The organism is Chromobacterium amazonense (assembly GCF_001855565.1).
GTDB classification, from domain to species: domain Bacteria; phylum Pseudomonadota; class Gammaproteobacteria; order Burkholderiales; family Chromobacteriaceae; genus Chromobacterium; species Chromobacterium amazonense.
In genome coordinates this window covers 1-54,983 of the sequence record NZ_MKCR01000010.1, presented here as the reverse complement: position 1 = coordinate 54,983, position 54,983 = coordinate 1, and the positions used below count along the sequence as shown (strand labels likewise).

Sequence of the window (54,983 nt, the reverse complement as noted above, 5' to 3'; positions counted from 1 at the left end):
GCTTTCCGCCTACGCGGGCACCGTGGCCTTGTTGGTGAATACCGCCAGCGAATGCGGCTATACCCGGCAATATGCCGGACTGCAGGAGCTGCACGATTATTTTTCCGGGCAGGGCTTCAGCGTGCTCGGCTTCCCTTGCAATCAATTTGGCGGCCAGGAGCCGGGCGGCGAGGAGGAAATCGTCGCCTTTTGCCTGGGACGCTTCGGCGTGAGCTTTCCGCTGTTCGCCAAGTTGGAAGTCAATGGCGAAGCCGCCCACCCGCTGTGGCGCTGGCTGACCCAGGCCGATTCCGACCATCCTCATCCGGTCAAATGGAACTTCACCAAGTTTCTGATCGATGGCCGCGGCAGGGTGGTGAAGCGCTACGAACCGGCGGTGGAGCCGCATGAGCTGGTGGACGACATCAAGGCCTTGCTGGCGCGATAGGCCGCGCAAAAGGCAAACGACCCGCGTCGGCGGGTCGTTGCGGAGCGGTTCCGGACTGGCTTACTTGCGGCGGAAGATCACATCCCACACGCCGTGGCCCAGCTTGATGCCGCGCGCTTCGAACTTGGTCAGCGGGCGGTAGTCCGGGCGCGGCGCATAGCCGTCGGCCGTGTTTTCCAGATCGGCGTTGCCGTTCAGCACTTCCAGAATCTGGATGGCGTAGTCTTCCCAGTCTGTCGCCGCGTGGAAGTAGCCGCCGGGCTTCAGCTTGCTGGCCAGCTTGGCCACCAGCGGCACCTGGATCAGACGGCGTTTGTTGTGGCGTTTTTTATGCCACGGGTCCGGGAAGAAAATATGCACGCCGTCCAGGCAGCCGTCAGGCAGCATATTGTCCAGCACTTCCACCGCGTCGTGGCGCATCAGCCGCAGGTTGGTCAGTTCCTTTTCCGCGATCAGCTTGCACAGATTGCCGACGCCGGGGCCGTGCACTTCTATGCCCAGATAGTCCTTGTCCGGATTGGCCGCGGCGATTTCGGCTGTGGCGCCGCCCATGCCGAAGCCGATTTCCAGGATTTTCGGCGCGGCGCGGCCGAAGGCCTGTTCCAGGTCGATCGCCTCGGGGCGGTACTCAATGCCCCATTTGGGCATGCCTTCGTCCATGGCGCGTTGTTGCGCCGTGGACAAATGGCCCTGCCGCAGCACAAAGCTGCGTATCGAGCGTTTGAAATCCGGATTTTCCATTTTGCTGGCCTGCTGAAAACTCAAAAAAACCGCGATGTTACCGAATCTCGGCCTGGCTTGCGAGTATTGCCGCGCGCCGGGCCGAGTCTTGTCGCAATGCCGCCAGATAATCCAGCACGCTGGGCCAGCGCAGCGAGACGCCAAGCTCGCGCAGGACGCGGCGGTTGTCCAGCCGGCGCGACTCGCCCAGAAAAGACCATTGCTGCGGCGAAACGCTGGCCTTGACCGCTTCGCGCGGCAGCTGTGGCGGGCAGGGCAGGTCCAGCGTTTCGGCCAGCGCCCGATACCAGCGGCTGACCGGCAGCGGCTGCGCATCGCAGGCGTTGTAGACGCGTATGCCGTGGCGGCGCGACAAAGCCGCCACGCACAGCCGCGCCAGGTCGTCGGCGTGGATGTGGTTGCTCCAGCTGTCTTCGGCATCCGCGATCAACGGCGTTTGATTGAACAGGCGCGACAGCGGCAGCCTGTCGTCGGCGTAGATGCCGGGCGCGCGCAGTATGGTCAGCGCGCAGCCATGACGGATGGCGAAGCGGCGCAAGACCGCTTCGGCGTCGGCCCGTCGCCAGGCGCGCTCGTTGTGCGGCCGCAGCGGCGCGGTCTCATCCAGCCAGCGGCCTGCGGCGTCGCCATATACGCCGCTGGTGCTGATGTACACCCATTGCTGTGGTATGCTGTCCGCTTTTGCCAGCGTGTACAACAACTTGCGCATTCTCGGGTCGCTTTTGCCGCGAGGCGGAGGCGGGGCGGTCAGCAGCGCGGCGTCGGCCAAACCGGCCAGCCGCTTCAGGCTCGCGGCGTTGTCCAGATCGCCGAGCATAGGCTGGGCGCCCAGCGCGCGCCAGCGCGCGGCGGCTTCTTCTGTCCGGCAGAGGACCAATACCCGCCAGCAGCGCAGCAGCAGGGGGAGGGCGCGCCGGGCGACATCGCCGGCACCTATGATGAGCAAGGTAGGCATGGTGTGCATTTTAGCCAGAATTCAGGATTGAGATACGACATGACTTGCCAAGTGAAAGTGCTCCCGAGCGGGCATACATTCGGTGTGGAAGCGCACGAAACGATTCTTGAGGCCGCCCTGCGTCAGGGCGTGGGCCTGCCATACGGTTGTCGCGACGGCGCCTGCGGCGCTTGCAAAGGCAAGGTCGTGGAGGGCGAGGTCAGCCAGGACGGTTTCCAGGAAAAGGCCTTGACCTCGGCCGAGCAGGCTCAGGGCATGGCTTTGTTCTGCTGCGCGCGGCCGCAGGGCGATGTCAGCATCGAAGTGCGCGAAGTGACCGGCATGGGCGACATTCAGATCAAGACGCTGCCGTGTCGCGTGGAAAAGATCGAGAAAATCCACGACGTGGCGGTGCTGAAACTGAAGCTGCCGGTGTCGGAGCGTCTGCAGTTCCGCGCCGGCCAATACATTGATATTTTGATGAAGGATGGCAAGAAGCGCAGCTTCTCCATCGCCAATGCGCCGCACGACGATGCTTTCCTCGAACTGCATATCCGCCATCAGCCGGGCGGCTCGTTCTCCGAGTACGTGTTCCATCAGATGAAGGAGCGCGAGATCATGCGCTTCAAGGGGCCGATGGGATCGTTCTTCCTGCGCGAAGAGTCTGACAAGCCCATCGTCTTCATCGCCAGCGGCACCGGCTTCGCGCCGGTCAAGGGCATCATCGAGCATGCCATCCGGCATGGCATCACCCGGCCGATGGCTTTCTATTGGGGCGCCCGCACCAAGGCGGATTTGTACATGGCGGAATTGGCCGAAGGCTGGGCCGCCGCGCATCCTCACATCCAATATATCCCGGTGCTGTCGGAAGCCTTGCCGGAAGACAACTGGACGGGCCGCGCCGGCTTCGTCCACCAGGCGGTGTTGGAAGACTTCTCCGATCTGTCCGGGCACCAGGTGTACGCCTGCGGCGCGCCGGTGATGGTGGAGGCGGCGCACGGCACCTTCACGCGTGAGCGCGGCTTGCCGGAGGATGAGTTCTTTTCCGATGCCTTCTTCCTGGCCAAGGATATGGGCGGCGGAAAGTAGACAAGCTGCTGATCTGTATATGAAAAACCCCAGGCATAGCCCTGGGGTTTTTTGTTTGTCATGCCAGTGCGCATGGGATTGATATGGGTCAATTTCAATATCTGCAAAGTGGTTATTATGTCGTTGGCAAGGGCGCTAAGGCGCGGAACCTGCGAGGAGAACACGATGGAGTTGCTGACCCTGATGGTATCGGACGATGTGGGCCGCCTCAGTCTGTTGACGATAGTGGTGGCTACACTGGTAGTGATCGGCGCGGTTTGGGTGATCTTCAGGAACATCAACAAGCCGGGCAAGTAAGGATTCATTCCCGTAGTTTTGGCATTTCCTCTTGATGTGTGTGTTGGCGGATACGGTGGTGGGCCGTATCCGCCTTTTTTTTCTCCAGCCGCGTGGGGTAGCGCCTGCTATCCTTCAAGTCCATGATCGATTTGTAAATTTTCCTCAGTTTTTGCGCTGGATCATGTTATCCGCCATCCCGCCTTTTCTTTCCATTCAGACTTTCTATCTTGAATGTTGTCGCTGAGCCGGCCGCTGTTTTTATGACTTTCCGCCGTACCGCATGACGCCTTGTTGCAAGCTTTGGTCGCATCCGCCGTAGGTCGGCACTTTGTCCATCATGGGCGCTTGATGTAAGTCAATCGAGCCGCCGACTCGTCTGGAGACCCTGAATTAGCGGGGTATACCATAATTTCAGATGATAAGAATTTAATAATGAATAACGGTTTACATCCCTGATCGGAGAATGAAAATGTCTACTGAAACTGCAACCCAAGCCGGCGTGGCCGAGGGCGGATCGCCCAGGCTGAAGCTGGGCGCGCTGACGGCGCTGGTCGTCGGCTCCATGATAGGCGGCGGCATCTTCTCGCTGCCGCAGAACATGGCGGCCGGGGCGGGCGCCGGGGCCATCCTGATCGGCTGGGCCATCACCTTCGTCGGCATGCTGGCGTTGGCCTTCGTGTTCCAGATGCTGGCCTCGCGCAAACCGGAGGTGTCGGGCGGCGTCTACGGTTACGCCAAGGAGGGTTTCGGTGACTATATGGGCTTCAACTCGGCCTGGGGTTACTGGATTTCCGCCTGGATCGGCAATGTGTCTTACTTTGTGGTGATGTTCTCGGCCCTGGGCTTCTGGATTCCGGCCTTCGGCGACGGCAACACGCCCACCGCCATCATCTGCGCCTCCGTCGTGCTGTGGTGTCTGCACTTTCTGGTGCTGCGCGGCGTGCATGGCGCGGCCTTCATCAACACGGTCACCACGGTGGCCAAGCTGGTGCCGCTGGCATTGTTCATCGTGTTGATCATATTCGCCTTCAAGGTCGATACCTTCAATCTGGATTTCTGGGGCAACGCCAAGCTCGGCACGATTGTCGATCAAGTGAAGAGCACCATGCTGGTGACGGTGTGGGTGTTCATCGGCATCGAAGGCGCTTCGATGTTCTCCGGCCGCGCCGAAAGCATGAAGGATGTGGGCAAGGCGACCGTGATCGGCTTCCTGCTGACCATCGCGCTCCTGGTCGCCGTGTCGGTGCTGTCGCTGGGCGTGATGACCCAGCCGGAACTGGCCGCCTTGAAGAACCCGTCCACCGCCTATGTGCTGCAAAAGGCTTTCGGCACCTTCGGCGCCAACCTGATGAATGCCGGTCTGGTGATTTCGGTCGGCGGCGCCTTGTTGGCCTGGACCCTGCTGGCCGCCGAAGCGCCTTACCTCGCCGGCAAGGACGGCGTGATGCCCAAGGTGTTCGGCACCCTCAACGCCAATGAAACCCCGGCCGCCTCGCTGTGGCTGACCAATGGCTTGATCCAGCTGTTCCTGCTGATCACGCTGAAGAGCTCGGCCGGCTACCTCGCGCTGTTGTCGCTGGCTACTTCGATGATCCTGATTCCTTACCTGTTGTGCGCCGGCTACTCCTTGCTGGTGGCCAAGCGCGGCGAAGGCTACGCCCAGGGTGAAAGCACCGCCAAGGAATTCTGGACCGCCGCACTGGCCACAGTGTATGGCGCCTGGCTGATCTACGCCGCCGGTCCCAAATATCTGTTCCTGTCCATGGTGCTGTACGCGCCGGGCCTGCTGTTCTACCTGTGGGCCAAGAAAGAGCAGGGCCGGAAGCCGTTCAACCTGATAGAAGCCGTGCTGGCTGCCATCGTGGTGGTGCTGGCGGTGATCGCCGTCTACATGCTGGCGGTCGGTCAGATCGGTCTGTAAGCGAAAGATTTCGAAACCAGTCGTGGGGGCGGATCGCCCGCCCCTGAAGTCAAACAAGACTCAAGGAGTATCGTTATGACCAAGTTTGGTGTTCATTCCGAGTGTGGCAAGCTGCGAACCGTGATGGTGTGTCGTCCCGGACTCGCCCATAAGCGCCTGACTCCGGACAACTGCCACGATCTGCTGTTTGATGACGTGATCTGGGTGGAGCGCGCGCAGAAAGACCACGGCTACATGGTCGAGCAGATGCGCGCCCGCGGCATCGAAGTGATCGAAGTGCACGACGCGCTGGCCAAGGTGCTGGACGACAAGGCCGCCCGCAACTGGATCCTGGACCGCAAGATCAAGACCGACAACGTGGGTATCGGCATGCTGCAGGATCTGCGCAGCTGGCTGAACGAAATGCCGTCTTCGCAATTGGCCGATCACCTGGTGGGCGGCATCGCCAAGTTCGAACTGCCGTTCGACCCGAAAGGCCTGTTCGGCGGCTATCTGGATCGCTCCGACTTCGTGCTGCCTCCCATCCCCAACAGCCTGTTCCAGCGCGACCCGTCCTGCTGGATCTATGAAGGCGTGACACTGAACCCGATGTACTGGCCGGCCCGCCGCCAGGAAACGCTGATCCTGCAATCGATCTACCAGTTCCACCCGTATTTCGCCGGCAAGGTGAACATCTGGTGGGGCGGCTGCGACAGCGATCACGGCCCGGCTACGCTGGAAGGCGGCGACGTGATGCCTATCGGCAACGGCGTGGTGTTGATCGGCATGGGCGAGCGCACCAGCCCGCAAGCCGTGGTGCAAGTGGCCAAGCGCGTGCTGCACAAGGAAGGCGGCGCCAAGCGTGTCATCGCTTGCCAGATGCCGAAATCGCGCGCCGCCATGCACCTGGACACGGTGTTCAGCTTCCTCGACATCGACCTGCTGTCGGTATTCCCGGATGTGGTGGACGAAATCACCTGCACCAGCATGTATGCAGGCGACCGCGAAGGCGAAATCCGCTTCGAGCGCCATGAGGGCGTGAAACTGGTGGAAGTGGTGCGCCAGGCGCTGGGCCTCAAGGAAATCCGCGTCATCCAGACTGGCGGCGACGCCTACCAGCGCGAACGCGAGCAGTGGGACGACGGCAACAACGTGGTGGCGCTGGATCGCCGCGTGGTGGTGGCCTACGACCGCAACACCTATACCAACCGCCTGATGCGCGAGCACGGCGTGGAAGTGATCGAGATCCCGGCGTCCGAACTGGGCCGCGGCCGCGGCGGCGGCCACTGCATGACCTGCCCAATCATCCGCGACGAAGTGAAGGTGTAAAGCTGTTTTTCCCGGCCGGCGAGTCCGGCCGGGGCGAAAAAATTCATACCGTTTGTGTGCAATAAGACAGGTTGACCGCCGGCTCCATAGGGAGCGACGGCCGGCTTGCCCAGACTCTAATCAGGAGCAATATCATGGCTTTCAATCTGCGCAACCGTAACTTCCTGAGAATGCTGGACTTCACCCCGCGTGAAATCCGTTACATGCTGGACCTGGCCCGCGACCTGAAACGCGCCAAATATACCGGCACCGAGCAGCAACACCTCAAGGGCAAGAACGTCGCCCTGATCTTTGAAAAAACCTCCACCCGCACCCGCTGCGCCTTTGAAGTGGCTTGCTACGACCAAGGCGCCAACGTCACCTACCTCGGGCCGTCCGGTTCGCAAATCGGCATCAAGGAGTCGATGAAAGACACCGCCCGCGTGCTGGGCCGCATGTACGACGCCATCGAATACCGCGGCTTCGACCAGGACATGGTGGAGAACGAGCTGGCCAAGTTTGCCGGCGTGCCGGTTTACAACGGCCTGACCGACGAATGGCACCCGACCCAGATGCTGGCCGACGTGCTGACCATGTGGGAAAACACCGACAAGCCCATCTCTCAGATCAGCTACACCTATCTGGGCGACGCCCGCAACAATATGGGCAATTCGCTGCTGGTGATCGGCTCCAAGCTGGGGATGGACGTGCGCATCGGCGCGCCGAAGCACCTGTGGCCGGCCGACCAACTGGTGGCCGAGTGCCGTGAGATCGCCAAGCGCACCGGCGCCCGCATCACGCTGACCGAAGACGCCAAGGAAGCCGTCAAGGGCACCGACTTCATCCACACCGACGTCTGGGTGTCCATGGGCGAGCCGGCAGAAGTGTGGGCCGAGCGCATCCGTCTGTTGAAGCCGTATCAGGTGAACAGCGCGCTGATGGCCGCCGCGGAAAACCCGCAAGTGAAGTTCATGCACTGCCTGCCGGCTTACCACAACAGCGAAACCAAGGTGGGCAAGGAAATCGCCGCGCAATATCCGGAACTGGCCAACGGCATCGAGGTGACCGAGGACGTGTTCGAGAGCGAGGCTTGCATCGCCTTCGAACAGGCCGAGAACCGCATGCACACCATCAAGGCCATTCTGGTGGCTACGCTGGGCGACTAAGCCTGGGCTTGGGCCGGCGAAGTCCGGCCCGATCACACCTCAACCGGCCAAGGCCTCCTGACCGGAGTCCTTGGCCGGTTTCGTTGACAGTATTCGGAAGGAAGATTTATGCGAGTCGTCGTAGCTTTGGGCGGCAATGCCCTGCAACGTCGTGGCGAGGCCATGACCGCGGATAACCAGCGCGCCAACGTCAAAGTGGCCGCCGAGCAACTGGCCGCCGTCACCCGGCTGGGACATAACCTGGTGATGTGCCACGGCAACGGGCCGCAAGTGGGCCTCTTGGGCCTGCAGAACGATGCCTACGCTCGTCACGTGGATGGCACGGTGACCCCGTATCCGCTCGATGTGCTGGGCGCGCAGACCGAGGGCATGATCGGCTATATGGTGGAGCAGGAGCTGGGCAATGTGCTGCCCTTCGAAGTGCCCATCGCCACCATCTTGACCCAGACCGAAGTGGACGCCAATGATCCGGCGTTCAAGAATCCGACCAAGTTCGTCGGCCCGGTCTACTCCAAGGAAGAGGCGGATAAGCTGGCCGCGGAGAAGGGCTGGAGCGTCAAGGCGGATGGCCAGTACTACCGCCGCGTGGTGCCGAGCCCGAAACCGAAGCGCATTTTCGAAATGCGTCCGATCAAGTGGCTGATCGAAAAGGGCGTGGTGGTGATCGCGGCCGGCGGCGGCGGCATCCCCACCATGTACGAGGGCGACAAGCTGGTCGGCGTGGAGGCGGTGATCGACAAAGACCTGGCTTCGGCGCTGCTGGCGCGGGAGATCGACGCGGATTACTTCGTGATCGCCACCGACGTGAAGAGCGTGTTCGTCGGCTGGGGCACGCCGGAGGCCAAGGCCATCCGCCAGGCGCACCCGGACGAGATGGACAAGCTCGGCTTTGCCGCCGGCTCCATGGGGCCGAAAGTGGAAGCTGCCTGCGAGTTTGCGCGTCTCACCGGCAAGAAGGCGGTGATAGGCGCGCTGGAAGACATCGAGAGGATCGTCAAGGGCGAGGCCGGCACCATCATCAGCACCGAGAAGCCGGGTATAGACTGGTATTGATCGGGCCGGCGCGCTGGATCGAAACGAAAGGGCTGCCAGACATGGCAGCCCTTTTTTCACATTTGGCGCGCGCTTATTCGGATTTGAGCTGCTGGATCAGCGCTTCTATTTCGGCCGCATCCATCGGGCCGAGCGCTTGGCCGCCTATGTCCACGCTGTAGATCTGGATCACGCCTTGGTTGGTGGCGGCCTGGTCCGCGATGGCAAGCTGCTGCTGCGACGAGACGGCGTTTTCGTACAGAATGCCTGCGGAGTGGGCGAGGAACTGGTAGAGGTTTCCAATCGCCGTGGCCGGGGCGTCGCCCACCACTTTGACATTGGCCTGGGTGACGGCATCGGTGATTTGATCGTTGACTGCGGTGGGGAAGGCCATGGCGGTCTCCTGGCAGGATGATTCGATGGGGTCCGCCAGGCGCGTGGGCCGCGGCGAAGCTTCAGTATGGCCGGGACGGATGCAGGCTACCGCTGGCCGATTTTACAGGCCCAACTGCCGTCCATACTGCCGGCAGGCGTCTTTGCCTGCCTGGTAGCCGGCCTGGTACAGCCTGGCCAGGTTTGAGTACGACCAGTCCAGCTCCTCGCGCGCGCTTTCCTTCCCGATGTGGGCGTCGAAATTGATCTTCAGCACCTCGGTGCGCGGCTGGCCGCGCTCGTCGCGGTTGTGCAGCGCTTCGAACAGCCGCAGGTCGTCGCGGGCGATGGCGGTCAGCGGCGCGATGATGGACTGCACCCAGGCATCGTACAGGTCGCGCGGCGGGTGCAGCAGCCGGCTGCTGCCGAGCACGTCGAACACGATGGTGTAGTCGATGTGCGGATGTAGCTCGAACAGCCGCTTGAAGTTCAGCGTGTCGATGGCCGCGCCTTCGATATAGTCGCCGTCGTCCAGCTTGTACGGCGGATAGATGAACGGGAAGGACAACGCCGCCAGGAAGTGGTCATGGGTGATTTCGCGCTTTTCCCAGCAACGCATGTAGCCATGGCTGATGTTATAGGCGTTGAGGTAGAAGGCCGGCTTAAAATCCTTCAGCTTGGCGAAATCGACAACCTGTTCGATGAATGGCACATGGGCGCACAAGCCTTGGCTGTCTGTGTTCAGGTCGCTTGGGCATAGCGTGGCCAGCAGCAGCCCGGTCCAGTCCGCCAGCAGCCGCTGCGCCGGCCCATCGTCCGCCTGCTGCTGGATGGCCTGCAGCAGCGGATTGCGCCCCTGCAGGGCGCGCCAGGCATCCGCCAGCTGGCCGGGCTTGTTGAACACCTTGTAATTGATCGGGAAGAGCTTGTAGAGCGGGTCGGATACGCCCATGTCGGCCAGCTTGCTCAGCGCCGCGATGGCGTCGCCCTGTCTGGGCGCGGCGTACAGCAGACCGACGATGGCGCCGGCGCCGGACGCGGAGACGATATCGAATTCCACTCCGGCTTCAGCCAGCGCCACCAGCGCGCCGGCCATCAGGGTGGCATTGGGGGCGCCGCCGCCCAGCACCAAGGCGATAGAAGGTTTGGAAGCCTGTGCCATCGTCAGTTTCTCCGGAAGATTGATGTCAATCGGTAGCGCATGGGCATGGCTAAAGTATGGTCGCAAATCCTTTTTTTGCAATGCAGCGTGAAACGCGGCGCTGTGGTGAAAAAGCAGCAGTTTCATTTTCGTTGCGCAGGGTAATGAAAGATACCTTGCAATACAAGGTATCTTGTCATACAGTTCAGTCAGACATCCGCATGCAGCAGTCCAACGATGATCCTTGTAATGCAAGGTATCGTGCATTGCCAGTCGACGAGGAAGATCGAACATGAAGACACAATTGAAAAAGGGCACGCTGGACATGTGCGTATTGGCGGTGCTGGCGCAGGCCGACAGCTACGCCTACGAACTGGTCAGCAAGCTGTCGCAGGGGATGGACATCAGCGAAGGCACCATCTACCCGCTGATGCGCCGGCTGCAGAATGAGTTATGGGTCAGCACCTATCTGGTCGAATCGTCGTCCGGACCCTCGCGCAAATATTACAAGCTGACCGATAACGGCCGGCGCGAGCTGGAGTCGATGCGGCGGGAGTGGCAGGAATTTGTGGCGGAAGTGGAAAACGTGCTGCGGGGCGGCCCGGCGGCAATGACAGAGGAGGCACCGCAATGACACGGAAAGAATTTTTGCGTCAGCTTGAGCTGGGGCTGTCCGGCCTGAGGCCGGAAACGGTGAAGGAAATCCTCGCCGACTATGAGGAGTATTTCAACGACGCGCTGGCCGATGGCCGCGATGAGGCCGAGGTGGTGGCGGCGCTGGGCAGCCCGCACAAGCTGGCGCGCGAATTGAAGGCGCAAACCCACTATCGGCAATGGCAGGAGCATCGCTCCTTCACCAATCTGTCGCGGGTGGTGGTCTCGATCGCAGGCTTGGGCGTGCTGAATTTCGTGCTGGCCTTGCCTTTCATGATCTATCTGCTCTTCCTCACTGTCGGCTATATCGTGTCGGTCAGCTTGCTGCTGGGCGGCCTGGTGGTGGTGGTGGCCTGGGGCAGCCATGGCTTGTTCGGCTGGCCGCAATTCACCAGCGACGGTTCCGGCTGGTATATCGGCCGCCACGGCGACCATGGCGCGGAAATGGCCTGGCGCAGCGATAAGGACGATCACGCCGAGCAGGTCTGGATAGATAAAGGGCGCCTGATGTTGAATCCGGACGATGGCGACCGTTTCGAGCTCAAGACCCGGCAGGGCGACGCGCTGCTGGTGTTCAAACAGCAGGGCAAATTGCAGGTGGATGCCAGCCAGCCGGCCGTGCGCAAGTTGGCCCGGATCGATGAGCACGAGGTCAGCGTCGACGGCCGCGAAGTCCGCGAATTGACCCTGCGCGAAGACAGCGGGGATGTGTTCACCGCCCGCGTCGACGACAACAGCCGCTTGGTGAAGTTGGATGCCTCGGCAGGCGGCGCCGCGCTGAAGTTCGAGGCCAGCGGCGCGAAGGGCAGCATCTCGCTGAAGGATGGCGATAGCGCGCTGGAAATTTCAGAAAGCAGGATCGCGCTCAAAGACGGCACCGACCACATCCAGATCGATGCCTTGCCAGGCCTGTCGGTGGGGATGAGCGCGCTGGTGGTGGGCTTGGGCTTGCTGGCGGCTGGCGCCTTGGGGCTGCTGTTCTGCGTCTGGCTGACGCGGCTGACCTGGCGCGCGCTGGTGGCTTACGTGAAGTATCAGATTGAACTGGTATCCGGCAAAGACCGCGAAAACGCCGCGGCCTGAACCCTAAACTTGCAATGAAATGGGAGTGACGATCATGAAGAACGATGCCTGCCTGCAACAGTTGCAACTGACTTTGGTACAGCTGCCGGAAGCCGAATTGCGCAAGATTCTCAACGACTATCGCGCTTATATTCGCGAGGCGGCGAGCGACCGCGGCAGCGAAGGCCAATTGCTGGCCATCCTGGCCGAGACCCGGCAAATGGCGTCCGCCGTCTTCGCCCGCCGCCGCATTCTGCGCCATGGCCGCCAGCAACTGGCGGTCCGCCTGGCCGGCGCCGCCGCGGCGTTGACGGCTTGCGCCGCGCTGTACTGGCTGTTTTTGAATTGAAGTTCTGTGAGGAGGATGGATTGATGCACCCCGTTAGAATTGCCTGCTGCCTGATGCTGGCGGCAGGCGCCGCCCAGGCGGAAGAGACCGGCAATATCGACAAGCTGAATTTCCGCGGCGATGCCGTGAAGCTGGAGCTCAGCGCCGACGCCGGCAAGCCGTACAAGTTGAATCTGGAGAAGCGCAACTGGTCCGACACGCGTTGCAAAGTCAACGCCACGCGCCAGGGCGGAGAGCTGACGTTTCAGATCGATCTGGGCGCCGTGGCGGCAGACCGCTGCGGCCTGGTGATCAAGGGCAACGTCAAGCCGGGCAAGCAGATCGATGTCGACTTGAAGGCTTTCGATGGCGACCTGAACGGCACGTTTGATGCCGTGCAGGTGCATGGGCACGCGATTGATGTCGATCTGAAGGGCGCTTACCGCCTGGTCAAGCTCAATGGCCGCGCGATCAAGGGCGATGTCGAAGGCAAGGTCGGCGAGCTGAACGCCAAGGGCGACGCCTTGACGCTGGACTTCAAGGGCGAGGGCCGGACCTTGTCGCTCGACGGTCAGGCCGTCAAAGCGGATGTCGAGCTGCACGGCGCGCAGCCGGCGGCCGATGTTCAGGTCCATGGCCAGATGGTGAAGCTGGCGTTCAGCGCCAACCGCAAGGCCAAGTTGGATCATCAGGTCAATGGCCAGGCCATGACCGTGAACGGGGAATGGGCCAATACGCCGGGCGCGCCGCTGAAACTGCGGGTCAGCGGACAGGCCGTTCAGGTGTCCCTGGAGAAAGATTGAGTAGTGGTATGACTCCGTGTCCCTTGCCCGGCCTTGCGCCGGGCTTTTTTGCTTGGCGGCGGGCAATAAAAAACGGAACCGTGAACGGTTCCGTTGGCGATGGTTGAAGCGGCGCTTGGGAATCAGTGCCCCTTGTAGCTGCAGACGGTGAACAGGTCCAGGCCGCCGTCGCGCACCAGCTGTCCGCCGCCCAGTTCCGGCAGTTCGATGATGGCGGCGGCTTCCAGCACGTCGGCTCCCATGCGCTTCAGCAACTTGTAGCCGGCCATCATGGTGCCGCCGGTGGCGACGAGGTCGTCGATCAGGATGACGCGGTCGCCCGGCTTGCAGGCGTCGGTATGCATTTCCACCGTCGCGTTGCCGTATTCCAGTTCGTATTCCTCTTCCACCGTGGTGAAGGGCAGTTTGCCTTTCTTGCGGATGGGCACGAAGCCGACATTCAGCTCATAGGCCAGCACCGAGCCGATGATGAAGCCGCGCGCGTCCAGGCCGGCCACCAGATCCACCTTCTCGGTCATGTAGCGATGGACATAGATGTCGATCAGCATGCGGAAGGTTTTCGGGTTTTGCAGCAGCGGGGTGATATCGCGGAACATCACGCCCTGGTTCGGCCAGTTCGGCACGGTGCGGATCCAGCCTTTCAGGTAGCTGGAGTAGTCGAGATTGCTGAGGTTTTCCATGGCTGTATTGTACTTCGAAATCAAGAGACTGCGCGACTGAAGCGCTTCACCCGGCAGCAAATAAGGCTCGCCGCGAATAGCGGCGAGCCTTGAGGCGAAACGATTATTCCGGTTTTAGTGGAAGAACGCCAGCTTGAACACCCACAAGGCGGCGATCACAACCACTGCCGGTTTCAGATCGGCGAAGCGGCCGGCCAGGATCTTGATCACGGCGTAGCTGATGAAACCGAAGGCGATGCCGTCGGCGATGGAGAAGGTGAAGGGCATCGCCAGCGCGGTCATCACCGCCGGAGCGGATTCGGTAAGGTCGTTCCATTCGATCTCGGCGAGGCCGCGCGCCATCAGCACGGCTACATAGCACAGCGCCGGCGCGGTGGCGTAGGCCGGCACGGTGGCGGCCAGCGGCGACAGCCACAGCGCGGCCAGGAACAGCAGCGCCACCACCACGGCGGTCAGGCCGGTGCGGCCGCCCACGGCGGTGCCGGCGGCCGATTCGACATAGGCGGTGGTGGACGAGGTGCCCATCACGGCGCCGGCGGTGATGGCGATGGAGTCCGCCATCAGCGCGCGCTTCAGCCGCGGCAGCTTGCCGTCCTTGTCCAGCAGGCCGGCGCGGTGCGACACGCCCACCAGGGTGCCGGTGGTGTCGAACAGGTCGACGAAGAAGAACACGAAGATGACGCCGATCAAGCCGGCTTGCAGCGCGCCGGCGATGTCCATCTTCATGAAAGTCGGTTCCATGCTCGGCACCGGGGCGACGATGCCCTTGAACGGCGATAGGCCGAAGGCGATCGACAGCGCGGTCACAGTCAGGATGCCGATGATGATGGAGCCCGGCACCTTGCGGTATTCCAGCGCCACGATCAGGAAGAAGCCGACGATGGCCAACAGCGTGGTCGGCTTATGGATGTCGCCCAGCGTCAGATAGGTTTCCGGGTGCGGCGCGATCACGCCGGCGTTCTTCAGCGCGATGATGGCCAGGAACATGCCGACGCCGGCCGAGATGGCGAATTTCAGTGACTGCGGAATGGCGTTGACGATGGCTTCCCGCACCTTGAACAGGCTGACCGCCAAGAATACGATGCCGGAGATGAATACCGCGCCGAGGGCGGTTTCCCACGACAGGCCCATGCCCTTGACCACGCTGAAAGTGAAATAGGCGTTCAGGCCCATGCCCGGGGCCAGGGCGATCGGGTAGTTGGCCACCAGGCCCATGATGGCGGTGCCGAGGGCTGCGGCCAGGCAGGTGGCCACGAACACCGCGTTCAGATCCATGCCGGTGCTTGACAGGATCAGCGGGTTGACCAGCACGATATAAGCCATGGTCAGGAAGGTGGTGAAGCCGGCGATGACTTCGGTCCGGACCGTGGTGCCGTGTTCTTTCAGCTTGAACAAGCTCTCCAGCAGTTGCATTCGGGGCGACTCCAAGGTGTGTTGCGTCAAAACGAAAACGGCGCATTATCGGGCCGAGGGGGCTCAAACACCTAAATCTTGACGTGAAAATATGTCTTCTATTAACAATCCACGGCCTGCTGTGCTATCCTGAAAAATTACTCTTTGGCAAAGTTGTACTGAATTCTCATGGACCAGCCCATCGGTAACATCTACATCGTGGTGGCGCCGTCCGGCGCCGGCAAAACCTCGCTGGTGACCGCCTTGCTGCAGGCCGAGCCCAGCGTCGAACTGTCGATTTCCTACAGCACCCGTCCGGCGCGCAAGGGCGAAATCGATGGCAAGCACTACCACTTCGTCGACAAGGCCACCTTCGATGCCATGATCGATTGCGGCGACTTCCTCGAATACGCCGAGGTTTACGGCAACTACTACGGCACCAGCGCCCCGTGGATCCGTAGCCGCCTGGAAGTGGGCCAGGACATCCTGCTGGAAATCGACTGGCAGGGCGCCGAGCAGGTGCGCAAAGTGTTTCCCGGCGCGATCGGCATCTTCATCGCCCCGCCGTCCATCGAGGAGCTGGAGCGCCGCCTGCGCGGCCGCGATACCGATACCGAGGAAGTCATCCTGCGACGTCTGGCATCGGCCCGCGCCGAGATCGACAAGATCGCCGAATACGACTACATCGTGGTCAACGACGACTTCGAGCGCGCGCGGCTGGACCTGATCAGCATCGTCCGCGCCCGCCGCCTGCGCAGCGAAGTGCAGTGCCGCCGCCTGGCCGAGATGTTCCGCCACATGGGAACGGCCGGCGCGCAGTAAAAATAGTGTCGCCGAGGCTGACTTGCCAAGGCGAAAATTCGATATAGTGAACCCTGTAACGTCATTTAGCAGAGAGAACCCATGGCCCGTATTACTGTTGACGATTGTCTGGATCGCATCCAGAACCGCTTTGACCTGACTCTGGCCGCCGCTTACCGCGCGCGCCAAGTGGCTTCCGGCGCCAGCGCCTTTGTCGAGCCGGGTCGCCACAAGCCGACCGTGGTTGCCCTGCGTGAAATCGCCGCCGGCCATGTCGGCAAGGAAATCCTCAACCGCGGCAAGGCCTGATTCGCTGTAATTGGAGTGGACGATGGCCAGCGGCATTGAGACCGGCATTGACTACGACGCCCTGATCGAGTCCGAAGCGGCGGTTTTCTTCGAGAACGCCGCCCGCTACCTCAAGCCGGAAGACGTCGCGCTGCTCAAGCAGGCTTTCGCGGTCAGCCGCGAGGCGCACGAGGGGCAGACCCGCAAGAGCGGCGAGCCCTACATCACCCATCCGCTGGCGGTGGCCACCATGCTCACCGACTGGCGGCTGGATGTGCAGGGTCTGGCCGCGGCCTTGCTGCATGATGTGCTGGAAGACACCGGCGTCACCAAGCCGACACTGATCGAAAAGTTCGGCAAGATCGTCGCCGATCTGGTGGATGGCCTGTCCAAGCTGGAGCGGCTGGAATACCAGACCAAGGAGGCGGCCCAGGCTGAAAGCTTCCGCAAAATGGTGCTGGCGATGGCGCGCGACATCCGCGTCATCATCGTCAAGCTGGCCGACCGGCTGCACAATATGCGCACGCTGGACTCCATGCGCGAGGACAAGCGCCGCCGCATCGCGCTGGAAACGCTGGAAATCTACGCGCCGATCGCCAACCGCATCGGCCTGAACAAGGTCTACCGAGAACTGCAGGACCTGGCGTTCAAGCATCTGCATCCGCATCGCTACAGCGTGCTGTCCAAGGCCGTGCGCGCCGCGCGCGGCAACCGCCGGGAAGTGGTCAACAAGATTCTGCTGGCGGTCAGCCAGCGGCTGGTGCAGAGCAATATCGAGGCCACCATCAAGGGCCGCGAAAAGAATCTTTACAGCATCTACAAGAAAATGCAGGAGAAGCACCTGTCGTTTTCCGAGGTGCTGGACATCTACGGTTTCCGCGTCGTCGTCAACGACATCCCGGCCTGCTACCTGGCCTTGGGCGCGCTGCACAGCCTGTACAAGCCGATTCCCGGCAAATTCAAGGATTACATCGCCATTCCCAAGGGCAATGGCTACCAGAGCCTGCATACCACGCTGTTCGGCCCGTACGGCACGCCGGTGGAGATGCAGATCCGCACCCGCGAGATGCACAATGTGGCGGAGGCCGGCGTGGCCTCGCACTGGATGTACAAGAGCGGCGAGGGCGTCAACACCGCGCAGCAGCGCACCCATCAGTGGCTGCAAAAGCTGTTGGACATGCAGGAGGAGAGCGACGACGCCGTCGAGTTCCTCGAGCACATCAAGATCGACCTGTTCCCGGACGAGGTGTACGTGTTCACGCCCAAGGGCAAGATCATGGTGCTGCCGCAAGGCGCCACGCCGGTGGACTTTGCCTATGCGGTGCACACCGACATCGGCCATCGCTGCATCGCCGCGCGCGTCAATCACGCGCTGGTGCCGCTGCGCACGGTGTTGCGCAATGGCGACACCGTGGAAATCATCACGTCGACCCAGGCCAAGCCCAATCCGTCCTGGCTGGCCTTCGTGCAGAGCGGCCGCGCCCGCTCCGGCATCCGCAACTATCTGAAGAGCCTGCAGCGCGAGGAGGCCGTTTCGCTGGGCGAGAAGCTGCTCAGGCAGGCGGTGGGCGCACTGGCGTCCACGCCGCTGGCGGTCAGCGAGGAGCTGCGCGGCGAATACCTGGCCGCCTATGGCGAAAAGATCAGCGGCTTCGAAGACGTGCTGGCCGAGATCGGCGCCGGCAAGCTGCTGCCCATCGTGGTGGCGCGCCGCATGCTGGAGCTGGCGGGCGAGCGCCTGGGTGAGGGCGTGCGCGTCGGCCCCATCACCATACGCGGCAACGAAGCCGGCATGGTGCAGCTGTCCAGCTGCTGCAATCCTTTGCCCGGCGATGACATCCTGGGTGTGATCACCAAGGGCCAGGGCCTGGTGATCCACCGCGTGGAATGCCCGAATGCGCGCCGCGCCGATCACGACAAGCTGCTGGAAGTGAACTGGGAGGCGCAGCGCGACCGCATGTTCGGCGCCACCGTCGGCGTGCTGGCGCGCAACGAGCGCGGGGCCCTGGCCGACATCGCCACCGCCATCTCGCAGGCCTCGGCCAATATCGAGAGCGCCGACACTCAGGACAGCAGCCGCGACGGCGACGGCCTGTTCAACATCCACTTCCGCCTGCAAGTGGAGGGCGTGGAGCACCTGGAGCGCGTGCTCGCCGCCATCCGCCAGCTGGCGGTGGTGCAACGCGTGGAGAGAAAATGAGTCAATTGAACTTGCAGATCAACGGCGAGGCGAAAAGCGTCGCCGGCGTCGCCACGTTTGCCGAGCTGATCGACGCGCTGGCCTTGACCGGCAAGCGCATCGCCATCGAACGCAACGGCGAGATCGTGCCGCGCAGCCGCTATGCCGAGGCGCGGCTGGCTGACGGCGACGTGCTGGAAATCGTGGTGGCCGTCGGCGGCGGCTAGTTCGCCCGCGCAGGCCATGCCGTATCAACGAATAGAAGAAGAGGTGCGCAGGTGAGCGATCAACTGGTGATGGCGGGCAGGGTGTTCCATTCCCGTTTGCTGGTGGGGACCGGCAAATACAGCAGCTTCGAGCAGACGGCCGAAGCGCTGGAGGCTTCCGGCGCGGAAATCATCACGGCGGCGATCCGCCGGGTGAATTTGGGTCAGAACCCTAACGAGCCGAATTTGCTGGACTTTTTGCCGCAAAGCCGGTATAACCTGCTGCCCAACACGGCGGGCTGCTACTCCGCCGAGGATGCGATCCGCACGCTGCGCCTGGCGCGCGAGCTGTTGGACGACCACCGCTTCGTGAAGCTGGAAGTGCTGGGCGACCCCAATAATCTGTATCCCAACGTCAAGGAAACGCTGAAGGCCGCGGAAGTGCTGGTGGCCGAAGGTTTCGACGTGTTGGTCTATACCTCGGATGATCCCATCGTCGCGCGCGAGCTGGAGCAAATCGGCTGCTGCGCGATCATGCCGCTGGCCAGCCTGATCGGCTCCGGCATGGGCATTCTGAATCCGTGGAATCTGCAATTGATTATCGAGCAGTCCAAAGTTCCGGTGATTGTGGATGCCGGCGTCGGCACCGCATCCGACGCGGCGATCGCGATGGAGCTGGGCTGCGATGGCGTGCTGATGAACACAGCGATTGCCGCCGCGCGCAATCCGGTTCAAATGGCGCACGCGATGAAACTGGCCGTGGAAGCTGGCCGCGCCGCCTATCTGGCCGGCCGGATGCCGAAGCGTTTTTATAGTGCAACGCCAAGTTCTCCTAGTGAGGGGGTGATTTCTTCCGTCAAGCCGTGACGTTTTTTCGGCCTGAGCGCCCGCTGTTTGCAGCGCAAAACGCCACAACCAGGCGTGACGAAGCCTTTTAGACTTTTATAATCGCAGCAACATTGCTAAAATGCTGTTTTTACAGGCAGAGGCCTTGGCCCTGCCCTAAAGAAATCAAGGACCCTTAAGTAATGCCGAATATTCGCGTTAAAGAGAACGAACCGTTCGAAGTAGCTCTGCGTCGCTTCAAGCGCGCTGTGGAAAAGACTGGTCTGCTGACCGAACTGCGCGCCCGCGAGTTCTACGAAAAGCCGACCACCGAGCGCAAGCGCAAGCACGCTGCCGCGGTTAAGCGCCACTACAAGCGCATCCGCAGCCAAATGCTGCCGCCGAAACTCTACTAAGAGTTTTCCCGGCACCAAGCAGGACCGCAGGCCATGCCTGCGGTTTTGCCATTTGTACTCCCGCATTTCCCATGCTGCCATCGCAGCGCCGCATCTCAAGTGAGCACGACATGAGCCTCAAAGTTCGCATCACCGACGACATGAAGTCCGCCATGAAAGCCAAGGAGGCCGACAAGCTGGCGGCGATCCGCCTGTTGCTGGCCGCCATCAAGCAGAAAGAAGTGGACGAGCGTATCGAACTGGACGACGCCGGCATCACCGCCGTCATCGACAAGATGATCAAGCAGCGTCGTGACTCCATCGCCCAGTACCAGGCCGCGCAGCGCCAGGATCTGGTGGACAAGGAGCAGGCCGAGATGGACGTGCTGATGGCTTACATGCCGCAGCAGCTGAGCCAGGCCGAGATTGAAGCCTTGATCGCCAAGGCCGTGGCCGATACCGGCGCCGCCGGCATGCAGGACATGGGCAAGGTGATGGGCGCGTTGCGCCCGCAACTGGCCGGCCGCGCCGACATGGCGCAGGTTTCGGCGCTGATCAAGGCCAAGCTGAGCGCGTGACCTACGCATCAGGTGGCAGGATTTGATTCCGCAGGATTTCATCGATCAACTGCTGTCCCGCGTCGACATCGTCGACGTGGTGGACCGCTACGTCCCCTTGAAGAAGGGCGGCCAGAACTATCTGGCCTGCTGCCCCTTTCACAAGGAAAAGTCGCCCTCATTTACCGTTAGCCCCAGCAAGCAGTTTTACCACTGCTTCGGCTGCGGCGCGCATGGCTCGGCCATCGGCTTCGTCATGGAGTATCAGGGCATAGGCTTTATCGATGCCGTGAAGCTGCTGGCCGAAGGCATAGGCATGCAGGTGCCGAACGAGCGCAGCGTCAACCCCGAAGCCAGCCGCAAGGCGCGCGAGAAGCAGGTGTCGCTGGAGCAGCTGATGCAGCAGGCCAGCGATTTCTACCGCCGCGAGCTGAAGGGCGCGGCCAATGCCGTCGCCTATTGCAAGGGGCGGGGGCTGTCCGGCGAGATTGCCGCGCGCTTCGGCCTCGGCTACGCGCCGGATGGCTGGCAGAACCTGGAAGCCGCCGTCCAGAACTATCAGGACGAGAAGCTGGTGGAAGCCGGCCTGGTGATCGTCGCCGAGGATAGCGGCCGTCGCTATGACCGCTTCCGCGACCGGCTGATGTTCCCTATCCGCAATCAGCGCGGCGCCATCGTCGGCTTCGGCGGGCGGGTGCTGGGCAAGGGCGAGCCGAAATACCTGAACTCGCCGGAAACGCCGCTGTTCGAAAAGGGCCGCGAGCTTTACGGCCTGTACGAGGCGCGGCAGGCGATCCGGGATAAAAACCGTGTGCTGGTGGTCGAAGGTTATATGGACGTGGTGGCGCTGGCGCAATACGGCATAAGCTACGCGGTCGCCACGCTGGGCACCGCCACCACCGGCGAGCATGTGCGCAAGTTGCTTAAGCATGCCGATCAGGTCTACTTCTGCTTCGACGGCGATGCCGCCGGGCAGAAGGCGGCGTGGCGGGCGCTGGAGAACAGCTTGCCGCAGCTGGTGGACGGCAAGTCGCTGAATTTTCTGTTCCTGCCGACCGAGCACGATCCGGACAGCTATGTCCGCGAATTCGGCGCCGATGCGTTTGAGGAATTGTTGACCCAGCACAGCCTGCCGCTATCGGTGTATTTCACCCGCGAGCTGTGCCGAGGCGTCAATCTCGCGACGCCGGAGGGCCAGGCGGAGCTGATTCGCGTGGCCACGCCGCTGCTGGCGCAGATCGTCGCGCCGGCGTTCGGCTACATGATACGCAAGCGCCTGGCCGAGATGGCCGGCGTCGATGTCGATGAGCTGGACATGCTCACCGGCGCCAAGGCCAAGCCGCAGCGAGAGCGCGGCGGCCGCGGTGGCGGCAAGCGCGAGTACCGGCTGCCGGCGGAGTCGCAGCGTCCGTTGAACGCCACCATGGTCAAGAAACTGATCAAGTGGCTGTTGATGAACCCGGAATGGGCGGCCGATGTCCAATTGCCAGACAGCCTGGCGCTGTCCGACGAGCTGGCCTGCTTCGCCATGCTGGCCGAGCGCGTGCTGGAGCATGGCGAATCGCCGAATACGGCGCAATTGATTGAAGGCCTGCGCGGTACGCCGTACGAAGGTTTGATCGACAGCGTGCTGCAGCAGGCGATGCAGGATCCGGACGAGTTCTCCGACCCCGGCGCCGACGACCGCCAGCTGTTCCAGGATGGCAACGCCAGATTGTTGAAAATGCTGCATGCGGAGCAGCTGGAGCGGCTAAAACAGAAGGACCGGCACGAAGGTTTGACGCCAGAGGAGAAGGTCTTGATGGGCCAGTTGTTGCGGGAAATGTTCTCGCCGCCGAGTTAACAGGCTCGGCGGAAAAGTTCAGGTAGTTGTGTTATAATCAACTGTTTTTTTCGGCTTTTTTTCAAGCAGGAAGCGAAATGGCGGCCTCTCCCGAAAACCAGAAAGATGTGCAGGACAGCCCACAGGAAGTGATGAGCCTGGAAGAGCAGCGGAAACGCTTGCGCCAGCTGATCGCGCTGGGCAAAGAGCGTGGGTATCTGACCTACGCCGAAATCAACGACCACCTGCCGGAAGACGTATCCGACGCCGAGCAGATCGAAAACATCGTGACGATGATTTCCGGTCTGGGCATTCAGGTATATGAAGAAGCGCCGGACGCTGAAACCTTGCTGATGTCCGACGCCACCCCGTCGGTGGCGGACGAGGATGCCGTGGAAGAGGCCGAGGCGGCCCTGTCCTCGGTGGATTCGGAATTCGGCCGCACCACCGACCCGGTGCGCATGTACATGCGCGAGATGGGTTCGGTCGAGCTGTTGACCCGCGAAGGCGAAATCGAAATCGCCAAGCGGATCGAGGACGGCCTCAAGTACATGATCCAAGCCATCTCCGCCTGCCCCGGCACCATCGCCGAGGTGCTGGAGCTGATGGAGCGCGTGGCGCGCGATGAAATCCGCGTCGACGAAGTGGTGGACGGCTTTATCGACCTCAACGCCCCGACCGAGGCTGACGCCCAGTTCGCCGAGCCGGAAGCCGACGACGAGCTGCTGGAAGAGGAAGAGGAAGAGGACGAGGACGCCGAGGAAGTCGACGCCGACGCCGATGCCGCAGCCAACCTGGAAGAGCTGAAGCAGGAAGCGCTGGAACACTTCGCCGGCGTGCGCCTCTTGTTCGACAAGATGGTCAAGGCGCTGAACGCCAAGGGTCCGCAGAGTAAGGAATACCTGGAGCTGCAAGACGCGATCACCACCGAGTTCATGTTGGTGCGTTTTGCTACCCGCCAAGTGGAAAGCCTCTGTGAGTCGCTGCGCGGCCGCGTCAACGAGATTCGCACTTACGAGCGCGACATCCAGGACATCTGCGTCAGCCGCGTGCGCATGGACCGCGCCCACTTCATCAAGGTGTTCCCGGGCAACGAGACCAACCTGGATTGGGTGGAAAACGAGATTGCCTCCGGCAAGGCCTGGAGCGAGGCGCTGACCCGCTTCAAGCACGCCATCATCGAGAAGCAGACCCGCCTGTCCGATCTGCAGGACAAGGCGATGCTGTCGATCAAGGCCCTGAAGGAAATCAACCGCCAGATGTCGGCGGGCGAATCCAAGGCGCGCCGCGCCAAGAAGGAAATGATCGAGGCCAACCTGCGTCTGGTGATCTCCATCGCCAAGAAGTACACCAACCGCGGTCTGCAGTTCCTAGATTTGATCCAGGAGGGCAACATCGGTCTGATGAAGGCGGTGGACAAGTTCGAATACCGCCGCGGCTACAAGTTCTCGACCTACGCCACCTGGTGGATTCGCCAGGCGATCACCCGCTCCATCGCGGACCAGGCGCGCACCATCCGCATTCCGGTGCACATGATCGAGACCATCAACAAGATGAACCGCATCTCGCGGCAGATCCTGCAGGAAAGCGGCCGCGAGCCGGATCCGGCGGAACTGGCCGAGAAGATGGAGATGCCGGAAGAGAAGATTCGCAAGATCATGAAGATTTCCAAGGAGCCCATCTCCATGGAAACCCCGATCGGCGACGACGACGATTCCCATCTTGGCGACTTCATCGAGGACCAGAACAACCTGGCCCCGTCCGACGCGGCGATGTACTCCAGCCTGAAGGACGCGACCAAGGAAGTGCTGGATACCCTGACGCCGCGAGAGGCGAAAGTTCTGCGCATGCGTTTCGGCATCGACATGAACACCGACCACACGCTGGAAGAAGTGGGCAAGCAGTTCGACGTGACCCGCGAGCGTATTCGTCAGATCGAGGCCAAGGCGCTGCGCAAGCTGCGTCATCCGACTCGCTCCGAGCGTTTGCGCAGCTTCCTGGACAACGAACCGGGCGGCCAGTAAGCGTTTGGCGTAAATCTTGCAAAATCCCCAGGCCAAGGCTTGGGGATTTTTATTTTCCACGTTATAATCGCTCTCTCTTTCAGGGCCTCTAGCTCATGCTTGGTTAGAGCAGCGGACTCATAATCCGTTGGTGCGGGGTTCGACTCCCCGGGGGCCCACCAGACAATCAAGGGGTTGCGCGCAAGCGCAACCCCTTTTGCTTTGTCGGGTTCAACAAAGGTGCAACGCGCGCAGCGGGCTCAGCTCGCGAGTTTCGCTCAAATGGTCGGGTGAAAGATGGGCGTACCGCATGGTCATGATGAGGTTGTGGTGGCCCAGCGCCCTTTGCCGTACCAGGATGTTGCCGCCGTTCATCATGAAGTGACTGGCAAAGCTGTGACGAAGGACGTGGGTCAGCTGCCCCGCCGGCAGCGTCAGGCTGGCGCGCGCCACCCCTTCTCGAAATGCTGAGAATGCGGTTGCAAACAGCCTCTCAATGCCTATCAGTACGAAGGAATATTGCCTGGCTGGCGAACGATTGACACAGCGCGGATACGGCAAGATAGTTCTGATCAAAAATGTTATTGGCATGATTGGCTCGGCTGGCTAAGATCGGGGTTTCCCCTTTTCCTCATCCGCCGATGAACAAGTACCGCCATGTGTGTCAACCGGAGCATTGCGCCAATTGCCATCATCCGGTCTGCGGCCGCTTCTGCCCGGAGTGCGGCCAGAAGATCCATATCGAGATTCCCACTTTGTGGGAGTTCATTCATGAATATCTGCATCACTATGTCAGCCTGGAAGGCGCGTTGACGCGCAGCTTGTGGCTGCTGTTGGCGCAGCCGGGCCGTTTGACCGAGGAATATCTGCTGGGGCGGCGTCAGCGTTACGTCAAGCCGTTCCAGCTGTACTTGAGCATCAGCTTTGTATTCTTCGTGCTGCTGGGTGTTGTGGGCGGCTCGGCGAGCATCGATTTGGCCGAGACTCCGTCTCGCTCGGCAATGTCCTCGTTGGCAAAGGCGGATAATAACGAGGCCCCGCAAGACGCTAGCGGCTCGCTGCTGTGGGCCGATGCCGAGCGTGGCACTGTGCAGATCGCCCAAACCGGCAACCCGCATGCGGACCGGTTGCTGAAGCGCTGGGGCGATCATCTGAGCAAGGATTTCAAGAGATTCCGCGAACAACCGGAAGAGGCCAACGCCGAGTTGTCGCATTCGCTGCGCGGCCACGCGCCGTACGTGTTGTTCGGCCTGATGCCGCTATTCGCCTTATTGTTGCTGTTGGCGTATTTCGGGCGCCACCGGGTGTATGGGATGCATCTGGTGTTTACCCTGCATTTCCACGCCTGGCTGTTTCTGGTGCTGTGTCTGGGCTTGGTCTTGCCCACGGTTTCCGCCTGGCTGTTTTTTGCCGGGACGTCAATCTATCTGTGGCTGGCGCAACGGCGGGTTTACGGCGGCGGCAAGTTGGCGGTGGCTTTGCGCACGCTGGGTTTGCTGCTGATCTACACCGTGCTGGTGTGCCTGGGGATGGCGCTGCTGGTGCTGGCGTCGCTGTAGAAAACGGGGCCGAGGCCCCGTTTGATCATAGCGCGGAAGTGGGGGTCAGCCCCTTGGGCAGCAGCAGCCACATGCTGCCTTGCTGCTTCATGCGGCCGGCGTACATGCCGGCCTCGGTGCCATAGCCCCAGAACAGGTCGGCGCGCAGCGCGCCCTTGATGGCGCTGCCGGTGTCCTGGGCGTGCACCAGCCGTACCAGCGGTTCGGTGGAATGCGGCCAAGTGGTGGCGAGGTAGATCGGCGCGCCCAGCGGGATGTAGCGCGGATCGACGGCGATGCTGTAGCCGCCGGTCAGCGGCACGCCCAATGCGCCCACCGGGCCGCCATCGTCGCCGGACAGCGGCTTGAAGAAGATGTAGCTTTGGTTGACCGACAGCAGCTCGTCGCGGCGCTGCGGATTGCGCGCGAGCCAATCCTTGATGCCCTGCATCGAGGCGTCGGACAGCGTCATCTCGCCCTTGTCCACCAGCCATTTGCCTATCGACTGATAGGGGTAGCCGTTCTGGTCGGCAAAGCCCACGTGCAGGAAGCTGCCGTCGTCCAGCTGGATGCGGCCGGAGCCTTGCACTTGCAGGAAGAAGAGCTCCACCGGGTCTTCCACCCAGGCGATCACCGGCGCGCTGCCGGCGATGCTGCCCTGGTTGATCTGGCCGCGGGTGAAATACGGCATCAGCCGCGAGCCGGACAGGCGGCCTTTCAGGCGGATGCCGCGCGGGTCGGCGGCGAAGTCGGCCGGATTGATCTCGATATTGCCATTGGCAGCCAGCGTCAGCCGGTTGGGACCGGCCTGCTTGGCGCGCAGCGTGCCGCGATTGCGCTGGCTCATCGGCACGTCCACGCTGACCAGGTCGCGCGGCACGCCGTAAACCGGCCAGGGCGTGCGTTCGGAGCGGGTGCGGCTGCCGTTCAGCAGCGGCTCGTAATAGCCGGTGATCAGGCCGCTGTCGCGGCCACCGTCCTGCAATTTCCAGGCGGTGAAACGGTTTTCGAAGAAACGGCGCACCGCGTCGGCATCGCTGGCCGGCAGGGTGCCGGCTTCGCGGCAGACGCCGCTCCAGGACGGTTTTTTCTGCAGGCTGCGGCAGCTTTGCTGCAGGCCCTGCAGGGTATCGCCCAGGGCCTGGCTGTTCCAGTTGGGCAGCGCGGCCGGACTGGCGCTGGAGGCGGTGGACGGGGATATCGTGGTGCCGGTGCGCGGCGGGGTGGTGCCGCAGCCGGCCAGTGTCAGCAGCATCAGCCACAATGGCCAGCTTTTCAAGAACGGTTTCTGCTTCATGCTTCGAGGCTCTGGGCCCTGTGATTGAGTGGTTCGGTTGATTGTAACCCGCGCGTCGGGGAGCGTGTCGCGCCGGCATCGTGTTTAGTGTGATGTCATTGAGTCGCAACAAAACTGAAAAGTTTCCCCGTTAACATGGCGGTATTCCGTGTGATCCGCTGGCATGGCGGATCGTGGCCTTGGACATTTGTCGCGAGAAATTGGAGAAAATGATGAAACACCTTGCAAGCCGTACCCTGCTGCTGGCTGCCCTGGCCGTGTCTGGCACTTTCGCCGTGCATGCTGCCTATGCAGATGCCGCCGCCGCCGTGGCTGCGCCGACCGATGCGGAATTGGCGGCCTCCGTGAAGCAGGCTCTGGATGCGGATCAGGAACTGAAAGCCTTGGATCTGAAGGTGAGCAGCAGCAAGGCAGAGGTGACCATCGAGGGTCCGATGACCGATGACCAGCAGATGTTCAAGGCTGGCCAGATCGCTGAAAAGGTGCCGGGCGTGAAGTTCGTCATCAACAAGATGGAACAGAAGAGCTGATCCTGCTGTTGGGCGAGGGAATGTGCGAGGAAGCCGGGCGATGCCCGGCTTCTTCGCATTGAGCGTTCAGGCTTCCAGCGCCAGCAGTTCCGCCATGGTCTGGCGGCGGCGGATCAGCCGCGCCGCGCCGCCATCGACCAGCACCTCGGCCAACAGCGGGCGGCTGTTGTAGTTGGACGACATGGTCGCGCCATAGGCGCCGGCGTCGTGGAACACCATCAGATCGCCGACTTGCGCCGGCGGCAGCGGCCGGGTTTCCACAGTGCCGCCTTCCTGTTGGGTGAAGACGTCGCCGGATTCGCATAGCGGGCCGGCCACCACGGTGTCGATGCGGCCGCTTTTCTCCATCCCGAGCGCGTCCAGCACGCTGATGCGATGGTAGCTGCCATATAACGACGGCCGCATCAGGTCGTTGAAGCCGGCGTCCACCAGCACGAAATGGCGGCTGCCCATGTCTTTGACGGCGCGCACTTCGGCCAGCAGCGCGCCGGATTCCGCCACCAGGAAGCGGCCCGGCTCGATTTCCAGCCGCACCGGATGGCCCAGCTGTTCGGCGATGCGTTGCCGGGCGGCATCCCACAACTGGAAGTAATGGGCGGTATCGATGCGGGCGTCGCCGTCGCGGTAGGGGATGGACAGACCGCCGCCGGCGGAGATGGCTTCGATATCGCAGCCGAGTTGCGCCACCAGCTCCACCATGGCGCCGCACACCTGTTGCAGATGGCCGTAATCGACGCCGGAGCCGATGTGCATGTGGACGCCGATCAATTCCAGGCCATGCGTCCGCACCGCTTGCAGCGCCTGCTGCAAGTCTTCATGCCAGATGCCGTGTTTGCTGTTTTCGCCGCCGGTATTGGTCTTCTGGCTGTGGCCATGGCCGAAGCCGGGGTTGATGCGCAGCCAGACCGGATGGCCCGGCGAGCGCTCGCCCAACTGGCGCAGCATGTCGATGGAGCCGGCGTTCACCGGAATGCCGGTCTCCACCACCTTGTCCAGCGTGGCGCGGTCCAGCACGTCGGCGGTGAAGACGATGTCGGACGGCTCATCGCCGCCGGCGCGGTAGCCGGCGGCCAGCGCGCGCTCAATCTCGCCCAGCGATACCGCATCCACTTTCACGCCTTCCGCGCGCATCAGCCGCAGGATGTGGGTGTTGGAGTTGGCCTTCTGCGCATAGCGTATGGTGTCAAAGGCCTTCAGCTCGGCGATGCGGCTGCGGATGGTGTCGGCGTGGTAGACCCAGAGCGGCGAGCCGTACTGTTGGGCGATGGCGGCGAGTTGGCGGTTGTCGAAGGGGCGCATGCAGGGCTTTCCTGTGGATGTCAGACCATGATCCGGCTAATTCGTACAAAAATAAAATAGAATTATGTCGATATGGCTTTCATTTTTGATATGGCCATGACTTCGCATGGAGGAAGAGATGGCGATCAATCTGCGCCACATCGAGGTGTTTCGAGCCGTGATGACGTCCGGCAGCGTCAGCGGCGCCGCGCGGCTGCTGCATACTTCGCAACCCACGGTCAGCCGCGAGCTGGCGCGCTGCGAGCAGTTATTGGAGCTGACCCTGTTCGAGCGCGGCCACGGCCGCCTGCGGCCCACCCAGCAGGCTTTGCAGCTGTTCGCCGAGGTGGAGCGGAGTTTTGTCGGGCTGGAACGCATCGTCAGCAGCGCCGCAGCCATCCGCCAGTTTTCCGGGGGGCAGCTGGCCATCGCCTGTCTGCCGGTGTTCGCCCAGACTTTGCTGCCGGCGGCTTGCGCGCGCTTTTTGCAAGGCCTGCCGGAGGTGGGGGTGGACATCAGTCCGCAGGAGTCGCCGTGGCTTGAGGAGTGGCTGGCGGCGCAGCGTTTCGATCTGGGGCTGATCGAACAGGACCAGGCGCCTGCCGGTTGCCAGATTTTGCCGCTGTGGCAGGGCGACGAGTTGTGCGTGATGCCGGCCGGGCATCCGCTGGCGGCCAAGCGGCGGCTGACGGCGCAGGATTTCGCCGATTTGCCCTTCGTCAGCCTGGCGCCCAGCGATCCTTACCGCCAGCAGGTCGACGCCTGGTTCGCCGAGGCCGGGGTGCGCCGCCGGCTGCAGCTGTCCACCCATAGCGCGGCGGCGGTGTGCGCCCTGGTGCGGCAGGGGCTGGGCGTGGCCATCGTCAATCCGCTGACTGCGCTGGCCGAAGTCGGGTCGGGGCTGTTTGCCAGGCCGCTGGAGGCGTCGATTCCGTTTTCGCTGCGGCTGGTGTTGCCGCAGTTCCGTCCTGCCTCGCCGTTGCCGGGGCGGTTCATCGATTATTTGCGGCACGAGGTGGCGGAGGTGGGGAACCGCTTGGCGGCGTTGTTGGCTCGGTGAGCGCGCGCCGGCTTGCGGGCCGGCGCTATCTGATAAAATTCCTTTCCTGATCGAATTGGCAATTAAATTTTAAAATTTCTTCATTTTAAGCATCTAAATATTTTACATATAGGCATGTTCATGATTGTTGTCCATATGTAAGATTTTATTCATATTCTGTGCCTTGCCTTTGTCATGAATGAGGCTGTATTGCGTCAAGTGATTTGACAGCAAGCCCAACTTGCTTCATCAATAGTTTCTGAATGCTATCAATGTTGCGGCAAGGTCATGAATTTGCATGGACTTGCGGCGTGATAACTGCAAATTAGCCTCATTTCCAGTAGTGACCACTGTCTGTCTCACCCGCGCGACTGGCTTTGGCTGGCGCGCGCCGCGCTGTCCATCCGCCGTCTCGCCATCAGGAATTTCCTGGGTCCGCAGCAGTTCTGATTTCACAAGGAACCCGTCATGACGCAAAGCGCGCTCAACCCCTTGCGGCAACCCAAGCCGTTTTATCTGATCTTTTCGATCGAATTTTGGGAACGTTTCGGCTTTTACGGCCTGCAAGGCATTCTGGCTGTTTATCTGGTTAAGGAGCTTGGCCTGCGCGAGGTCGAGTCCTTCACGCTGTTCTCCGCCTTCATCGCCATGGTGTATGGCCTGGTGTCGGTTGGCGGCTGGCTAGGCGACAAGGTGCTGGGCACCCGCCGCACCATTTTGCTGGGCGCGCTGGTGCTGACCGCGGGCTATGCCATGGTGACCGCGTCGGCCGACCAGATCAGCCTGCTGTATTTGGGCATGGGCACCATTGCTGTCGGCAATGGCTTGTTCAAGGCCAATCCTTCGTCGCTGCTGTCCAAGTGCTATGAGGAGAACGATCCGCGGCTGGATGGCGCCTTCACCATGTATTACATGGCGATCAACGTCGGCTCGTTGTTGTCCATGCTGGCCACGCCGTGGCTGGCCGACCAGTTCGGCTACGCCCACGCCTTCGCCTTGTCGGTTGTCGGCATGCTGATCACCGTGGCCAACTTCCTGCTGCTGCGCGGCTGGGTCAAGGAATACGGTTCCGAGGCCGATTTCCGCACGCCTAAACTGAGCACCTGGCTGGCGGTGCTGGCCGGCGTGGTGGTGGCCTGCCTGCTGGCCGCGCTGCTGCTGAAGCACGAGATCATCGCCAATGCGGTGCTGGCCGTGCTGTCCATCGGCGTGGTGGGGCTGTTCGTCAAGGAAACCCTGCTGTTGCAGGGCGCGGACCGCAAGAAGATGATCGTGGCCGCCATCCTGATGCTGCAGGCGACGGTGTTCTTCGTGTTGTACAACCAGATGCCGTTGTCGCTGAACTTCTTCGCCATCCACAATACCGAGCACACCCTGTTCGGCATTCCGGTGCAGCCGGAGCAGTTCCAGTCGCTGAACCCGTTCTGGATCATGCTGGCCAGTCCGCTGCTCGCCATCTGCTACAACAAGCTGGGCAACCGCCTGCCCATGCCCCACAAGTTCGCCATCGGCATGGTGCTGTGCGCCGGCGCCTTCCTGGTTCTGCCGCTGGGCGCCAAGTACGCTAATGCCCAGGGCATGGTGTCGTCCAACTGGATGGTGCTGAGCTACCTGTTGCAAAGCATAGGCGAGCTGCTGATTTCCGGCCTGGGCCTGGCCATGGTGGCGCAACTGGTGCCGCAGCGGCTGATGGGCTTCATCATGGGCGCCTGGTTCCTGACTTCGGCCGCGTCTTCTGTGATCGCCGGCAAGGTGGCCAGCCTGACCGCCGCGCCGGACAATGTGACCGACCCGCTGGTTACCCTGGAAATCTATAGCCGCGTGTTCACCCAGATCGGGGTGGTGACCGGCGTGATCGCCGTGCTGACCATCTTCATCGCGCCGTGGCTGCATCGCATGACGCTGGACGAGAAACCGGCGCATCCGGAGCACGAAATGGCGCTGGACGCGCGCTGAGCGCGGCATTCATGAAGTGAAGACGGGGACCGCGTGGTCCCCGTTTTTGTTGGCGGTGCGGCTTAATCGACCAGCTCCAGCACCACGCGTTTGTTCCGCGCGCCCTTGTTCTCGATCTTCTTCACCCTGACACGGCCCACTTCGCCGGTGCGCGCCAGGTGGGTGCCGCCACAGGGCTGCAAGTCCACGCCCTCGATCTCGATCAGGCGGATTTCCGGCAGATGCAAGGGCGGCGTCACCGACATGGTGCGGATCAGCTCCGGTTGCGCCTGCAGCGCTTCGCCGCTGGTCATCTTCACGGTCACCGGCAGATCGGCCGCCACCAGCCGGTTCAATTCGGCCTCGATCTCTTCTTTGTCCAGCTCCATGCCTTCAGGTAGCGAGAAGTCCAGCCGGCCGGACTCGGCCGTCATGTTGCCGCCGGTGACGCCGGCCTTGATCACCACGCCCAGCAGGTGCATGCAGGTGTGGATGCGCATATGGCGGTAGCGGCGGTCCCAATCCAGGTCCAGCGTGACTTCGGTTCCGGGGGCGAGGCGGATGTCGCCTTCGGTCTGATGCAGGATGGCGCGGGTTTCGCGGTCGCGTCGGGTGTCGGCGATGCGCAGCGTGCCGCCGTCCGCTAGCGTCAGCGTGGCGCTGTCGCCCGGTTGGCCGCCGCCCAGCGGGTAGCACAGGGTATCTTCCAGCACCAGGCCGGCATCGTCGTGGCGGACCACGCGGGTGGCGAGGCGGGTTTGATACGGGTCTTGGTAGAACTGTTCCTGCATGATGCGTCCTTGTCTGTTGTTGTCACAACAGATTGATGGCGAATCCAGGCGATTTCAAGTGACAGCGCCGCGCGCAATCGACGGTAACAGCTTGTCGGGCAAGGCTTTAACGCCGATAATCGCCGCCAATCGATTTTTAAAGCCGCATTACAATGCCAAGACATAATCTCGAACACTACAATCCGCCGCCGGACACCGGCCTCAACGTGGTCTACGTCGACGACTGCATGCTGGTGCTGGACAAGCCCAGCGGCCTACTGTCGGTGCCAGGGCGCGGGGAAGATAAGGCCGACTGCCTGATCAGCCGCGCGCAGAAAGTCTACCCCGACGCGCTGACCGTGCACCGTCTGGATATGGACACTTCCGGTCTGGTGGTGATGGGCCGCGGCCCGGAAATGCAGCGCGCGCTGTCCATCGCCTTCATGGATCGCAAGGTCAAGAAACGCTATATCGCGGTGGTGGACGGCATCGTGGAAAGCAATAGCGGCACCATAGACCTGCCCTTGATCATCGATTGGCCGAACCGGCCGCGGCAGAAGGTAGATTTCCAGGAAGGCAAGGAAGCCATCACCCGCTACCGGGTGATCCTGCGCGACACCGCGCGCAACGTCAGCCGCATGGAGCTCGACCCGCTGACCGGCCGCGCTCACCAGCTGCGCATGCACATGCTGCATCTGGAGTCCGGCCACCCCATTCTTGGCGACGACATCTACGCCCCGCCGGAGGCGCTGGCCAAGGCGGACCGTCTGTTGCTGCACGCATCCAGGCTGGTGTTGCGCCACCCGGTGACGTTTGAGGAGATGGAGTTCGAGGCGCCGCCGCCGTTCTGACGAAGAGATTTATCGTCAAAGCCGCATCTGTGAAGGATGCGGCTTTTTCTGTCAATCGGCTGACGATTCCGGCTGGTTCACATAGATCAGCGCCAACAGCGCAATGCCGGTGAAGGCGTAGGCGCTGAACTGGCCGTTGAACTGGTTGGCCCACATCGCGAAGTATTCGCCGCCTATCACCGCGAAGCCGGTGTGCCAGACCAGGATGGCCAGCGTCGCGCCCAGCGTGAAGCAGGCTTTGCCGCGCGGCAGCCAAATGCCGGCCGTGGGACGCAGGGCGAGCAGCAGCATGGCGCCGCCGGCGGCGCACAGCAGGCCTACGGCCAGCTCGCCGGCTATGATGGCGGCGTAGGCCAGGCGTTGAATGGCTTCGCTGTGGATGGCGCGGCCGCGCAGCGCGTCGCCGTGGAACCACGGCTGCATAGTGTCCATGCTCAGCACATGGCGGACAAACTGCCAGTTGGAGTCGTAGTCGAGCAGGTTGCCGCTGGCCACCATCAGCCCGAACAGACCGATGGACAGCGCGAGCAGCGCCTTGCTCAGGCGTTGGGCGAACAGGTGCGGGGTGGTTTTCATTGCTATCCTTTTATGTCCAAGGTTTGGATTGGCATGGATATCAATGATGAGGAAATAAAGCAAGCGGGATAGCAAGGCCCCGCTTGCGTTTAGACCCGCTAACCAAACCCCTGATCCTGCGTTGCGCCTCCATGCCGTACTCAAGTACGGTCTGCGTCGGCGCGCTTTGGCTCAGGTTATCTAACGAGGTTTTGTGAGCGGCTCTTATTGGCGCGCGGTGCGGACGTTGTCCCGCGGCGCGGCTTCGAAATTGCTGCGCCAGGGATTGATGTCCAGGCCGCCGCGGCGGGTATAGCGGGCATAGACGGTCAGCTGCGTCGGCGCGCAGGCGCGCAGCAAGTCGACGAAGATGCGCTCCACGCATTGCTCATGGAACTCGTTGTGCTGGCGGAAGCCGATCAAATACCGCAGCAGCGCCTCGCGGTCTATCTTGGGCCCGGTGTAGCGGATGGACACGCTGCCCCAGTCCGGCTGGCCGGTGACCAGGCAGTTGGACTTCAATAGATTGCTGCACAGCGTTTCGCTGACGATCTCCGTTGCGTCGGCCTTCAAGACTTCGGGGCAGGGTGTGTAGTTGTCCACCGCGATGTCCAGATCGTCGAGGCACTCGCCGGCCAGCTCGCGCACTTGCTCGGCGGCGAAGGCCTGGGGCAACAGGATGGAAACGGAAACCTCGGCGCCGGCGGCCTCGGACAAGTCGCGCGCCAACTGGGCGGCCAGCGCGTCCATGCTGTCCATGCGGGTCTGGTTGTAGCTGTTCAGATACAGCTTGAACGATTTGGACTCGATCAGCCGCGGGCTTGCGGCCGGAATGCGGAAGGTGGCGATGCCGACCTGCGGTTTGCCTTTAGCGTTGAGCCAGGACAGCTCGAAACCGGTCCAGATGTCGACGCCGGCGAATGGCAGCGCAGCCTCATCCACGCCTATCTCCTCGCGCTTGGTCTGGCGCGCGATCGGGAACAGCAGGGAAGGATCGTACTGGTCCTGGTAGCTGACGGTTTTGCCCAGCGGCGAGTGTTCGGGGGTGAGGTTTTGCATCATATAAGCCTTCTAAAAACGGTTTTCGCCACTAAGCCAGCGAGTGGGCATCAAAAGAACATGGCGCTGACGTCTTGTCTGGAGCGTGGCCGTTTCCAGTATCGGAAACGCTGTTCTTGGCAAAAGCATGTTACATCTCGCGCCGCATGAAATGGCGCGGGCGGAAGCCCAGCGCGAATAGCGCGGCGAAATAAACCGTCGCGCCGACGCCGACCAGCAGCACCAGCCACAGCGCGCGCTGCCAGGCCTGGCCGTGCCAATCTATCGGCAGCCACCACTGGCAGGCCAGCAGCGCGGCCGCCATCGCCAGAATGGCGGTGGCCAGCTTGAGCAGGAAGCTGCGCCAACCCGCTTCCGGCCGGTAGATGCCGCGTTTTTGCAGAGTGTGCATCAACAGGCCGGCGTTGATGCAGGATGCCAGGCCTATGGACAGCGCCAGGCCGGCGTGCTTCAGCGGGAAGACAAAGATCAGGTTCATCACTTGGGTGGCGATCAGCGTCTTCACCGCGATGCGCACCGGCGTTTTGATGTCCTGGCGCGCGTAGAAGCCCGGCGCCAGCACTTTGACCAGAATCAGCCCCAGCAGGCCGAAGGAGTAAGCGATCACCGCCTGTTGCGACATCCAGGCGTCGTGCGCGGAGAATTTGCCGTACATGAACATGGTGTAGAGCAGCGGGCCGGACAGCAGGCCCAGACCCACCGTGGCCGGCACCGCCAAGAGCAGAGACAGCCGGATGCCCCAGTCCAGCAGCACGCTGAATTCGGCGTCGGACTTGCTGGCCGCGTGCTTGGACAAGGACGGCAGCAGGATGGTGCCCAGCGCCACGCCCAGCACGCCGGACGGAAACTCCATCAGCCGGTCGGCGTAATACATCCACGATACGCTGCCGGTGGGCAGGAAAGAGGCGAAGGTGGAATTGATCAGCAAGGAAATCTGCGCCACCGACACGCCGAAGATGGCCGGACCCATCTGCCGGATCACGCGCCACACCGCCGGGTCGCGGAAGGCGAGGATGGGCTTGGCCAGCATGCCGATCTGCTTCAGAAAGGGCAGCTGCCACACCAGCTGGATCAGCCCGCCGACGAACACCGCCCACGCCAGCGCCATGATGGGCGGATGGAAGTAGTGGGTGAAGGCCAGCGCGAACACGATGAAGCTGAGGTTCAGGAAGGTAGGCGTGAAGGCCGGGATGGAAAATTTTCCCCAGCTATTGAGCACGCTGCCGGTCATCGACGACAGCGAGATGAAGAAAATATACGGGAAGGAGACGCGCAGGATGTCGGCGAACAGCGCGGCCTTGGCCGGCTCGCGGTAGAAGCCCGGCGCCGATATCCACATGATGGCCGGCGCGGCCAGCATGCCTATCGCCGTCACCAGCAACAGCACAGAGCCCAGCACGCCGGTGACCTTGGCGACGAATTCGCGCGTTTCCTCGTGCGTCTTGTTCTGCTTGTATTCGCCCAGAATGGGCACGAAAGCCTGCGAGAAGGCGCCCTCCGCGAATAGGCGCCGCAGCATGTTGGGAATCTTGAAGGCGGCGTTGAAAGCGTCGGCGGCCATGCCGGCGCCGAAGATGCGCGCGACGAGCGTGTCGCGCACCAGGCCGAGCACGCGCGACACCATGGTCATGCTGCTGACTGCAGCCAGGGCCTTGAGCAGGTTCATTTTGTTTTGTCGTACAACGAGAGGCGGATTGAGCAAGCCCGCTAGTTTACGCCGGCCGGATTCTTGTTGCAAAACCTGTGTTTAGGGCTTAGAATCGCGGGTTTCAGATTCCGCTATCAGGAGAAAGATTCATGGCTAACAGCGCACAAGCTCGCAAGCGTGCACGCACAGCCCTTAAGCAGCGCGCGCACAACGCCAGCCTGCGTACTGCGTTCCGTACCGCAGTTAAGAAAGTGCTCAAGGCAATCGAAGCCGGTGACAAGGCTGCCGCTAAGGTAGTATTCCACGCTTCCGAAAAAGTGATCGACCGCATTGCTGACAAGGGCGTGTTCCACAAGAACAAGGCTGCTCGTCACAAGAGCCGTCTGTCCGCTCAGATCAAGGCTATGGCCTGATCTTCAGCCCAGGCTGACAAAGAATACGCAAAGGCTCCGCAGCGCGGGGCCTTTTGTGTTTCTGGCGCGGCTGAAATCGCGCGCCTGGCCGCGCTGCGATATGATGGAGGCAGCCAAGGCCGCCGCCATGGGCCGGCCTCTTTTCATTGTTGATTCGGGATACTCTAGATGACCGCCTTGCCTTCCATACTGCACGAACCCATCCAGGCCCTGCTTGACGAAGGCGACGCGTTGTTCGACCAGGGCACGTTCGATGCCGCGCTGGACCGCTATCTGCAGGCTTTTGAGCTGCTGCCGCCGCAAGTGGAGCGCTGGGAGGCCGCCACTTGGTTGCTGACCGCCATCGGCGATACCTATTTCCAGATGGGCGAATGGCAAAATGGCCGGCAGGCCCTGGAGCAGGCCAGGCAGTGCCCGCAGGGCGCGGAAAATCCCTTCATCTTGTTGCGTCTGGGCCAGTGCGAGCTGGAATTGGGCCGCGCCGACGCCGCGCGCGAATTGCTCAAGCAAGCGTTCTTGCTGGGCGGCGACGAGGTATTCGAGGATGAGGAAGACAAGTACCGCGCCGAACTGAGCCGCTGAGGCCATCGCCGCCAGTCATGGGCGGCTCAAAGCGGCCAAACCCGCAGGGCCGGGCGCCTTTCGCGCCGACTCTTCGTTGTTCCGCGCTGACAGAGAATGACTATGCGGCGTGCGAAACGCCTCGATTCGCCGTGCAATGCGCTCCGGCGCGACCGCTCAGCAAACGTCAACAGACCCTAGCCTGGCATGTTGGCTTCGGGATGCCGCAAAGCGTCGTTGGGCGAAGGCGGCATGCCGACGAGCGGCATGCCGGGAGCGCGCGCGGGATTTACAGCAGCGGAGCGGCCTGACGGGCCATTTCGCCTTCTTCGTCGGTGGGCAACACATAGGCCGGCAGGCGGCTGCCGGCGGTGGTGAGGCGGCGCGCGTGCGCCAGGTTGGCGGCATGGTCCAGCTCGAAGCCCAGCCAGGACAGCTGCTGCAGGACGCGGGCGCGCACTTCGGCCGAGTGTTCGCCTATGCCGGCGGTGAAGATCAGCCCATCCAGGCCGCGCAGCGCGCCGGCCAGGCTGGCGACTTCGCGCGCGGTGCGGTAGCAGAACAGCTCCACCGCCTCGCGCGCGGCCGGCAGCTCGCTGGCCACCAGCTCGCGCATGTCGGCGGATACGCCGGAGACCCCCAGCAGGCCGGAGTTCTTGTACATCTCGCGGCGCACATCCTTCACCCCCATGCCTTCGTGCTCCTGCCAGTACAGGATCACTTCCGGATCGATGCAGCCGGGGCGGGTGCCCATCATCAGGCCGTCCACGGCGGAGAATCCGGTGCTGGCGGCCACGCTCTTGCCGGACTCGATGGCGCAGGCGCTGGCGCCGCTGCCCAGATGGCAGACCACCACCTTGCCGTGGGCCAGGCCCACATCCGGCAGCCGCCGCGCGATGGCGGCATAGGACAGGCCGTGGAAACCGTAACGGCGGATGCCCTCGTCGTGCCAGTGGCGGGCGATGCCGAAGCGGGTGGCCACCACCGGCTGGGTGACGTGGAAGGCGGTGTCAAAGCAGGCGATTTGCGGCAAGCGCGCGTCTAGCTGGCTGAATGCGTCTATCACTTCCAGGCTCACCGGCTGGTGCAGCGGCGCCAGCGCGATGTAGTCGTCCAGCGCCGCTCGTACTTCGGCATCGACGCGCACCGGCTGGCGGAAACGGCTGCCGCCGTGCACCACGCGATGGGCCACTGCGCGCGCTTCCAGGCCTTGGTCGGCCAGGCTGTTCAGCACCGCGGCCAGGGCGGAGACGTGCCCGTCGTCGGCCAAGCCGCGTTCGGCCAGCGGCTGGCCATTGGCGTCGGCCAGCGCGAGCCGGGCTTCCTTGCTGCCGAAACGATCCACCATGCCGCGCGCCAGTAGGGTCTGCCCATCGGAAGAAAAGGCGCGGAACTTCAGCGTGGCCGAACCGGCGTTGATGGCCAGCAGGCATCGGTTCATGAGCGTCCTCCCTGTCGGCGCTTGTGGGCCAGCAGGCTGGCGATGGCGCTGGAGGCCAGGCGGCCGCTGGCGTCGTCGGCGCGGCTGGTTAGCACCATGGGCACGCGCGCGCCCATCACGATGCCGGCGGAGGCGGCCTGCGCCAGATAGGTCAGCTGCTTGCCCAGCATATTGCCGGCTTCCAGATTGGGCACCAGCAGGATGTCCGGGTCGCCGGCCACGGGAGACACGATGCCCTTGCTGTCGGCCGCCTCCTTGGAGATGGCGTTGTCGAAGGCCAGCGGGCCGTCGAGGATGGCGCCGGTGATCTGGCCGCGATCGGCCATCTTGCACAGCGCGGCGGCGTCCAGCGTGGCTTGCATGTCCGGGTTGATGGTTTCCACCGCGGCCAGGATGGCCACCTTGGGGCGGGCGATGCCCAGGGCGTGGGTCAGATCGATGGCGTTCTGGCAGATGTCGCGCTTGGTCATCAGGTCCGGCTCGATGTTGACGGCCGCGTCGGTGATGAACAGGTAGCGCGGATAGCTTTCCACCTTCATCACCCAGACATGGCTGATGCGGCGGTCGGTACGGATGCCGGTATTGCGCGCCAGGGCCGCGCTCATGAATTCATCGGTGTGCAGGCTGCCCTTCATCAGGATGTCGGCGTAGCCTTCGCGCGTCAGCTGCACCGCGCGCTCGGCGGCGGCGTGGCTGTGTTCGACGTCTATGCACTCAAAGCGCCGGATGTCCACTTCCAGCTCGTCCGCCAACTTCTTCAGCTTGCCCAGCGGCGCCACCAGGATGGGCGTGGCGATCTGGTTGTCGGCGGCCTCCACCGCGCCCAGCAGCGCCTCGCGGCTGCAAGGGTGGGCCACGGCCATCGGCAGCGGGCCGAAGGCGCGCGCCTGTTGTACGATGTCGTCAAATGCGTGGGTATCGTGAATCATGCCGCTCTCCTCAAGCCTTGATGTGTTGTCCGCCGTCGACGTAGATGGTCTGCCCGGTGAGGCCGCTGGCGGCGTTGGAGATCAGGAAGGCGCAGGTCATGCCGACTTCCTCGATTTCCACCAGCCGGTTTTGCGGCGCGCGGGAAATGGCGTCCTCGATCAGTTGGTCGAAATGCGCGATGCCTGAGGCGGCGCGGGTTTTCAGCGGGCCCGGCGACACCGCGTGCACGCGGATGCGCTTGGGGCCGAGCTCGTTGGCCAGGTAGCGGCTGACGCTCTCCAGCGCGGATTTGACCGGTCCCATGATGTTGTAGTGCTCCACCACCTTGTCGGCGCCGTAGTAGCTCATGGTGATCAGGCTGCCGCCGTTCTTCATCAGGGGCTCGGCCAGGCGGGCCATTTCGATGAAGGAATAGCAGGACACGCGCATCGCCTGCTGGAAGCCCTCCAGCGAGCAGTCGGTGACGCGGCCGTGCAGGTCTTCGGCCGGGCAGTAGGCGATGGAATGGATGATGAAATCCAGCGAGCCCCATGTGCGATCGATTTCGGCAAACACTTTCTGCAACTGGCCCGGCTGCTCGACATCCAGCGGCAGGATCAGCGGCGATTGCAAGCCTTCAGCCAGCGGCCGCACGTATTTCTCGGCCTTGTCGTTCAGGTAGGTGACGGCGCATTGGGCGCCGAGCTGGTGTAGCACATTGGCGCAGCCGTAGGCGATGCTGTTTTCGTTGGCGATGCCGACGATCAGGCCTTTCTTGCCGGCGAGAATGTTGCGGATGCTGTCCATCTGACCTTCTTGGTAAACCATGTAGACCTCCGGGAGAGCGTTGCAGCAGCAGGATGATGTGAAAGTGTTTTTTGTATTGCCGTTTCAGTTGGATATAATCATGGGTTTGCGGCGCGCTTGAAGTTTCGGGCGGCGGACCGCATCTGTACCTGTGTCACCCCTGTCTGGAGTTTAGTTCCGGATGTGGTGCGGTGCAGCAATAATGCGTATTATGCCATTGTGGTCAATTGGCGGGAAAGTAAAGCTATGCCGATCTATGAATATCGTTGCGGCGCCTGCGGCGTCGCCAAGGAACATCTGCAGAAACTGAGCGATGCGCCGGTAGCGGCCTGTCCGGCCTGCGGCAGCGCGGACTATCGCAAGCAGCTGTCCGCAGCCGGCTTCCAGCTGAAGGGTTCCGGCTGGTATGCCACCGACTTCAAGGGCGGCTCGTCCAGCACTTCCAGCAGCACGCCCAGCGCCGGCGGCCATAGCTGCGGCGCCGGCTGCGGTTGCGACTGATGTCGGTATCCCCAAAAATCAAGATGACCCTGAAGGGTTACCTGATCGCCGGCCTGCTGATCTGGCTGCCACTGGCGATCACCCTTTGGGTGCTGAACCTGATCATCGGATCGCTGGACCAGACGCTGACGCTGCTGCCGCAAGAGTGGCGGCCGGAGGCGGTGTTCGGCATGCACATACCCGGCCTGGGCGTGGTGTTCGCCGTGCTGGTGGTGATGGGCACCGGCATGCTGGCCGCCAATGTGCTGGGCCGCCGCCTGGTGGGTTTCTGGCATGGCTTGCTGTCGCGCACGCCGGTGGTCAGCTCGATCTACAACAGCGTCAAGCAGGTCAGCGACACGCTGCTGTCTGATTCCGGCAACGCTTTCAAGAACGCGCTGCTGGTGCGCTGGCCGCACCAGAACGCCTGGAGCGTGGCCTTCCAGACCGGCACGCCGGCCCAGGAAATCCTGCAGTGCGCCGAAGACGGCGAGGAGCTGGTCAGCGTCTACGTGCCGACTACGCCTAACCCGACTTCCGGCTACTTCATCGTGGTGCCGCGCAGCGACACCCGCGACCTGAACATGAGCGTCGACGAGGCGCTCAAGTACGTCATCTCGATGGGCGTGGTGGTGCCGAACCCGCCGCCGCAGGCTCAGCGTCCGCGCCTCAACGACGAACATAATCGGCAGGGCTAGGCCGTCACCCTGTCTAGCCCCTAATCACGCCGTCTCCCTCCGGGGAGCTTCAAGGATTCAATAAAAAGGTTTACCCAATGCGTACCGATTACTGCGGACTTATCGACAAGAAATACCTCGGTCAAACCGTGACCGTCAAAGGCTGGGCGCATCGTCGCCGCGACCACGGCGGCGTGATCTTCATCGACCTGCGCGACCGCGAAGGCCTGGTGCAGGTGGTGATCGATCCGGACACCCCGGAAGCGTTCAAGCTGGCTGACAGCAGCCGCGGCGAGTATGTGCTGTCCATCACCGGCATCGTGCGCGAGCGTCCGGCCGGCACCGCCAACAGCAAGATGATCTCCGGCGAGATCGAAATCCTGGCCAAGGAAATCGAAATCCTGAACGCCGCGGCCACGCCGCCGTTCCAGATCGACGACGAGAACCTGTCGGAAAACGTCCGCCTGACCAACCGCGTGATCGATCTGCGCCGCCCGGCGATGCAGAAGAATCTGCGCCTGCGCTACAAAGTGGCCATGGGCGTGCGCAACCACCTGGACAAGCAGGGCTTCATCGACATCGAAACCCCGATGCTGACCCGCTCCACCCCAGAAGGCGCGCGCGACTATCTGGTGCCGTCCCGCGTGCATCCGGGCGAGTTCTTCGCGCTGCCGCAATCGCCGCAGCTGTTCAAGCAGTTGTTGATGGTGGCCGGCTTCGACCGCTACTACCAGATCACCAAGTGCTTCCGCGACGAAGATCTGCGCGCCGACCGCCAGCCTGAATTCACCCAGATCGATATCGAAACCTCGTTCCTGAACGAGGACGAGATCATGGACATCACCGAAGGCATGACCAAGGAGATCTTCCAGGACGTGCTGGGCGTGACGCTGCCGGCCTTCCCGCGCATGACTTACGCCGACGCCATGTTCTACTACGGCTCCGACAAGCCGGACATGCGCGTCAGCCTGAAATTCACCGAACTGACCGACGTGATGAAGTCGGAAGAGTTCAAGGTGTTCCGCGGCGCCGCCGACATGGCGAACGGCCGCGTGGTGGCCCTGCGCGTGCCCGGTGGTGCGGCGCTTTCGCGTAAAGAGATCGATGACTACACCCAGTTTGTGTCTATCTACGGCGCTAAGGGCCTGGCTTACATCAAGGTTAACGACAAGCGGAAAATGGACGATGGGATGACTCGATACAATATCGAGTCCTCTAACGAAGAAGTTGGCCTGCAATCGCCTATCATCAAGTTCCTGAAGCCAGAAACTCTAAAGGAAATTATGGTGCGTACGGAGGCTGATGCAGGCGACATCATCTTCTTCGGCGCGGACAAGGCCAAGGTGGTGAACGAGGCGATCGGCGCGCTGCGCATCAAGATCGGCCACGAGCACGGTTTGGAAAACGGCTACTTCGTCAAGGAATGGCGCCCGCTGTGGGTGGTGGACTTCCCGATGTTCGAGCACGATGAGGAAGAAGACCGCTGGACCGCCTGCCACCATCCGTTCACCAGCCCGAAGCCGGGCCACGAGGACTTGATGGCCACCGATCCGGGCAAGTGCTTGGCCCGCGCCTACGACATGGTGCTGAATGGCTGGGAAATCGGCGGCGGCTCCATCCGTATCCACCGCGCCGACATCCAGGAGAAGGTCTTCGGCGCGCTGAAGATCAGCCCGGAAGAGCAGCAGAACAAGTTCGGCTTCCTGCTGGACAACCTGAAGTTCGGCGCGCCGCCGCACGGCGGCCTGGCTTTCGGCCTGGATCGCTTGGTGACGCTGATGTGCGGCGCGGAGTCCATCCGCGACGTCATCGCCTTCCCCAAGACCCAGCGCGCCCAGTGCCTGCTGACCAACGCCCCGAACGCGGTGGACGACAAGCAGCTGCGCGAATTGAACCTGCGCCTGCGCCAGAAGGCCGAGCCGACTGCCTGATTGACCGGGTGGGGGCCTGCGACGAGATGGCGGAACGCCGGCTAAGCCGGCTTCCGTCCTACGCCAGGCCGGTGGTAAATGCCTTATCGAGAACGGACAGCATGCTGTCCGTTTTTTTGTCCTTTAAATTATCAATGTACATATGTACAATAAATTTGTGTTTATGCACATGGATAAGATTGGAGAGGGCAATGGCGCAACAGAACGAAGTGAAAGACATCCTGGTGGAACGGACCCAAACCGGAGTCAAGATCGAGAAGCGCATCCTGAAGGTGCTGAAGGGCATGGCGGAGTACCATGACATTTCGCTGGGCGACCTGCTGGAAGGCATCGTGCTGCATGCCTTCGATGGCAAAACGCCGTTCGGCGAGGAGTCGCTGGCCAAGATACGCCAGCTGAAAGAGGTGTATGGCCTGAATCTGGACGCCAGCCACAGCCATCACCTGCGCGAGAAGAACTAAAAACGGGCTGAGCTTGAAACTTCGGCGCCAAGGCCCCATCTGACAAGAGTTGGCTGGCCCTTGCGCCCATTGCAAAACTTTATCGTCACGATATCGATTTACAATTTGCCGGGCCTGGGCGCGGTGCTTTATAAAGCTTCGCAATCCGCCGCGCATTCAGGATGCCCGATTCCGGGATGCGCTGTCATACCAAGACCTTTAAGGAGATCCACATGGCCGTACTCGTTGGCAAGCAAGCCCCGTTCTTCGCAGGTGAAAAGACTTTTTCCGCCGTGCTGGGCAATGGCGAGATCGTTGACAACTACTCCTTCAAGCAAGCTACCGCCGGCAAGTACGCCGTGGTGTTCTTCTACCCGCTGGACTTCACCTTCGTGTGCCCGTCCGAACTGATCGCCTTCGACCACCGCCTGGCCGAGTTCAAGGCCAAGAACGTGGAAGTGATCGGCGTGTCCATCGACAGCCAGTTCACCCACGCCGCATGGCGCAACACCCCGGTGGAAAAGGGCGGTATCGGCCAAGTCGGCTACACCCTTGTGGCCGACATCCAGCATGAGCTGTGCAAGGCTTTCGACGTTGAAGCCGACGGCGGCGTCGCTTTCCGCGGCTCCTTCCTGATCGACCGCTCCGGCGTGGTGCAGCACCAGGTTGTCAACAACCTGCCGCTGGGCCGCAACGTCGATGAAATGCTGCGCATGGTAGACGCGCTGCAATTCACCGAAGAGCACGGCGAAGTGTGCCCGGCTGGCTGGAACAAGGGCAAGAAGGGCATGAAGCCGTCCGCCGAAGGCGTGGCTTCCTACCTGGCCGAGAACGCCAAGGACCTGTAATCCGCGTCCAGCGCCGGATCTGTCCAACGCCCCGCCCGCGCAAGCCGGCGGGGTTTGTCATTGCCTGCCTGGCTCAGCCGTTTTTCAAGGCCTGCTGCTCGCTTGGCTCGCATGCCGACGGCTGCAGCATGCGCCGCAGCGGCGCGTGCTGCAGCGCTACGCTGCAACAAACGGCCAGCGCGCACAGCCACCATAGCGCCGGGCCGCCGACGTGGCCGTATAGAAAGGTGCCCAGCGCCGGCGCCACCAACGTGCGGCCGCTCCAGGCCGCGTTGTAAAGCCCCAGATAGCTGCCGCGCAGCCGGCCTTCCGAGCGATGCATCACCAACTGGGAATAGGTGGGGGACAGCAGCAATTCGCCCAGCGTCAGCGTGACGATCATCAAGATGGCCCAGACCGGGCCTTGCCCCGCGTTCAGCCACAGGAAGGCGCAGCCGGTCAGCAGCGCGCCCAACTGGATGCAGCGCGCCACGCCCCAGCTCAGGATGCGGCGGCTGACCGGAATCTGCAGCCCCACCACCATCAGGCCGTTGATGGTGAACAGATAGCCTATCCATTGCGGGCCGAGCTGGTAGTGCTCGCGCAGGAACAGCCCCAGCGTGACATACATCTGATCGAATACCAGGGTAACCAGGATCAGCGCGGCGATCACGCGCAGAAACATCCTGTCGCGCCAGGGGCCGGGCAGGCTGGCGTCTTCTTCGGCATTGTGGGCTGGCCGGGGGCGCGCCTGTTCGCCCAGCCTGAGGTAGGACCACGCCATCCAGGCGGCGCCCAGCAGCGCGCCGGCAGCATTGGCGACATAAATCCATTGGTAGCCCCAGGCGGCGATAAAACCGGCGGTGACGCCGGCGATGGCCACGCCCAGGTTGTAGGCCACGCGCAGCATGCCTTGCGCCACCGGGCGCTGCTGCGGCGCGCACGGTTCCAGCGCCAGCCGCTGGCTGATCGGTTTGAAACCGCCATCGGCCATGCCGCCTATCACCAGCAAGGGCATGAACAGCCATACCGGCAGCTGCAGCGCCAACAGCAGCATGCACAGGCCGGATAAGGCCAGCGCCATGACGGCCAGCTTGCGGCTGTCGAAGCGGTCGGTCAAGCTGCCGCCCTTGAACGAGCCGGCCAGCATGCCCATGCCGTAAAAAGCCATCAACAGGCCGATCTGGCTGTAGGGCAGCTGGTAGTTTTCGCGCAGGTACAGCGGCAGGAACAGCTTCGACATGCCGCCGACGTTGTTGATGAAGCTGCAGACGATTTGAACGTAGACGCTGGCGGGCAGGCCGCGGTAGGGGCGCAGCATGCGGCTTAGGGGAGTGGGCATGGCGTATGGGGCCGCGCGTTCGGCAAGGCGGAACGTGGAGGGCAATATAATTATGCTAAAGAATTATATTTCATTTAAAACAATATCCCGTCAACCGATTTGCTAAATTATTTCACTGGCAGTTTTGCCTTCACCGTGCGCATCATGGTGGCTTGCATCTCGGCGCGCGGGTGCAGGCCGTCGGGCTGGAAAGCGGACAAATCGCCGGCGAAACCGGCGACCAGCAGCGGCACATAGGCCAGGCGGTTGCTTTTGGCCAGCTCGTCATATACTGCGCGGAACTCGGCGCCGTAACGGGGGCCATAGTTGGGTGGCAGCGCCATGCCCACCAAGAGCACCTGGGTCTTGCGCGCGCGCGCCAGGTCTATCATTCGCTGCAGGTTGCGCCGCATATCGGCCATCGGCAGGCCGCGCAGGCCGTCGTTGGCGCCCAGTTCCAGCACCAGCACGTCAGGCTTGTGGCGCGACAGCGCGTCGGGCAGCCGGGACAGGCCGCCGGCGCTGGTTTCGCCGGAGATGCTGGCGTTGACCACCTGATGGCGCGGCGCCAGTTCGCGCGACAACAGCGTGACCCAGCCTTGATCCGGCACCAGGCCGTAGCCGGCCGACAGGCTGTCGCCGAACACCAGCACGGTGGCGGCGAGGGCGGGCAGCTGCCACAGCAGCAATAAGGGGAAAAGCATCTTGCAGACGATTGAACGCATGAACGATCCAGTGAAAAAGACGGCGGTGCTGGCCGCCAATGGTTTGGCCAAGCAAGTCCACTTCCGTGGCGATGTGCTGCACATCCTGCGCAGCGCGACGCTGACATTGTATCCCGGCGAGAGCGTCGCCATCGTCGGCACCTCCGGTTCGGGCAAGTCCACGCTGTTATCCTTGCTGGCCGGGCTGGATCATCCCAGCGACGGCGAAGTGGCGCTGTTCGGCAAGCCGCTGTCGCGGCTCAGCGAGGACGCGCGCGCGCTGCTGCGGCGCGACAAAGTAGGCTTCGTGTTCCAGAACTTCCAGCTGATGCCGCAATTGACGGCGCTGGAAAACGTCATGCTGCCACTGGAGCTGGCCGGGCGCAACGACGCGCGCGAGGCGGCGCGGCAGATGCTGGAGCGCGTGGGGCTGGCGGCGCGGCTGGGCCACTATCCGCGCCATCTGTCCGGCGGCGAGCAGCAGCGCGTGGCGCTGGCGCGCGCCTTCGTCATCCATCCCGGCCTGCTGTTCGCCGACGAACCCACCGGCAACCTCGATCCGCAAACCGGCCGCCAGATCATAGACCTGCTGTTCCAGCTCAATGCCGAGCAGGGCACGGCGCTGGTGCTGGTGACGCACGACAACGAGCTGGCCAGCCGCTGCGACGCCATCTATCGGCTGGTGGACGGCAAGCTGAACGGAGCGCGCGCGGCATGACCCTGCTCGGACGTTTCCGCCTGGTGACCCGCTTCATCCGCCGCGAGCTGGCCGCCGGCGAGCTGACCATACTCGGCCTGGCCCTCTTGGTGGCGGTGGCGGCGATGAGCAGCGTCGCCTTCTTCTCCGACCGGGTGGAGAAAGCGCTGACCACCCAGGCAACCCAGCTGCTGGCGGCCGATCTGGTGCTCAGCGGCAATCAGCCGGCGCCGGAGGCGCTACGCGCGGAGGCGCGGCGGCGCGGCCTGCAGACAGCCGACAACATCACCTTCCCGTCCATGGCCTTCGCCGGCGGCCAGGCCACGCTGGCCCAGTACAAGGCGGTCAGCGCCGGCTACCCCTTGCGCGGCGAGACCACGGTAAGGCTGGCGGACGGCAGCGAACAAAGCGGCCAGCTGCAGCCGGCGCCCGGCAGCGCCTGGGCCGACGCGCGGCTGATCGGGCGGCTCAAGCTGAAGCTCGGCGACGAGATCGGCGTCGGCAATGCCCGGCTCAAGCTGTCCGGCGTCATCGTGCGCGAGCCGGACGGCAGCATGGATATCTACAACTTCATTCCCCGGTTGATGTTCAACAGCGCGGATCTGCCGGCCACCGGACTGGTGCAGGAAGGCAGCCGCATCCGCTGGCGCCTGCTGTTCGCCGGCGAGGATCGCCAGATCGCCGATTTCCGCGGCTGGCTGCGCCAGCACAAGCCCAAGGGCACGCGGCTGGAGAATGTGGAAGAAATGCGGCCGGAAATCCGCACCGGCCTGGAGCGCGCGCGCCGCTTCCTGGGCTTGACCGCCATGCTGACGGTGGCGCTGGCCGCGGCGGCGGTCGCCCTGGTGGTGCGCCGCTATCTGCAGCGGCACTGGCAGCAGGTGGCGGTGCTGCGCTGTCTGGGTCTGGGCTCTGGAGAGGTGTGGGGGCTGTTCGTCAGCCTGTTCTTGCTGCTGGGCGCGCTGGCCGGCCTGCTGGGCACGCTGGCGGGCTTTGCCGTGCAGCTGGGCCTGATGCGGCTGTTCAGCGGCTATGTCGGCGAGGTGTTGCCGGACCCGGGCTGGCTGCCATGGCTGATCGGTCCGCTGGCCTCGCTGCTGTTGCTGGCAGGCCTGGCGCTGCCGCCTCTGATGGGCATACGCGATGTTTCCCCGGCCGCCGTGCTGCGCAATGAGTTGCCGCCGACGCGGCAAGGCGTGGTGGCGCCGGTGTTGGCGCTGGCCACGCTGCTGGGGCTGGCGTCGTGGCAGGTGGGCGAATGGACGCTGGCCGCCTGGCTGCTGTTGGCGATGCTGGGTTTCCTCGCCGTGTCCGGCGGGCTGGCGATGGGGCTGGTGCTGCTGATGCGCCGGCTGCCGCGCGGCGGGCAGATAGGCTGGCGCTTCGGCATCGCCAATATGGCGCGGCGGCGCTGGCTGGCCGTGCTGCAGATCGCCTCGCTATCGGTGGGACTGATGGCCTTGCTGACGCTGACCGTGGTGCGCGACGACCTGATCGGCGCCTGGCAGCGCAGCGTGCCGGCGGACGCGCCCAACAAGTTTGTCATCAATATTCAGGGCAATCAGCTGGATGCCGTGCGCGACGCCTTTGCGGTGGAAGGCCGGCCGCAGCCGGAGCTGTCGCCCATGCTGCGCGCGCGGCTGATCGCCATCAATGAGCAGCCGGTGCGGCCGGCCGCGTATGATAGCGAGCAGGCGCGCCGTCTGGCTGAGCGCGAGTTCAATCTGTCCTGGCGCGCCGAGCTGCCGCCGGGCAACCAGGTGGTGTCCGGCAAATGGTGGGAAGACGGCAAGCGGGTGAAACCGCAGTTCTCAGTGGAGCGCGGCCTGGCCAATACCCTGGGCATCCGGCTGGGCGACATGCTGGCCTTCGATCTGGCCGGCACTACCTACCGCGCCAAGGTGACCAGCCTGCGCGAAGTGCCGTGGGACAGCTTCCGCGTCAATTTCTTCGTGATCGGCACGCCGGGGCAGTTCCGCCAGCAGCCGGCCAGCTGGATCACCAGCTTCCGGCTGGCGCCCGCCGACGAGGCCTTTGCCGACCGGCTGGTGCAGCGTTTCCCCAATTTGACGGTGATTGACGTCGGCAGCATCCTGGCCGAAGTCCGGGCGATGGTGGACAAGCTGACGCGGGCCATCGAGGCGATGTTCCTGTTGGCGCTGGCGGCCGGCGTGCTGGTGCTGTGGGCCTCCTTGACCGCGACCCGCGACGAGCGGCTGGCCGACATCGGCCTGATGCGGGCGCTCGGCGCGTCGCGCGCGCAGGTGCGGCGAGTGGTGCTGGCCGAATTGATCTGGCTGGGCGCGGTGTCCGGCCTGCTGGCGGCGCTGGGCGCGATGGGCATAGGCGTGCTGGCGGCGGTGAAGCTGTTTTCCTTGCCGCTGCTGCTGAACGGGTGGCTGCTGCCGATAGGCATGGCCAGCGGCGTGCTGGTGGTGACGCTGGCGGGCTGGCCGCTGGTGGGCAAGGTGACGCGCACGCCGCCGCTGACGGTTTTGCGAGCCATTGCTTAAACAGCCGGTAAACCACCGCTGCTAGGGGCTGTTGACGTTTGGTGAGCGGTCCAGCCGGGATGCGTTTTGCGACGAATCGAGGCGTTTCGCGCGCCGCATAGTCATTCTCTGCCAGCGCGGAACAACGAAGAGTCGGCGCGAAAGGCGCCCGGCCCTGCGGGTTTGGCGGAGCGCAAACGCGATCCACTCACAAAACGTCAACAGCCCCTATGGCAAACGATGGATAATGAACAAGCGGGGCCACCCGCCGGAGGAGAGCGATGGACGCAATAGTATTGGCCGCAATGGCCAAATGGCCCAATGTGCCGGCGGTATTCGGCTGGCTTAGGCTGGACGCGCGCGGACAGTGGTGGATCAAGGATGAACGGCTGCAGCACGAGGGCATGGCGGAGTTCTTCAACCGCAACTACAGCCGCGACGGGCAGGGGCGCTGCTATGTGCAGAACGGCCCGCAGAAAGTGTACGTGACGCTGGACGCCGCTCCGCTGGTTGCCAGGCGCACGCCCAAGGGATGGAGCACGCAGCCCTATGACGACGATGTGCCGGCGCGCTCGGCCTGGCTGACGCCGGATGGCGTGCTGCTGCTGGAAATCGGCGGCGAGCTGGCCGTGGTGGACGATCGCGATCTGCCGTCGCTGCTGGATGAAGGCTTGCCGGGCTGGGATGGCGACATGGCGGCGCTGCCGACGACGCTGAAGCTGGCCGAAGCCGTGCTGCCGCTGGCGAGCGAAACCCTGCCGGCGCTGCAATCGCGCTATGGCATCATCGCGCGGCCCAAGTGAGGGGATGGCCGCCGCAAGACAAAGCCCGCCTGATGGCGGGCTTTGTCATGGCGGGATCGCTCCGGTCAGATGGGCTCGGCTTTGACGCCCACCAGCCGCTTGCGGCCGGCCATCATGCCCACGCTGAACGCCGCCGCGGCGATGAGGCTGAACAGCAGCGCCAGCGGCCACGTCGCATGGCTATGGCTGCGGATCAGGCCGACGGCGAACGGGCCAAGCGAGGCCAGCATATAGCCTATGCCCTGCGCCATGCCGGACAGATGCGCCGCCACATGCTGGTCCGGCGAACGGTGCGCCAGCAGGCTCAGGGCGGTACTGAACAGGCCGCCTTGGCCGAAGCCGAGCAGCGCCGCCCACAAAACCAGGCTGTCGGTGGGCGCGTACAGCATGCCCAAGAGGCCGCTGATCACCATCAGCAGCGTGACGACGATGGGCGGGCGCTGGTTGCGGCAGCGGTGTGCCAGCATCGGCACCAGCAGCGAGGCCGGCACCTGCACCATGGTGGACAGTGACAGCATCAACCCGCCCTGCAGCGGCGTCAGGCCGCGGTCGATCAGGATGGACGGCAGCCAGCCGAACACGATGTAGGCCAGCGACGATTGCAGGCCCATGAACAAGGTAACCTGCCAGGCGAGAGGGTCGCGCAGCAGGCCGCGCACCTGCCATTGCCCCTGGGCCGCGGCATGGCGGGTATTCAGTTGCGGCCACCATACCGCCAGCGCCAGCACGGCCGGCAGCGCCCATAGCGCCAGCGCCGGCCGCCAGTCGTGGCCGAAATGCTCGGCCGCCGGCACGGTGAAGCCGGCAGCCAGCGCCGCGCCCAGGCACAAGGCCATGGTGTAGACGCCGGTCATCAGGCCGGCGCGGCTGGCGAAGTCGCGCTTGACGATGCCGGGCAGCAGCACGCCGATCACGCCGATGGCGGCGCCGGCCAAGGCCGAGCCGGCGAACAGGCCGAACAATCCGAGCTGGGTGCGCAGCACGATGCCTGCTGCCAGCGCCATCAGTACCAGCGCGATGGTTTTCTCGCTGCCGAGCCGGCGAGCCAAGTGCGGCGCCAGCGGGCCGAAAATCCCCAAACAGGCCACCGGCAGCGTGGTCAGCAGGCCGGCCAGCGTCGGCGTCAGGCCGGTGTCGCCGCTGACCATGCCCAGCACCGGGGCCAGGCTGGACAGCGCCGGGCGCAGGTTGAGGCCTACCAGCACTAATCCCAACAGCAGCAATAGCGTGCGGACGCGGCTGCCCTCCAGCGCGGTGGCCGGCGTGTCGTCGTCGATCAGCAGTTCATCGGCGATCGGTTTGGACCGATTCGTGTTCTCTTGCATGGTGCTTCCTTATCGTTGCTTGTGCAGCAGCCGGTCAAGCGTGGCCAGCAGCGGACGGGTGACGGCGGCCGTGGCCTGGCCGGCATGTTCCGGCTTGCGGTCGCGTATGGCTTCATAGATGGCGGCATGGGCGGCGAAGTCCGGGTCGGGCAGGGCCTCGTCGCGTATCGAATCCTGCACGCTCTGCCGCACCGCGTCGGAGAAGTAGCGGTACAGGCTGGCCAGCGCCTGGTTGCCGCAGGCGTCGGCGATGGATACGTGGAAATCCAGGTCGCGCTCGGCATAGCGTTCCGGCGTTTCGCCATCCTGCGGCCGCAGCTGCTCCAGCGCGGCGGCGATGCGGGCCAGCTCGACCGTGCCGGCGCGTTCCGCCGCCAGCCTGGCCGCGCTTTCTTCCAGCAGGCAGCGCACCTCCAGGTGTTCGCGCAGGCTAGCGCGGCTGATGGAGCGCATCGCCTCGCCGGGATTGACCACGGCGCGCACATAAGTGCCATCGCCTTGCCGCACTTCCAGCAGGCCGGCGTACAACAGCACGCGAATCGCTTCGCGCACGGTGTTGCGGCTGATGCCGAGTTCCTCGGCCAGCTCAGGCTCCGTTGGCATGCGGCTGCCCAGCGGCCAGCGGCCGGCGGCGAGTTGTTGGCTCAAATTTTCCAGCGCGATGTCGACTAGCGAGCGCTTGGCGGCGGCGGGGAGCATAGGGCGTGTCCAATACATCCAATCATCCGATGAATTGTAACGCGAAAAATACCTCCGATGAAAGCGGAGGAAACTCAAGCCGTGGCGGAGAAGCCCCCCGATGCTGGCAGGCCCAGCCCTTGGCCTACCAGCAGCGATTCCAGCGCGTAAGGCGCGCCGATGGAATAGACCAGCGCATAGCTGGCTATGCCTGCGATTTGCTGCGCGGTCAGCGCGCTGTTGCTGGATGGGTAGCTCAGCAGGTTTTGCAGGTTGTAGGGGAAGGAGTTGGGCGTCGCAGGGGTGTTGATCACCAGGTTATTGGTGCGTTGCCGCGAGAGCAAGGCATTGGTTTCATTGACCAGCGTGCCGTTGCCATAAGAGGTATAGCTATTCGCCAGCGTGTTCAACGCTTGGGCGGCGGTGAAAATCAGATTGGCCGAGCCGCTGGCGTCGCTGTTGTAGGCTGCCTGCAGCGAGCTGACATTCAGGTTCAGCGTGCCGCCCAGCCCGTATTGCGACGGGCTTTGATAGAGCAGGCCCAGCTGGCTGAGCAGGGTCAGCGTGGAGCTGCCATTGTTGTAGCTGGCCTGGACTTTTTGATTCAGCAGCTGCGGCAACAGCGCGGCGATGGGGTCGTTGCCCGGCTTGACCTGGTTGCCCAGCAGGCCATTGATGCTGCCCTGAGCGGTGTTGAAGGCGCTGACCAGCGACTGGGCATTGCTGTTTAGCATGCCAAAGTCCACATTGACGGCGATATTGCTGCTGCCGGTGGCCAGCAGATTGGCCGATACGCCGCTGCCCAGCTGAATCCCCAGATTGCTGGCGCTGGAGCCGGAGGCGCCGTTGACGGTGTAGCTTGCGTTTTGCGCGGCCTGGGTCTGGGTCAGGTTCTGCCCGCTGCCGACGGCCAGGGTCTGGTCGAAGGCTAGGCGCGACAGTCCGCTTTGGTCGGTGTTGTTGCCGTCATTGTCGCTGACGGTGATGCGGAAGTTGTTGCTGGCGCCGGTATTGGCCTGGCTGATTTGCAATTGATAGTTGCCGGACGAGTTTTGGATCACATTGGCTACCACGCCCGCGCCTGCGCCGTTGATCGAGCTGGCGATGCTGGAAAGCGTGCCGTTGCTGATGCTGACCGTTGTGGGCGTGCCGGTGGCGCTGAAGCTGGTGGCCGAGGTCGAGCTGGTGTAGGCATAGGTGCCGGTCGTGATGGTCAGGCTGCCGCTGCCCACCACGGTGCTGCCGCTGTCCGGCAGCGAAAACGCCGTTGTCGCGCTTTGCGCCTGCGCCAATTGAGAGATATTCAGCAGATAGCTGGATGTATGCGCGCTGGCCGAGGCGCTGACGCTGGCCACGGCGGGATTGCTGCTGCTGGCGCTGGTGTTGTTGAAGCGATTGTATGGGGCGTAGATCTGCTGCAGGCTGCTCTGGAAGGTGTTGAGGACGGACATTAATTGTCCCAGCGTGGACAACTCCACTTGAATCGGGTCGCTCGGCGCGCTGCTGGAAGCGCTGCTTGCCCCATTGGCCGAGCCGAGCAGCAGTCCGCCCGACAATAAACTGCTCAAGTTCGGCAGCAAACTGTCGAAAGAC

General features: G+C 63.1%; 56 protein-coding genes and 1 tRNA gene (1 of these 57 running past the window's edge). 36 read left to right on the top strand and 21 right to left on the bottom strand.

Annotation, left to right across the window (positions count from 1 at the left end):
- On the top strand, positions 1-427 hold the 3' portion of the coding sequence (locus tag BI343_RS06860; RefSeq protein WP_071109161.1) for a glutathione peroxidase. Its footprint begins 53 nt before the window's first position; the window shows 427 of its 480 coding nt (coding positions 54-480); the start codon falls outside the window, past its left edge; its stop codon occupies positions 425-427.
- A 60-nt stretch (positions 428-487) separates the two neighbouring features.
- Here the strand turns inward: BI343_RS06860 and trmB are convergent, their stop codons facing one another.
- Both trmB and BI343_RS06850 read right to left on the bottom strand, forming a co-directional pair.
- Positions 488-1,168, bottom strand: coding sequence for a tRNA (guanosine(46)-N7)-methyltransferase TrmB (gene trmB, locus BI343_RS06855; RefSeq protein WP_071109160.1), 681 nt, complete (start codon positions 1,166-1,168; stop codon positions 488-490).
- A 37-nt stretch (positions 1,169-1,205) separates the two neighbouring features.
- The gene (locus BI343_RS06850) at positions 1,206-2,123 is read right to left on the bottom strand and encodes an NAD(P)H-binding protein (protein WP_071109194.1); all 918 of its coding nucleotides are present in this window, start codon (positions 2,121-2,123) and stop codon (positions 1,206-1,208) included.
- Between the two features lie 39 nt (positions 2,124-2,162).
- Here BI343_RS06850 and BI343_RS06845 point away from each other — a divergent pair, with 39 nt between their 5' ends.
- The 6 genes from BI343_RS06845 to arcC all read left to right on the top strand — a co-directional run bounded on the left by BI343_RS06845 (position 2,163) and on the right by arcC (position 8,897).
- Positions 2,163-3,191, top strand: coding sequence for a CDP-6-deoxy-delta-3,4-glucoseen reductase (locus BI343_RS06845; RefSeq protein WP_043621805.1), 1,029 nt, complete (start codon positions 2,163-2,165; stop codon positions 3,189-3,191).
- A 165-nt stretch (positions 3,192-3,356) separates the two neighbouring features.
- The gene (locus BI343_RS19580; protein WP_106077621.1) at positions 3,357-3,488 is read left to right on the top strand and encodes a DUF3149 domain-containing protein; all 132 of its coding nucleotides are present in this window, start codon (positions 3,357-3,359) and stop codon (positions 3,486-3,488) included.
- 451 nt (positions 3,489-3,939) lie between these two features.
- Positions 3,940-5,391 carry an arginine-ornithine antiporter gene (gene arcD, locus BI343_RS06840; protein ID WP_071109193.1) on the top strand — a complete coding sequence of 484 codons (1,452 nt, stop codon included), beginning with the start codon at positions 3,940-3,942 and terminating at the stop codon, positions 5,389-5,391.
- A gap of 75 nt (positions 5,392-5,466) precedes the next feature.
- The gene (locus BI343_RS06835; protein ID WP_071109159.1) at positions 5,467-6,699 is read left to right on the top strand and encodes an arginine deiminase; all 1,233 of its coding nucleotides are present in this window, start codon (positions 5,467-5,469) and stop codon (positions 6,697-6,699) included.
- 134 nt (positions 6,700-6,833) lie between these two features.
- Positions 6,834-7,844 (top strand): ornithine carbamoyltransferase, encoded by a 1,011-nt coding sequence (locus tag BI343_RS06830; RefSeq protein WP_043621798.1) that lies wholly within the window; start codon positions 6,834-6,836, stop codon positions 7,842-7,844.
- 108 nt (positions 7,845-7,952) lie between these two features.
- On the top strand, positions 7,953-8,897 hold the full coding sequence (gene arcC / locus BI343_RS06825; protein WP_071109158.1) for a carbamate kinase: 945 nt from the start codon (positions 7,953-7,955) through the stop codon (positions 8,895-8,897).
- Positions 8,898-8,970: 73 nt separating this feature from the next.
- Here the strand turns inward: arcC and BI343_RS06820 are convergent, their stop codons facing one another.
- Both BI343_RS06820 and BI343_RS06815 read right to left on the bottom strand, forming a co-directional pair.
- Entirely contained in the window at positions 8,971-9,270 is a 300-nt protein-coding gene (locus tag BI343_RS06820) for a RebB family R body protein (RefSeq protein WP_071109157.1), read from the bottom strand.
- 102 nt (positions 9,271-9,372) lie between these two features.
- Entirely contained in the window at positions 9,373-10,410 is a 1,038-nt protein-coding gene (locus tag BI343_RS06815; protein ID WP_071109192.1) for a patatin-like phospholipase family protein, read from the bottom strand.
- A gap of 271 nt (positions 10,411-10,681) precedes the next feature.
- Between BI343_RS06815 and BI343_RS06810 the strand changes: the two genes are divergently transcribed.
- From BI343_RS06810 to BI343_RS06795, 4 genes are read left to right on the top strand one after another with little or no spacing between them, the layout of a single operon-like run.
- A complete protein-coding gene (locus BI343_RS06810; RefSeq protein ID WP_071109156.1) occupies positions 10,682-11,023 on the top strand; it encodes a PadR family transcriptional regulator in 342 nt (113 codons plus the stop codon).
- Positions 11,020-12,126: a DUF1700 domain-containing protein gene (locus BI343_RS06805; RefSeq protein WP_071109155.1), complete on the top strand. Its 1,107-nt coding sequence runs from the start codon at positions 11,020-11,022 to the stop codon at positions 12,124-12,126. The genes BI343_RS06810 and BI343_RS06805 overlap by 4 nt, the downstream gene beginning before the upstream one ends.
- 34 nt (positions 12,127-12,160) lie before the next feature.
- Positions 12,161-12,454, top strand: coding sequence for a DUF1700 domain-containing protein (locus tag BI343_RS06800; RefSeq protein ID WP_071109154.1), 294 nt, complete (start codon positions 12,161-12,163; stop codon positions 12,452-12,454).
- Between the two features lie 23 nt (positions 12,455-12,477).
- Positions 12,478-13,236: a hypothetical protein gene (locus BI343_RS06795; RefSeq protein ID WP_139165670.1), complete on the top strand. Its 759-nt coding sequence runs from the start codon at positions 12,478-12,480 to the stop codon at positions 13,234-13,236.
- 122 nt (positions 13,237-13,358) lie between these two features.
- On the opposite strand, the gene BI343_RS06790 is transcribed toward BI343_RS06795, so the two are convergent.
- Entirely contained in the window at positions 13,359-13,916 is a 558-nt protein-coding gene (locus BI343_RS06790) for an adenine phosphoribosyltransferase (protein ID WP_071109152.1), read from the bottom strand.
- 114 nt (positions 13,917-14,030) lie between these two features.
- The gene (locus BI343_RS06785; RefSeq protein WP_211269397.1) at positions 14,031-15,344 is read right to left on the bottom strand and encodes an NCS2 family permease; all 1,314 of its coding nucleotides are present in this window, start codon (positions 15,342-15,344) and stop codon (positions 14,031-14,033) included.
- A 153-nt stretch (positions 15,345-15,497) separates the two neighbouring features.
- Here BI343_RS06785 and gmk point away from each other — a divergent pair, with 153 nt between their 5' ends.
- From gmk to BI343_RS06735, 10 genes are all read left to right on the top strand, one after another.
- The gene (gene gmk, locus BI343_RS06780; protein ID WP_071109150.1) at positions 15,498-16,130 is read left to right on the top strand and encodes a guanylate kinase; all 633 of its coding nucleotides are present in this window, start codon (positions 15,498-15,500) and stop codon (positions 16,128-16,130) included.
- An 81-nt stretch (positions 16,131-16,211) separates the two neighbouring features.
- Positions 16,212-16,418, top strand: a complete 207-nt coding sequence (rpoZ, locus tag BI343_RS06775) for a DNA-directed RNA polymerase subunit omega (RefSeq protein ID WP_043578754.1) — start codon at positions 16,212-16,214, stop codon at positions 16,416-16,418.
- Positions 16,419-16,440: 22 nt separating this feature from the next.
- A complete protein-coding gene (locus BI343_RS06770; protein WP_043621765.1) occupies positions 16,441-18,597 on the top strand; it encodes a RelA/SpoT family protein in 2,157 nt (718 codons plus the stop codon).
- A complete protein-coding gene (gene thiS, locus BI343_RS06765) occupies positions 18,594-18,803 on the top strand; it encodes a sulfur carrier protein ThiS (RefSeq protein ID WP_043621762.1) in 210 nt (69 codons plus the stop codon). Before BI343_RS06770 ends, thiS begins: the two co-directional genes overlap by 4 nt.
- Positions 18,804-18,854: 51 nt before the next feature.
- Entirely contained in the window at positions 18,855-19,649 is a 795-nt protein-coding gene (locus BI343_RS06760; RefSeq protein ID WP_280513323.1) for a thiazole synthase, read from the top strand.
- A gap of 161 nt (positions 19,650-19,810) precedes the next feature.
- Complete coding sequence (rpsU, locus tag BI343_RS06755) at positions 19,811-20,023, top strand: 30S ribosomal protein S21 (protein ID WP_043578765.1); 213 nt, start codon at positions 19,811-19,813, stop codon at positions 20,021-20,023.
- Positions 20,024-20,133: 110 nt separating this feature from the next.
- A complete protein-coding gene (locus BI343_RS06750) occupies positions 20,134-20,580 on the top strand; it encodes a GatB/YqeY domain-containing protein (protein ID WP_071109149.1) in 447 nt (148 codons plus the stop codon).
- Positions 20,581-20,602: 22 nt separating this feature from the next.
- Positions 20,603-22,402 carry a DNA primase gene (gene dnaG / locus BI343_RS06745; RefSeq protein ID WP_071109148.1) on the top strand — a complete coding sequence of 600 codons (1,800 nt, stop codon included), beginning with the start codon at positions 20,603-20,605 and terminating at the stop codon, positions 22,400-22,402.
- A gap of 77 nt (positions 22,403-22,479) precedes the next feature.
- Positions 22,480-24,405 (top strand): RNA polymerase sigma factor RpoD, encoded by a 1,926-nt coding sequence (gene rpoD / locus BI343_RS06740; protein WP_071109147.1) that lies wholly within the window; start codon positions 22,480-22,482, stop codon positions 24,403-24,405.
- An 82-nt stretch (positions 24,406-24,487) separates the two neighbouring features.
- A tRNA-Ile gene (locus tag BI343_RS06735) sits at positions 24,488-24,566 on the top strand.
- Positions 24,567-24,615: 49 nt separating this feature from the next.
- Here the strand turns inward: BI343_RS06735 and BI343_RS20565 are convergent.
- The gene (locus BI343_RS20565) at positions 24,616-24,975 is read right to left on the bottom strand and encodes a tyrosine-type recombinase/integrase (protein WP_083340850.1); all 360 of its coding nucleotides are present in this window, start codon (positions 24,973-24,975) and stop codon (positions 24,616-24,618) included.
- A 50-nt stretch (positions 24,976-25,025) separates the two neighbouring features.
- Between BI343_RS20565 and BI343_RS06725 the strand changes: the two genes are divergently transcribed.
- A complete protein-coding gene (locus BI343_RS06725) occupies positions 25,026-25,943 on the top strand; it encodes a DUF3667 domain-containing protein (protein WP_071109145.1) in 918 nt (305 codons plus the stop codon).
- A gap of 25 nt (positions 25,944-25,968) precedes the next feature.
- On the opposite strand, the gene mltA is transcribed toward BI343_RS06725, so the two are convergent.
- Complete coding sequence (gene mltA, locus BI343_RS06720) at positions 25,969-27,219, bottom strand: murein transglycosylase A (RefSeq protein WP_071109144.1); 1,251 nt, start codon at positions 27,217-27,219, stop codon at positions 25,969-25,971.
- 212 nt (positions 27,220-27,431) lie between these two features.
- On the opposite strand from mltA, the gene BI343_RS06715 reads away from it, so the two are divergent.
- A complete protein-coding gene (locus BI343_RS06715) occupies positions 27,432-27,749 on the top strand; it encodes a BON domain-containing protein (RefSeq protein ID WP_071109143.1) in 318 nt (105 codons plus the stop codon).
- 66 nt (positions 27,750-27,815) lie between these two features.
- On the opposite strand, the gene lysA is transcribed toward BI343_RS06715, so the two are convergent.
- Positions 27,816-29,048 (bottom strand): diaminopimelate decarboxylase, encoded by a 1,233-nt coding sequence (lysA, locus tag BI343_RS06710; RefSeq protein ID WP_071109142.1) that lies wholly within the window; start codon positions 29,046-29,048, stop codon positions 27,816-27,818.
- A 118-nt stretch (positions 29,049-29,166) separates the two neighbouring features.
- Between lysA and BI343_RS06705 the strand changes: the two genes are divergently transcribed.
- Together BI343_RS06705 and dtpA are read left to right on the top strand one after the other, a co-directional pair.
- Complete coding sequence (locus BI343_RS06705) at positions 29,167-30,087, top strand: LysR family transcriptional regulator (protein ID WP_071109190.1); 921 nt, start codon at positions 29,167-29,169, stop codon at positions 30,085-30,087.
- 447 nt (positions 30,088-30,534) lie between these two features.
- Positions 30,535-32,022, top strand: coding sequence for a dipeptide/tripeptide permease DtpA (dtpA, locus tag BI343_RS06700; protein ID WP_071109141.1), 1,488 nt, complete (start codon positions 30,535-30,537; stop codon positions 32,020-32,022).
- A 62-nt stretch (positions 32,023-32,084) separates the two neighbouring features.
- Here the strand turns inward: dtpA and BI343_RS06695 are convergent, their stop codons facing one another.
- A complete protein-coding gene (locus BI343_RS06695) occupies positions 32,085-32,792 on the bottom strand; it encodes an alanyl-tRNA editing protein (RefSeq protein ID WP_071109140.1) in 708 nt (235 codons plus the stop codon).
- 152 nt (positions 32,793-32,944) lie between these two features.
- Between BI343_RS06695 and BI343_RS06690 the strand changes: the two genes are divergently transcribed.
- Positions 32,945-33,622, top strand: a complete 678-nt coding sequence (locus tag BI343_RS06690) for a pseudouridine synthase (protein WP_071109139.1) — start codon at positions 32,945-32,947, stop codon at positions 33,620-33,622.
- A gap of 51 nt (positions 33,623-33,673) precedes the next feature.
- Here BI343_RS06690 and BI343_RS06685 read toward each other — a convergent pair whose 3' ends face one another.
- From BI343_RS06685 to murJ, 3 genes are all read right to left on the bottom strand, one after another.
- Positions 33,674-34,198 (bottom strand): DUF2165 family protein, encoded by a 525-nt coding sequence (locus BI343_RS06685; protein ID WP_052246914.1) that lies wholly within the window; start codon positions 34,196-34,198, stop codon positions 33,674-33,676.
- 204 nt (positions 34,199-34,402) lie between these two features.
- A complete protein-coding gene (queF, locus tag BI343_RS06680) occupies positions 34,403-35,239 on the bottom strand; it encodes an NADPH-dependent 7-cyano-7-deazaguanine reductase QueF (protein WP_071109138.1) in 837 nt (278 codons plus the stop codon).
- A gap of 127 nt (positions 35,240-35,366) precedes the next feature.
- Entirely contained in the window at positions 35,367-36,902 is a 1,536-nt protein-coding gene (gene murJ, locus BI343_RS06675; RefSeq protein ID WP_071109137.1) for a murein biosynthesis integral membrane protein MurJ, read from the bottom strand.
- Positions 36,903-37,033: 131 nt separating this feature from the next.
- On the opposite strand from murJ, the gene rpsT reads away from it, so the two are divergent.
- A complete protein-coding gene (rpsT, locus tag BI343_RS06670; protein WP_043627589.1) occupies positions 37,034-37,297 on the top strand; it encodes a 30S ribosomal protein S20 in 264 nt (87 codons plus the stop codon).
- Between the two features lie 168 nt (positions 37,298-37,465).
- Complete coding sequence (locus BI343_RS06665; RefSeq protein WP_071109136.1) at positions 37,466-37,879, top strand: tetratricopeptide repeat protein; 414 nt, start codon at positions 37,466-37,468, stop codon at positions 37,877-37,879.
- A 268-nt stretch (positions 37,880-38,147) separates the two neighbouring features.
- Here BI343_RS06665 and BI343_RS06660 read toward each other — a convergent pair whose 3' ends face one another.
- The 3 genes from BI343_RS06660 to fabI are packed head-to-tail and all read right to left on the bottom strand — an operon-like array spanning position 38,148 to position 41,036.
- Entirely contained in the window at positions 38,148-39,299 is a 1,152-nt protein-coding gene (locus BI343_RS06660) for an acetate/propionate family kinase (protein ID WP_071109135.1), read from the bottom strand.
- On the bottom strand, positions 39,296-40,228 hold the full coding sequence (locus tag BI343_RS06655) for a phosphate acetyltransferase (RefSeq protein WP_071109134.1): 933 nt from the start codon (positions 40,226-40,228) through the stop codon (positions 39,296-39,298). Before BI343_RS06655 ends, BI343_RS06660 begins: the two co-directional genes overlap by 4 nt.
- Before the next feature lie 10 nt (positions 40,229-40,238).
- Positions 40,239-41,036 carry an enoyl-ACP reductase FabI gene (gene fabI, locus BI343_RS06650; RefSeq protein WP_244886591.1) on the bottom strand — a complete coding sequence of 266 codons (798 nt, stop codon included), beginning with the start codon at positions 41,034-41,036 and terminating at the stop codon, positions 40,239-40,241.
- Between the two features lie 225 nt (positions 41,037-41,261).
- Here fabI and BI343_RS06645 point away from each other — a divergent pair, with 225 nt between their 5' ends.
- The 5 genes from BI343_RS06645 (at position 41,262) to BI343_RS06625 (ending at position 45,391) form a co-directional block, all read left to right on the top strand.
- The gene (locus BI343_RS06645) at positions 41,262-41,516 is read left to right on the top strand and encodes an FmdB family zinc ribbon protein (RefSeq protein ID WP_071109133.1); all 255 of its coding nucleotides are present in this window, start codon (positions 41,262-41,264) and stop codon (positions 41,514-41,516) included.
- The gene (locus BI343_RS06640) at positions 41,516-42,193 is read left to right on the top strand and encodes a DUF502 domain-containing protein (RefSeq protein WP_083340849.1); all 678 of its coding nucleotides are present in this window, start codon (positions 41,516-41,518) and stop codon (positions 42,191-42,193) included. Before BI343_RS06645 ends, BI343_RS06640 begins: the two co-directional genes overlap by 1 nt.
- Before the next feature lie 77 nt (positions 42,194-42,270).
- Complete coding sequence (aspS, locus tag BI343_RS06635; RefSeq protein ID WP_071109132.1) at positions 42,271-44,103, top strand: aspartate--tRNA ligase; 1,833 nt, start codon at positions 42,271-42,273, stop codon at positions 44,101-44,103.
- Between the two features lie 191 nt (positions 44,104-44,294).
- Positions 44,295-44,564: a hypothetical protein gene (locus tag BI343_RS06630; protein WP_071109131.1), complete on the top strand. Its 270-nt coding sequence runs from the start codon at positions 44,295-44,297 to the stop codon at positions 44,562-44,564.
- 212 nt (positions 44,565-44,776) lie between these two features.
- The gene (locus BI343_RS06625; RefSeq protein WP_043628684.1) at positions 44,777-45,391 is read left to right on the top strand and encodes a peroxiredoxin; all 615 of its coding nucleotides are present in this window, start codon (positions 44,777-44,779) and stop codon (positions 45,389-45,391) included.
- Positions 45,392-45,464: 73 nt separating this feature from the next.
- Here BI343_RS06625 and BI343_RS06620 read toward each other — a convergent pair whose 3' ends face one another.
- Both BI343_RS06620 and BI343_RS06615 read right to left on the bottom strand, forming a co-directional pair.
- Positions 45,465-46,712 carry an MFS transporter gene (locus BI343_RS06620; RefSeq protein WP_071109187.1) on the bottom strand — a complete coding sequence of 416 codons (1,248 nt, stop codon included), beginning with the start codon at positions 46,710-46,712 and terminating at the stop codon, positions 45,465-45,467.
- 107 nt (positions 46,713-46,819) lie between these two features.
- Positions 46,820-47,416 (bottom strand): arylesterase, encoded by a 597-nt coding sequence (locus tag BI343_RS06615; RefSeq protein WP_083340848.1) that lies wholly within the window; start codon positions 47,414-47,416, stop codon positions 46,820-46,822.
- Between BI343_RS06615 and BI343_RS06610 the strand changes: the two genes are divergently transcribed.
- The 3 genes from BI343_RS06610 to BI343_RS06600 all read left to right on the top strand — a co-directional run bounded on the left by BI343_RS06610 (position 47,415) and on the right by BI343_RS06600 (position 51,387).
- Positions 47,415-48,113, top strand: a complete 699-nt coding sequence (locus BI343_RS06610; RefSeq protein ID WP_071109130.1) for an ABC transporter ATP-binding protein — start codon at positions 47,415-47,417, stop codon at positions 48,111-48,113. The two genes, BI343_RS06615 and BI343_RS06610, sit on opposite strands and share 2 nt — an antisense overlap.
- Positions 48,110-50,605 (top strand): ABC transporter permease, encoded by a 2,496-nt coding sequence (locus tag BI343_RS06605; RefSeq protein ID WP_071109129.1) that lies wholly within the window; start codon positions 48,110-48,112, stop codon positions 50,603-50,605. Before BI343_RS06610 ends, BI343_RS06605 begins: the two co-directional genes overlap by 4 nt.
- Before the next feature lie 260 nt (positions 50,606-50,865).
- Positions 50,866-51,387, top strand: coding sequence for a DUF2946 family protein (locus tag BI343_RS06600; protein ID WP_071109128.1), 522 nt, complete (start codon positions 50,866-50,868; stop codon positions 51,385-51,387).
- Between the two features lie 65 nt (positions 51,388-51,452).
- Here BI343_RS06600 and BI343_RS06595 read toward each other — a convergent pair whose 3' ends face one another.
- From BI343_RS06595 to fliD, 3 genes are all read right to left on the bottom strand, one after another.
- Positions 51,453-52,712 (bottom strand): CynX/NimT family MFS transporter, encoded by a 1,260-nt coding sequence (locus BI343_RS06595; protein WP_071109127.1) that lies wholly within the window; start codon positions 52,710-52,712, stop codon positions 51,453-51,455.
- A gap of 9 nt (positions 52,713-52,721) precedes the next feature.
- On the bottom strand, positions 52,722-53,411 hold the full coding sequence (locus BI343_RS20560) for a FadR/GntR family transcriptional regulator (protein ID WP_071109126.1): 690 nt from the start codon (positions 53,409-53,411) through the stop codon (positions 52,722-52,724).
- Between the two features lie 74 nt (positions 53,412-53,485).
- A partial coding sequence (gene fliD, locus BI343_RS06585; protein ID WP_211269396.1) for a flagellar filament capping protein FliD occupies positions 53,486-54,983 on the bottom strand: 1,498 nt, incomplete at its 5' end.

Bases quoted from the DNA above. Each gene is read 5' to 3' on its own strand.
- BI343_RS06790 (WP_071109152.1), bottom strand. From the start codon at position 13,916: ATGGAAAACCTCAGCAATCTCGACTACTCCAGCTACCTGAAAGGCTGG.
- fabI (WP_244886591.1), bottom strand. From the start codon at position 41,036: ATGGTTTACCAAGAAGGTCAGATGGACAGCATCCGCAACATTCTCGCC.
- mltA (WP_071109144.1), bottom strand. From the start codon at position 27,219: ATGAAGCAGAAACCGTTCTTGAAAAGCTGGCCATTGTGGCTGATGCTG.
- BI343_RS06820 (WP_071109157.1), bottom strand. From the start codon at position 9,270: ATGGCCTTCCCCACCGCAGTCAACGATCAAATCACCGATGCCGTCACC.
- BI343_RS06830 (WP_043621798.1), top strand. From the start codon at position 6,834: ATGGCTTTCAATCTGCGCAACCGTAACTTCCTGAGAATGCTGGACTTC.
- BI343_RS19580 (WP_106077621.1), top strand. From the start codon at position 3,357: ATGGAGTTGCTGACCCTGATGGTATCGGACGATGTGGGCCGCCTCAGT.
- dtpA (WP_071109141.1), top strand. From the start codon at position 30,535: ATGACGCAAAGCGCGCTCAACCCCTTGCGGCAACCCAAGCCGTTTTAT.
- gmk (WP_071109150.1), top strand. From the start codon at position 15,498: ATGGACCAGCCCATCGGTAACATCTACATCGTGGTGGCGCCGTCCGGC.
- BI343_RS06610 (WP_071109130.1), top strand. From the start codon at position 47,415: ATGAACGATCCAGTGAAAAAGACGGCGGTGCTGGCCGCCAATGGTTTG.
- rpsU (WP_043578765.1), top strand. From the start codon at position 19,811: ATGCCGAATATTCGCGTTAAAGAGAACGAACCGTTCGAAGTAGCTCTG.
- BI343_RS06660 (WP_071109135.1), bottom strand. From the start codon at position 39,299: ATGAACCGATGCCTGCTGGCCATCAACGCCGGTTCGGCCACGCTGAAG.
- BI343_RS06810 (WP_071109156.1), top strand. From the start codon at position 10,682: ATGAAGACACAATTGAAAAAGGGCACGCTGGACATGTGCGTATTGGCG.
- BI343_RS06850 (WP_071109194.1), bottom strand. From the start codon at position 2,123: ATGCCTACCTTGCTCATCATAGGTGCCGGCGATGTCGCCCGGCGCGCC.
- BI343_RS06705 (WP_071109190.1), top strand. From the start codon at position 29,167: ATGGCGATCAATCTGCGCCACATCGAGGTGTTTCGAGCCGTGATGACG.
- BI343_RS06620 (WP_071109187.1), bottom strand. From the start codon at position 46,712: ATGCCCACTCCCCTAAGCCGCATGCTGCGCCCCTACCGCGGCCTGCCC.
- murJ (WP_071109137.1), bottom strand. From the start codon at position 36,902: ATGAACCTGCTCAAGGCCCTGGCTGCAGTCAGCAGCATGACCATGGTG.
- BI343_RS06595 (WP_071109127.1), bottom strand. From the start codon at position 52,712: ATGCAAGAGAACACGAATCGGTCCAAACCGATCGCCGATGAACTGCTG.
- trmB (WP_071109160.1), bottom strand. From the start codon at position 1,168: ATGGAAAATCCGGATTTCAAACGCTCGATACGCAGCTTTGTGCTGCGG.
- aspS (WP_071109132.1), top strand. From the start codon at position 42,271: ATGCGTACCGATTACTGCGGACTTATCGACAAGAAATACCTCGGTCAA.
- lysA (WP_071109142.1), bottom strand. From the start codon at position 29,048: ATGCGCCCCTTCGACAACCGCCAACTCGCCGCCATCGCCCAACAGTAC.
- BI343_RS06625 (WP_043628684.1), top strand. From the start codon at position 44,777: ATGGCCGTACTCGTTGGCAAGCAAGCCCCGTTCTTCGCAGGTGAAAAG.
- thiS (WP_043621762.1), top strand. From the start codon at position 18,594: ATGAGTCAATTGAACTTGCAGATCAACGGCGAGGCGAAAAGCGTCGCC.
- BI343_RS06695 (WP_071109140.1), bottom strand. From the start codon at position 32,792: ATGCAGGAACAGTTCTACCAAGACCCGTATCAAACCCGCCTCGCCACC.
- BI343_RS06750 (WP_071109149.1), top strand. From the start codon at position 20,134: ATGAGCCTCAAAGTTCGCATCACCGACGACATGAAGTCCGCCATGAAA.
- arcD (WP_071109193.1), top strand. From the start codon at position 3,940: ATGTCTACTGAAACTGCAACCCAAGCCGGCGTGGCCGAGGGCGGATCG.
- rpsT (WP_043627589.1), top strand. From the start codon at position 37,034: ATGGCTAACAGCGCACAAGCTCGCAAGCGTGCACGCACAGCCCTTAAG.
- BI343_RS06665 (WP_071109136.1), top strand. From the start codon at position 37,466: ATGACCGCCTTGCCTTCCATACTGCACGAACCCATCCAGGCCCTGCTT.
- BI343_RS06715 (WP_071109143.1), top strand. From the start codon at position 27,432: ATGAAACACCTTGCAAGCCGTACCCTGCTGCTGGCTGCCCTGGCCGTG.
- BI343_RS06645 (WP_071109133.1), top strand. From the start codon at position 41,262: ATGCCGATCTATGAATATCGTTGCGGCGCCTGCGGCGTCGCCAAGGAA.
- BI343_RS06845 (WP_043621805.1), top strand. From the start codon at position 2,163: ATGACTTGCCAAGTGAAAGTGCTCCCGAGCGGGCATACATTCGGTGTG.
- BI343_RS06655 (WP_071109134.1), bottom strand. From the start codon at position 40,228: ATGATTCACGATACCCACGCATTTGACGACATCGTACAACAGGCGCGC.
- BI343_RS06690 (WP_071109139.1), top strand. From the start codon at position 32,945: ATGCCAAGACATAATCTCGAACACTACAATCCGCCGCCGGACACCGGC.
- BI343_RS06640 (WP_083340849.1), top strand. From the start codon at position 41,516: ATGTCGGTATCCCCAAAAATCAAGATGACCCTGAAGGGTTACCTGATC.
- BI343_RS06835 (WP_071109159.1), top strand. From the start codon at position 5,467: ATGACCAAGTTTGGTGTTCATTCCGAGTGTGGCAAGCTGCGAACCGTG.
- BI343_RS06615 (WP_083340848.1), bottom strand. From the start codon at position 47,416: ATGCGTTCAATCGTCTGCAAGATGCTTTTCCCCTTATTGCTGCTGTGG.
- BI343_RS06600 (WP_071109128.1), top strand. From the start codon at position 50,866: ATGGACGCAATAGTATTGGCCGCAATGGCCAAATGGCCCAATGTGCCG.
- rpoD (WP_071109147.1), top strand. From the start codon at position 22,480: ATGGCGGCCTCTCCCGAAAACCAGAAAGATGTGCAGGACAGCCCACAG.
- BI343_RS06795 (WP_139165670.1), top strand. From the start codon at position 12,478: ATGCACCCCGTTAGAATTGCCTGCTGCCTGATGCTGGCGGCAGGCGCC.
- BI343_RS06805 (WP_071109155.1), top strand. From the start codon at position 11,020: ATGACACGGAAAGAATTTTTGCGTCAGCTTGAGCTGGGGCTGTCCGGC.
- rpoZ (WP_043578754.1), top strand. From the start codon at position 16,212: ATGGCCCGTATTACTGTTGACGATTGTCTGGATCGCATCCAGAACCGC.
- BI343_RS06605 (WP_071109129.1), top strand. From the start codon at position 48,110: ATGACCCTGCTCGGACGTTTCCGCCTGGTGACCCGCTTCATCCGCCGC.
- BI343_RS06815 (WP_071109192.1), bottom strand. From the start codon at position 10,410: ATGGCACAGGCTTCCAAACCTTCTATCGCCTTGGTGCTGGGCGGCGGC.
- arcC (WP_071109158.1), top strand. From the start codon at position 7,953: ATGCGAGTCGTCGTAGCTTTGGGCGGCAATGCCCTGCAACGTCGTGGC.
- BI343_RS06725 (WP_071109145.1), top strand. From the start codon at position 25,026: ATGAACAAGTACCGCCATGTGTGTCAACCGGAGCATTGCGCCAATTGC.
- BI343_RS20565 (WP_083340850.1), bottom strand. From the start codon at position 24,975: ATGCCAATAACATTTTTGATCAGAACTATCTTGCCGTATCCGCGCTGT.
- BI343_RS06685 (WP_052246914.1), bottom strand. From the start codon at position 34,198: ATGAAAACCACCCCGCACCTGTTCGCCCAACGCCTGAGCAAGGCGCTG.
- BI343_RS06770 (WP_043621765.1), top strand. From the start codon at position 16,441: ATGGCCAGCGGCATTGAGACCGGCATTGACTACGACGCCCTGATCGAG.
- BI343_RS06800 (WP_071109154.1), top strand. From the start codon at position 12,161: ATGAAGAACGATGCCTGCCTGCAACAGTTGCAACTGACTTTGGTACAG.
- BI343_RS06630 (WP_071109131.1), top strand. From the start codon at position 44,295: ATGGCGCAACAGAACGAAGTGAAAGACATCCTGGTGGAACGGACCCAA.
- queF (WP_071109138.1), bottom strand. From the start codon at position 35,239: ATGATGCAAAACCTCACCCCCGAACACTCGCCGCTGGGCAAAACCGTC.
- BI343_RS20560 (WP_071109126.1), bottom strand. From the start codon at position 53,411: ATGCTCCCCGCCGCCGCCAAGCGCTCGCTAGTCGACATCGCGCTGGAA.